This window comes from Staphylococcus sp. HMSC14C01, from assembly GCF_001808085.1.
Classification (GTDB): Bacteria; Bacillota; Bacilli; order Staphylococcales; family Staphylococcaceae; genus Staphylococcus; species Staphylococcus hominis.
The window spans coordinates 1-57,671 of the sequence record NZ_KV792011.1; the positions used below are offsets into that span (position 1 = coordinate 1).

Annotated in this window: 48 protein-coding genes, 1 pseudogene and 2 riboswitches (1 of these 51 running past the window's edge); of the genes and pseudogenes, 40 read left to right on the plus strand and 9 right to left on the minus strand. The window is 32.5% G+C overall.

The window, feature by feature from the left end; translation table 11 throughout:
* Nucleotides 1–41: 41 nt before the first annotated feature.
* Nucleotides 42–2,243: an amidase domain-containing protein gene (locus HMPREF3131_RS00450; protein ID WP_070436316.1), complete on the minus strand. Its 2,202-nt coding sequence runs from the start codon at nt 2,241–2,243 to the stop codon at nt 42–44.
* A 264-nt stretch (nt 2,244–2,507) separates the two neighbouring features.
* Between HMPREF3131_RS00450 and HMPREF3131_RS00455 the strand changes: the two genes are divergently transcribed.
* Complete coding sequence (locus HMPREF3131_RS00455) at nt 2,508–5,336, plus strand: YhgE/Pip domain-containing protein (protein ID WP_070436317.1); 2,829 nt, start codon at nt 2,508–2,510, stop codon at nt 5,334–5,336.
* Between the two features lie 55 nt (nt 5,337–5,391).
* On the opposite strand, the gene HMPREF3131_RS00460 is transcribed toward HMPREF3131_RS00455, so the two are convergent.
* Nucleotides 5,392–5,892 carry a hypothetical protein gene (locus HMPREF3131_RS00460; protein WP_049419660.1) on the minus strand — a complete coding sequence of 167 codons (501 nt, stop codon included), beginning with the start codon at nt 5,890–5,892 and terminating at the stop codon, nt 5,392–5,394.
* 202 nt (nt 5,893–6,094) lie between these two features.
* On the opposite strand from HMPREF3131_RS00460, the gene HMPREF3131_RS00465 reads away from it, so the two are divergent.
* Nucleotides 6,095–6,616 (plus strand): immunodominant staphylococcal antigen IsaB family protein, encoded by a 522-nt coding sequence (locus HMPREF3131_RS00465; protein ID WP_049419659.1) that lies wholly within the window; start codon nt 6,095–6,097, stop codon nt 6,614–6,616.
* Between the two features lie 45 nt (nt 6,617–6,661).
* Here the strand turns inward: HMPREF3131_RS00465 and HMPREF3131_RS00470 are convergent, their stop codons facing one another.
* The gene (locus HMPREF3131_RS00470; protein ID WP_070436318.1) at nt 6,662–7,060 is read right to left on the minus strand and encodes a YolD-like family protein; all 399 of its coding nucleotides are present in this window, start codon (nt 7,058–7,060) and stop codon (nt 6,662–6,664) included.
* A 331-nt stretch (nt 7,061–7,391) separates the two neighbouring features.
* On the opposite strand from HMPREF3131_RS00470, the gene HMPREF3131_RS00475 reads away from it, so the two are divergent.
* The 3 genes from HMPREF3131_RS00475 to HMPREF3131_RS00485 all read left to right on the plus strand — a co-directional run bounded on the left by HMPREF3131_RS00475 (nt 7,392) and on the right by HMPREF3131_RS00485 (nt 10,302).
* Nucleotides 7,392–7,916, plus strand: coding sequence for an immunodominant staphylococcal antigen IsaB family protein (locus HMPREF3131_RS00475; protein WP_019834626.1), 525 nt, complete (start codon nt 7,392–7,394; stop codon nt 7,914–7,916).
* Between the two features lie 252 nt (nt 7,917–8,168).
* Entirely contained in the window at nt 8,169–9,404 is a 1,236-nt protein-coding gene (arcA, locus tag HMPREF3131_RS00480; RefSeq protein ID WP_049419657.1) for an arginine deiminase, read from the plus strand.
* A 136-nt stretch (nt 9,405–9,540) separates the two neighbouring features.
* Complete coding sequence (locus HMPREF3131_RS00485) at nt 9,541–10,302, plus strand: alpha/beta hydrolase (RefSeq protein ID WP_049379403.1); 762 nt, start codon at nt 9,541–9,543, stop codon at nt 10,300–10,302.
* A gap of 45 nt (nt 10,303–10,347) precedes the next feature.
* On the opposite strand, the pseudogene HMPREF3131_RS00490 reads toward HMPREF3131_RS00485, so the two are convergent.
* A pseudogene (locus HMPREF3131_RS00490) lies at nt 10,348–10,482 on the minus strand (DUF4870 domain-containing protein); the annotation flags it as partial.
* A 303-nt stretch (nt 10,483–10,785) separates the two neighbouring features.
* Here HMPREF3131_RS00490 and HMPREF3131_RS00495 point away from each other — a divergent pair.
* Nucleotides 10,786–11,868 carry a CapA family protein gene (locus tag HMPREF3131_RS00495; RefSeq protein ID WP_080979420.1) on the plus strand — a complete coding sequence of 361 codons (1,083 nt, stop codon included), beginning with the start codon at nt 10,786–10,788 and terminating at the stop codon, nt 11,866–11,868.
* Between the two features lie 78 nt (nt 11,869–11,946).
* Here HMPREF3131_RS00495 and HMPREF3131_RS00500 read toward each other — a convergent pair whose 3' ends face one another.
* Entirely contained in the window at nt 11,947–13,587 is a 1,641-nt protein-coding gene (locus HMPREF3131_RS00500) for an alpha-keto acid decarboxylase family protein (protein WP_061544096.1), read from the minus strand.
* A gap of 147 nt (nt 13,588–13,734) precedes the next feature.
* Here HMPREF3131_RS00500 and HMPREF3131_RS00505 point away from each other — a divergent pair, with 147 nt between their 5' ends.
* Together HMPREF3131_RS00505 and HMPREF3131_RS10905 are read left to right on the plus strand one after the other, a co-directional pair.
* The gene (locus HMPREF3131_RS00505) at nt 13,735–14,190 is read left to right on the plus strand and encodes a MarR family winged helix-turn-helix transcriptional regulator (RefSeq protein WP_048761850.1); all 456 of its coding nucleotides are present in this window, start codon (nt 13,735–13,737) and stop codon (nt 14,188–14,190) included.
* A 1,291-nt stretch (nt 14,191–15,481) separates the two neighbouring features.
* Nucleotides 15,482–15,583, plus strand: coding sequence for an SE2200 family small protein (locus HMPREF3131_RS10905; RefSeq protein ID WP_017175470.1), 102 nt, complete (start codon nt 15,482–15,484; stop codon nt 15,581–15,583).
* 350 nt (nt 15,584–15,933) lie between these two features.
* Here the strand turns inward: HMPREF3131_RS10905 and HMPREF3131_RS00515 are convergent, their stop codons facing one another.
* On the minus strand, nt 15,934–17,409 hold the full coding sequence (locus HMPREF3131_RS00515; RefSeq protein WP_049420727.1) for an alkaline phosphatase: 1,476 nt from the start codon (nt 17,407–17,409) through the stop codon (nt 15,934–15,936).
* Nucleotides 17,410–17,617: 208 nt separating this feature from the next.
* Nucleotides 17,618–17,719, plus strand: a riboswitch (SAM riboswitch).
* Between the two features lie 70 nt (nt 17,720–17,789).
* Between HMPREF3131_RS00515 and HMPREF3131_RS11245 the strand changes: the two genes are divergently transcribed.
* From HMPREF3131_RS11245 to HMPREF3131_RS00540, 7 genes are all read left to right on the plus strand, one after another.
* Nucleotides 17,790–17,963 (plus strand): hypothetical protein, encoded by a 174-nt coding sequence (locus HMPREF3131_RS11245; RefSeq protein WP_019834604.1) that lies wholly within the window; start codon nt 17,790–17,792, stop codon nt 17,961–17,963.
* A 168-nt stretch (nt 17,964–18,131) separates the two neighbouring features.
* A complete protein-coding gene (locus HMPREF3131_RS11250) occupies nt 18,132–18,299 on the plus strand; it encodes a hypothetical protein (RefSeq protein ID WP_170076289.1) in 168 nt (55 codons plus the stop codon).
* A 12-nt stretch (nt 18,300–18,311) separates the two neighbouring features.
* Nucleotides 18,312–18,977 (plus strand): response regulator transcription factor, encoded by a 666-nt coding sequence (locus HMPREF3131_RS00520; protein WP_049419652.1) that lies wholly within the window; start codon nt 18,312–18,314, stop codon nt 18,975–18,977.
* 5 nt (nt 18,978–18,982) lie between these two features.
* Nucleotides 18,983–19,879, plus strand: a complete 897-nt coding sequence (locus HMPREF3131_RS00525) for a sensor histidine kinase (RefSeq protein WP_049434768.1) — start codon at nt 18,983–18,985, stop codon at nt 19,877–19,879.
* A gap of 131 nt (nt 19,880–20,010) precedes the next feature.
* Nucleotides 20,011–20,760 (plus strand): ABC transporter ATP-binding protein, encoded by a 750-nt coding sequence (locus HMPREF3131_RS00530; RefSeq protein ID WP_049382136.1) that lies wholly within the window; start codon nt 20,011–20,013, stop codon nt 20,758–20,760.
* A 1-nt stretch (nt 20,761) separates the two neighbouring features.
* Nucleotides 20,762–22,717: an ABC transporter permease gene (locus HMPREF3131_RS00535; RefSeq protein ID WP_070436319.1), complete on the plus strand. Its 1,956-nt coding sequence runs from the start codon at nt 20,762–20,764 to the stop codon at nt 22,715–22,717.
* A 92-nt stretch (nt 22,718–22,809) separates the two neighbouring features.
* A complete protein-coding gene (locus HMPREF3131_RS00540; protein WP_049419650.1) occupies nt 22,810–23,574 on the plus strand; it encodes a DUF4064 domain-containing protein in 765 nt (254 codons plus the stop codon).
* Between the two features lie 117 nt (nt 23,575–23,691).
* On the opposite strand, the gene HMPREF3131_RS00545 is transcribed toward HMPREF3131_RS00540, so the two are convergent.
* On the minus strand, nt 23,692–24,984 hold the full coding sequence (locus HMPREF3131_RS00545) for an LLM class flavin-dependent oxidoreductase (RefSeq protein WP_049419649.1): 1,293 nt from the start codon (nt 24,982–24,984) through the stop codon (nt 23,692–23,694).
* A 63-nt stretch (nt 24,985–25,047) separates the two neighbouring features.
* Complete coding sequence (locus tag HMPREF3131_RS00550; protein ID WP_049382134.1) at nt 25,048–25,797, minus strand: 3-oxoacyl-ACP reductase; 750 nt, start codon at nt 25,795–25,797, stop codon at nt 25,048–25,050.
* Nucleotides 25,798–25,920: 123 nt separating this feature from the next.
* A riboswitch (TPP riboswitch) is annotated at nt 25,921–26,022 on the minus strand.
* Between the two features lie 285 nt (nt 26,023–26,307).
* Here HMPREF3131_RS00550 and HMPREF3131_RS00555 point away from each other — a divergent pair.
* From HMPREF3131_RS00555 to HMPREF3131_RS00635, 17 genes are all read left to right on the plus strand, one after another.
* Complete coding sequence (locus HMPREF3131_RS00555; protein ID WP_017175459.1) at nt 26,308–27,900, plus strand: solute:sodium symporter family transporter; 1,593 nt, start codon at nt 26,308–26,310, stop codon at nt 27,898–27,900.
* 90 nt (nt 27,901–27,990) lie between these two features.
* Entirely contained in the window at nt 27,991–29,193 is a 1,203-nt protein-coding gene (locus HMPREF3131_RS00560; protein ID WP_037541500.1) for a 5,10-methylene-tetrahydrofolate dehydrogenase, read from the plus strand.
* Nucleotides 29,190–30,296, plus strand: a complete 1,107-nt coding sequence (locus HMPREF3131_RS00565) for a hypothetical protein (protein WP_017175457.1) — start codon at nt 29,190–29,192, stop codon at nt 30,294–30,296. The genes HMPREF3131_RS00560 and HMPREF3131_RS00565 overlap by 4 nt, the downstream gene beginning before the upstream one ends.
* Before the next feature lie 188 nt (nt 30,297–30,484).
* Nucleotides 30,485–31,240, plus strand: coding sequence for a zinc-ribbon domain-containing protein (locus HMPREF3131_RS00570; protein ID WP_049414253.1), 756 nt, complete (start codon nt 30,485–30,487; stop codon nt 31,238–31,240).
* 67 nt (nt 31,241–31,307) lie between these two features.
* Nucleotides 31,308–32,045, plus strand: a complete 738-nt coding sequence (locus HMPREF3131_RS00575) for a zinc-ribbon domain-containing protein (RefSeq protein WP_049420725.1) — start codon at nt 31,308–31,310, stop codon at nt 32,043–32,045.
* A gap of 217 nt (nt 32,046–32,262) precedes the next feature.
* The gene (locus HMPREF3131_RS00580) at nt 32,263–32,994 is read left to right on the plus strand and encodes a phosphoadenylyl-sulfate reductase (protein WP_017175456.1); all 732 of its coding nucleotides are present in this window, start codon (nt 32,263–32,265) and stop codon (nt 32,992–32,994) included.
* A 163-nt stretch (nt 32,995–33,157) separates the two neighbouring features.
* Nucleotides 33,158–35,011, plus strand: coding sequence for an assimilatory sulfite reductase (NADPH) flavoprotein subunit (locus tag HMPREF3131_RS00585; protein ID WP_017175455.1), 1,854 nt, complete (start codon nt 33,158–33,160; stop codon nt 35,009–35,011).
* 18 nt (nt 35,012–35,029) lie between these two features.
* Nucleotides 35,030–36,751 carry an assimilatory sulfite reductase (NADPH) hemoprotein subunit gene (gene cysI, locus HMPREF3131_RS00590; RefSeq protein ID WP_070436320.1) on the plus strand — a complete coding sequence of 574 codons (1,722 nt, stop codon included), beginning with the start codon at nt 35,030–35,032 and terminating at the stop codon, nt 36,749–36,751.
* A gap of 36 nt (nt 36,752–36,787) precedes the next feature.
* A complete protein-coding gene (cobA, locus tag HMPREF3131_RS00595) occupies nt 36,788–37,552 on the plus strand; it encodes a uroporphyrinogen-III C-methyltransferase (protein ID WP_048761808.1) in 765 nt (254 codons plus the stop codon).
* A 33-nt stretch (nt 37,553–37,585) separates the two neighbouring features.
* Nucleotides 37,586–38,197, plus strand: coding sequence for an NAD(P)-binding protein (locus HMPREF3131_RS00600; protein ID WP_017175452.1), 612 nt, complete (start codon nt 37,586–37,588; stop codon nt 38,195–38,197).
* Nucleotides 38,198–38,218: 21 nt separating this feature from the next.
* Nucleotides 38,219–39,094 (plus strand): sulfite exporter TauE/SafE family protein, encoded by an 876-nt coding sequence (locus tag HMPREF3131_RS00605; RefSeq protein ID WP_048761805.1) that lies wholly within the window; start codon nt 38,219–38,221, stop codon nt 39,092–39,094.
* Nucleotides 39,095–39,139: 45 nt separating this feature from the next.
* Nucleotides 39,140–40,318 carry a sulfate adenylyltransferase gene (gene sat, locus HMPREF3131_RS00610; protein ID WP_048761802.1) on the plus strand — a complete coding sequence of 393 codons (1,179 nt, stop codon included), beginning with the start codon at nt 39,140–39,142 and terminating at the stop codon, nt 40,316–40,318.
* A gap of 18 nt (nt 40,319–40,336) precedes the next feature.
* Nucleotides 40,337–40,936 carry an adenylyl-sulfate kinase gene (gene cysC, locus HMPREF3131_RS00615; RefSeq protein WP_048761799.1) on the plus strand — a complete coding sequence of 200 codons (600 nt, stop codon included), beginning with the start codon at nt 40,337–40,339 and terminating at the stop codon, nt 40,934–40,936.
* A gap of 426 nt (nt 40,937–41,362) precedes the next feature.
* Nucleotides 41,363–42,124 (plus strand): CHAP domain-containing protein, encoded by a 762-nt coding sequence (locus HMPREF3131_RS00620; RefSeq protein WP_049379420.1) that lies wholly within the window; start codon nt 41,363–41,365, stop codon nt 42,122–42,124.
* Between the two features lie 221 nt (nt 42,125–42,345).
* Nucleotides 42,346–42,588: a hypothetical protein gene (locus HMPREF3131_RS00625; protein WP_017175447.1), complete on the plus strand. Its 243-nt coding sequence runs from the start codon at nt 42,346–42,348 to the stop codon at nt 42,586–42,588.
* A gap of 165 nt (nt 42,589–42,753) precedes the next feature.
* Nucleotides 42,754–44,046 (plus strand): anaerobic C4-dicarboxylate transporter family protein, encoded by a 1,293-nt coding sequence (locus HMPREF3131_RS00630; protein ID WP_070436321.1) that lies wholly within the window; start codon nt 42,754–42,756, stop codon nt 44,044–44,046.
* A gap of 429 nt (nt 44,047–44,475) precedes the next feature.
* Nucleotides 44,476–46,098: a BCCT family transporter gene (locus HMPREF3131_RS00635; protein WP_070436322.1), complete on the plus strand. Its 1,623-nt coding sequence runs from the start codon at nt 44,476–44,478 to the stop codon at nt 46,096–46,098.
* Between the two features lie 93 nt (nt 46,099–46,191).
* Here HMPREF3131_RS00635 and HMPREF3131_RS00640 read toward each other — a convergent pair whose 3' ends face one another.
* Entirely contained in the window at nt 46,192–46,746 is a 555-nt protein-coding gene (locus HMPREF3131_RS00640; protein ID WP_070436323.1) for a choline uptake/conversion transcriptional regulator CudC, read from the minus strand.
* 239 nt (nt 46,747–46,985) lie between these two features.
* On the opposite strand from HMPREF3131_RS00640, the gene betB reads away from it, so the two are divergent.
* The 8 genes from betB to HMPREF3131_RS00680 form a co-directional block, all read left to right on the plus strand.
* A complete protein-coding gene (gene betB / locus HMPREF3131_RS00645; protein WP_070436324.1) occupies nt 46,986–48,476 on the plus strand; it encodes a betaine-aldehyde dehydrogenase in 1,491 nt (496 codons plus the stop codon).
* Nucleotides 48,477–48,612: 136 nt separating this feature from the next.
* Entirely contained in the window at nt 48,613–50,319 is a 1,707-nt protein-coding gene (gene betA, locus HMPREF3131_RS00650; RefSeq protein WP_049419640.1) for a choline dehydrogenase, read from the plus strand.
* A 129-nt stretch (nt 50,320–50,448) separates the two neighbouring features.
* Complete coding sequence (locus tag HMPREF3131_RS00655; RefSeq protein WP_070436325.1) at nt 50,449–51,630, plus strand: amidohydrolase; 1,182 nt, start codon at nt 50,449–50,451, stop codon at nt 51,628–51,630.
* Between the two features lie 125 nt (nt 51,631–51,755).
* A complete protein-coding gene (locus HMPREF3131_RS00660) occupies nt 51,756–51,962 on the plus strand; it encodes a sterile alpha motif-like domain-containing protein (RefSeq protein WP_070436326.1) in 207 nt (68 codons plus the stop codon).
* Nucleotides 51,963–52,025: 63 nt separating this feature from the next.
* Nucleotides 52,026–52,520, plus strand: a complete 495-nt coding sequence (locus HMPREF3131_RS00665; protein ID WP_070436327.1) for an antibiotic biosynthesis monooxygenase family protein — start codon at nt 52,026–52,028, stop codon at nt 52,518–52,520.
* 131 nt (nt 52,521–52,651) lie between these two features.
* A complete protein-coding gene (gene mbcS, locus HMPREF3131_RS00670) occupies nt 52,652–54,244 on the plus strand; it encodes an acyl-CoA synthetase MbcS (RefSeq protein ID WP_070436328.1) in 1,593 nt (530 codons plus the stop codon).
* 213 nt (nt 54,245–54,457) lie between these two features.
* Complete coding sequence (gene ppdK, locus HMPREF3131_RS00675) at nt 54,458–57,082, plus strand: pyruvate, phosphate dikinase (RefSeq protein ID WP_017175437.1); 2,625 nt, start codon at nt 54,458–54,460, stop codon at nt 57,080–57,082.
* 6 nt (nt 57,083–57,088) lie between these two features.
* Nucleotides 57,089–57,671: the 5' portion of a pyruvate, water dikinase regulatory protein gene (locus HMPREF3131_RS00680; RefSeq protein WP_017175436.1), read on the plus strand. It continues 248 nt past the right edge of the window; only the first 583 of its 831 coding nucleotides appear in the window; the start codon lies at nt 57,089–57,091; the stop codon falls past the right edge of the window.

Here is a 57,671-nt window from a genome sequence, read left to right on the forward strand (position 1 = left end):
ATTTTGTTAGGAATTATGTCCCAGCCTCTTTTGTTATGCATTTATTTAGGTTGAATGTAGTGTAAAGATGAGGCAGTATCCGCATCAATTTGACGATATGATACAATACTCAATCCTTTTACATTTGATTCTGAAATAATGATTGAGCCATCATCATTGACTTTTTCAACGAAAGCAACGTGGCCATATAACGCACTTGCTCCAGATTGGCCTGCTTCAAATACAACTGCTGTATGATTTTTAGGGGTTGTACTTACATTATACCCTGCGTCTTCAGCGCTATTATCCCAGTTATGTGCATCGCCCCAATGACCGCCTACATGTTTATCAAATTGTTGAACACGTTCGTACACATACCAAGTACATTGGCCATATGGATACGGTGAAGCAACATCTGAAATTGAAAATGGCTTAAATGCACTTCCTGAAACATCTGTGCCACTACTTCCTGTTGATGTTGAGTATTTATCTAAATCAGGCATGTGTTTTTTATCAAAATCAGTTAAATTGTAATGTTCAATTAAGCTATTTAATTTCGTTGCATAGTTTGGATCAGTCGCATAAGTTTGGCTTAAATGACGTGTTGCTGAACGATAACTTGGTGCAATATTTTTCCAAGATGATTTATAAATTGTAGGATTACCGTCAATACCATGTTTGATTAAATCAGCATAATCTTTTAATGAAGCTTTAAGATTTGGATATTTACGGAAACTAGCATTAATACTAAAAATATTATTATTACTACTAGCTTCAAGTGTATTGAAGTTAACTGAAGCACCTTTATAACTACCTTTCATACCGAATAAATTGTAGTTTGGTGCTTGTGCAAGAGCGCTATTACCTGAACTTGATTCTAAAATAGCCTGCGCAATCATAACAGAAGCATAAATATCATTATCTTGCCCAATTTTATGCGCATCTTTAGCAATAGATGTAATAAATTCACGTGTTGCTTTATTTTCTACTACTGCAATATCTCCATTAGTAACATTGTTCCCATCTAATTGTGGTACATCTTGGAATAAACTTATAGCGCGTGTATTACTTTGTTTAAAATCATTTTCAAATGATTGTGGTGCTTCTTGTTTATGTTTTAGTTGTTTCTCCGTTGGCAATTGCGGATTGTCTTTATTTGTGTCTAGTTGGTCTTGAGTTGTTGATGTATCTTTTTTTGAATCTTCACTTTGTGATGCTTGAGATGTGCTGTCTTTTTTAGATGATGTATAGTCTTTATGTGTTTGTGTTGCTTTATCACTATATTTATCAAGAAGTGCATCTAGTACATCCTCTGATTGTTGACGATCTTTATTAGGTGTTGCTTGCTCTTCTTGAGAGGTTTGAGATGTTGTATTTTTTGTTGTTTGCTGTGATGTTGATTGATTGCTATTTTCAGATGTCGAGGACTCATTAGTATTAGAATCATTTAAATCTGAAGCTAATTGATTCAATGAATCTAAGGCTTTGCTTACGCTAGAATCATCAGTTGAATGATTGTCATTACTGTTACTATATTTAAATGATGACTCAGACGATTGATCTGACTGATTATTTTCTGTTAGTACCTCAGATTGATTTGATGGTGTGGTATGACTATTTGACTTATCAGATGAGTCTTGAGGTGATGGATCAATTGTTGTGTGTTGATGTGATGATTCAGTACTATCTTCATCTGAAGAAGTTGTATTCGTTGCATTTTTGTCATCATTAGTATTAGATGAAGATGAATCACTTTCAACATGTTCATATTTAGAAATATCATCATCAAAATGGAATAAAGATGAAATCAAACTTGTTAAACTAAAGCCATTTTCAAAGTGACTAGGATCTAAAAAGTTTGATGAGAATGAATGATTTGAACCATTCATGTTAAATACAGATAATGGTGTATGATACGTGTCTTCATCTTTAGTATGAGATGAACGATTATTTTTCGAATGTGTTGATGATGGTTTAGAATGAGAAGCGGCATCTTCATTTGAAACTGTGTCTGATTGACTTTCTTTTGACTGAGAGTCTGGCTTTTTATTATTATCAGAGCTATCAGAAGTTGAATCTTCTGAAGATGGAGTTTCATTGCTTTCAGTACGTGTTGTTTCTGATGTAGAAGTTGAATCCTCATTATTTGATTCAGATGTTTTAGTTTGTTTTGTAGTCTCTTCAGCTTGAGCAACACTAGACGTAAATGTTGGTAAAACCAGAGTTGTAGTTAGCAAATATATCATGAATTTTTGCTTCGACATCAATAAACGCTCCTTACTTTTGTATAATATATTTTATAAATCCGTCTTAAGTCAGACGATTTCTATCGTATTTTAACGTAGCATTAGCTTTGTCGCTAAAATTATTTTCTGCTATAATGCATGAGTACCATTTTAATTGTTGACGTATATCAACTAATTATGGCATTCGTGATAAAAGTATTATACTAATTCTACGATATAAAAAACAATGTTTTAAATCATATTGATATAAATTCTTAATATTTCATTTTTAGGAGAGTGAAAATGAAGAACGCGTTTAAATTATTTTTGACAGACTTAAAGCGTGTCGCTAAAACACCTGCTGCTTGGGTAATTCTAGGCGGTTTGGCAATTTTACCTTCATTTTACGCATGGTTTAATTTATGGGCAATGTGGGATCCATATAGTAATACAGGTCATATTAAAGTGGCAGTTGTAAACGAAGACCAAGGCGATAAAATTCGAGGTAAGAAAATTAATGTAGGTAATACGCTCGAAGACACATTGAAGAACAATGATAAATTTGATTGGCAATTTGTCAGTCGGGAGAAAGCAGATCATGAAATACGAATGGGTAAATATTATGCAGGAATTTATATACCTAAGAAATTTACACATCAAATTACGGGAACACTTCGTAAACATCCGGAAAAAGCAGATATTACATATAAAGTGAACCAAAAAATTAATGCTGTCGCCCCTAAAATGACTGATACCGGTTCGACAATTATTGTTGATGAAGCCAATAAACAATTTAATACTACTGTAACGAAAGCATTATTGAAAGAAGCAAATAAAGTAGGTCTTCAAATTGAAGACGAAGTACCAACTATCGATAAAATTAAAAATGCAGTATATGCTGCCCATCAATCTTTACCTAAATTGAATAAAATTGCAGATAGAATTGTTTATCTTAATGATCATCAAGATCAGCTTGATCAATATGCGAATCAATTCCGTGATTTAGATAACTATAAAGATGATATTTTAAATGCTCAACAAAAATTAAATGATGTCAATGCAGCGATTCCTTCTTTAAATCAAAAAGCAAAACTAATTCTCGCATTGAATGAATATATGCCTAACATTCAGAAATTAGTGAATGTAGCAGCAGATGATATTCCTCAGACATTCCCTAAAATTAATAGAGGGGTAGATATTGCGAGTCAAGGATTAGACTTAGCGAATCAACAACTTAATGATGCGCAAGGTTATTTAGGTATGGCTAAGCAACGTGTTGGTGATTATCAAGAGGCAACTAGGCGAGCACAAGCAGTTAATGGTAATGTGAATAATAATTTACGACAACAAAGTGCGACAACTAATGACAACGGTATGCCTCAATATACGATTCAAAAACTAAGTAATAGTTCGAATAATGATCAATTACCTAATGGTCAGATTCTTTCGAATGAAGATGTTAAATCAATGAATAGTGGACTTGCTGAAGCATTACTTGCATTATCTTCAAATGCTGATAAGCAAGCTAAGGCATCACAATCTGATGTAAAAGCATTAAGAGATATAACGTATGGTGTCATTGCCTCTAATCGTCCAACAGAATATAATGACATGCTTCGAAATATTAAAGGACGTTTAGAAAACACTTCAAAATACAATCAACAATTGATTGATGTATTAAAAGAATTACAACAACGTGAACATGTGAATTTAGCACCACAAATTAAACGAATCGAAAGTACCAATAACCGTATTAATGATACGTTACGTTCTACTAACCAATTGATTGATGCATTATCAAGTGGTGGTAAAGGTAGTGCGGAGTCTATTAATGTATTAAGAAGCTTGCCAGCTTTAAATTCTGGTTTAGGTAGTTATAGAGATTACATTAAAGATAATTTAAATCATCGTTTACTTGTAGTTTCTAATGATATTACAAAACAATTAAGTGAAGGCCAAGTTGTATTATCAGATGTGCAATCTAAATTAAATACGATTAATCAAGTGATTCAAGCAGGTCAAGATATTGTAGGTAATGGTCAAACTCGTATTGCAACACTTCAAAGTGAATTACCATCACTTGAAGCGGGATATATTGAAGCAACTCAAACTGCTAAAAATTACTTCCCAACAGTACGAAAAAATGTAGCAAAAGCTGCAGACTTTGTACGTAATGATTTACCTGATTTAGAACAACGTCTTGCGAATGCAACAGCTACTGTTAATGCTAACTTACCAACATTATTTGATAAGTATGATAATGCAGTAGATTTATTAGATGAGAATCAGCCAAAAGCAAAAGAAGCTTTAGCGAATTTAGCGAACTTTGCACAAACAAAATTACCTGGTATCGAAAGAGATTTAAATAAGGCTAATGATATATTCAATCAATTGGACGATGATGATGCAGTAGATAAGCTTGTTAATAGTCTAAAAAATGATTTGAAAAAACAAGCAGATGTTATCGCGAATCCAATCAATAAGAAAACAGTTGATGTTTTCCCAGTCAGAGATTATGGTTCAGGTATGACACCATTCTATACGGCATTATCTATTTGGGTAGGTGCTTTATTATTAGTAAGTTTATTAACTGTAAATAATAAACATGAAGAACTTGCTGATCAATTAACGAAACGTCAAGAATATCTTGGTAAAGGGATGTTCTTTATGACAATGGGAATATTACAAACACTTATTGTTACAACAGGTGACTTATTCTTACTTCATGCACAAGTAGAATCACCATTATTGTTTGTACTTGTTGCACTTTTTGGAGCCATAGTGTTTAATACCATTGTTTATACATGTGTATCTATACTGGGTAACCCAGGTAAAGCCGTAGCGATTATTCTTTTAGTATTACAAATTGCAGGTGGCGGTGGTACCTTCCCAGTAGTTACACTACCTAAGTTCTTCCAAAACATTTCGCCGTACCTACCATTTACGTATTTAATTGATTGTTTACGTGAAGTAGTCGGTGGTATTGTACCAGAAATTTTAATTACAAAATTAATCATATTTGGACTCTTCGGTCTTGGTTTCTTTTTAATAGGATTTATTGCTAAACCATTCTTAGATCCAATTATGACTAAAATTGCGAAACGTGTAGAAGAAAGTAAAGTAACAGAATAGAAAATAAAAGAGCCTGATTGATAATGAAACATCATTATCAGTCAGGCTATTATTTTTAATTAGATTTGTTATTAGATTCACTACTACGATGAGTATGACTTTCAGTAGAAGACTGCGTACTTTGTTGCGATGAAGGTTTTTCTTCTGTTGAAGGTTGTTCAGTTGATGTTTGCTCTGAAGATGGTTTGTCTTCTGTGCTTTGAGATGTGGGTTGTTTTGATGTGTTACTTTCTGAACGATGTTGTGATGTGTTTGATGATTCGCTTGTTTTTGGCTGTGTAGTCTGAACAGTAGAGGGACGTTGTGTCGTTTGTTGTTGTTCTTGTATTGATTGACTTGTTGACTCAGATTGCGCAGTGGTACCATTGTCAGACTGACTTGTTTCATTAGATTGAACTGTATGACTTTCAGAAGTAGTTTCTTTTTTATCTTTCTTTTTAGTAGATTGTGTTTGATTTGGGTCAGATTGATTAGAATGAGTGGCTGCAAAAAAGACTGAGAATCCTAATGCCACAACAAGTAATATAATGACTATAGTTGCTAATATTTTTTTCAAATGATAGTCCTCCATTTTTAATTCATTTCTTTAATTTATTATAATCAAAGTTCAACAAATAGGTAGTATTTATATAACCAAATCATATTACATTTTATTTACATAATTCTGTGATAGATACATCTAAAGTACAGTGAATTAAGACAAAGAGTATGAGATAATAATAGTGAAATAAAAATCCATTAGAGAAAGAAGGACAATCATGAATAAAATAGTTAAATCTATAGCATCAGTTACTTTAGCATTTGGGACAGTATTAGGCGTAAGTACAACTGTTTTACCAATCGAGGATACAGCTCATGCAGCTACAAAGCCATATTATGTATATAACGGATATGTTGATAAAGACGCAAAATTTGTAACAAATCAACAGTTTATTAAAGCAGTTAAATATGGAAATGTAACAATGAATGGAATAAAATTTGAAAAAGCGCATAGTAATAAAGAACTTGAAAAATATAACCAAAAATTTACTGGTGTAAGTAAAGATGGCAAGAAGGCGAATAAAGTTCAATTTAGTGTTAAAGGAGATTTGACATATAATCAATTGAAAAAAGCGTATGGCTCAGATTTTAAAAAGGTAAAGGGTACTCCAAGTGATAAAAAAAGTGGTATTTTCGAATATCAACCTAAGAAAGATGGATTAATTGTTTCTTTTGTTATCACACATGGAAGAACAGTAGAAGTAAATATTGGCTATGAAGGTGTCACAACAAGTAAATAAATGATAAATACGAGCGGAATTGAGTTCAATTCTCGCTCGTTTTTATTATTCAATGTGACATAATACTGCAAATTCGAGTTGCATTGTTTGTGAGCCATTCTCATTACTAATTGTAATATACCGCTTTAAAATATCAATACGTTTAATATAAGCTGCAATAGAATGAATCGTACCATTTCTAAAATAACTAATCATAGCGAGTTGATGAGTTGTATATTTTTCGATTAATCGTCTATTCAGAATATTGAATTGATCATCCGACAAAGAGGGCATCGTTATTTTATTTTGATTTTCGATAAAAGTTTTTATTCGTTCATATTGTTCAGGCATCACTGCAAAAGGTGCCCACTTAATCATGCCACGTCCTTGTGGTATATTAGCGTCTAAATATTCTCTAGGAATGTTACGATAATCTGTTTCATGTTTGTATTGATCAGGAATCATTAAAACCACCTCGATAATATTATAGAACATACGTTCGATTTTAGGAAGTGGTTTCTCATAATATAAATAAATCTTATATTTAAAAATTAAAATAATGAATTTATATATCATAAGACCACAAGTTTAACAAAGGGGAAGTAAACTCGTGGTCTAATGTTATGACGTAGTATAACTTTTTATGAAGGAGTAAATAGAACTATTACTCCTATTTATAGTATAACACAATTTTATAAAAAAATATTTAAATAGATAACCAATTGATATAATGATTGTATAGATATGAGTAATGAAGTATGATATGAGTAGTTTAAAGAGAAAGAGGAAGACGTATATGAAAAAGACAACAAAAGTATGTGTAGCTACAACAATAGCGTTTAGTACACTATTAGGTGCTAGCGTCACAGGTGCACTTGTTCAACAGCCGACTGCACACGCAGCAACGTCATCATATTACAACTATAATGGTTATGCGGGTCAAAATGCTTCATTCGTATTAGATAAAAATTTTAAAAATGCGATTAAAGCTGAAAATGTTAAATTTAATGGCATTAAAATTAAATCGACAACATCTAATAAATCGGTATTGAAATATGATCAATACTTCAGAAATGTATCTAAAGATGGTAAAACTGCCTCGTTATTAGATATGGAAGTCAAAGGTCAACTTTCATTAACACAACTAAAAAAAGTATATAGTAAAGAGCTACAAAAAATTGATAATGGTAACAACAACACAACAGGTATTTATTACTATCAACCTAAACAAAATGGTATGACAGTTTGGTTTGATGTTAATAAAGGTAAAGTAGACCGCGTCGTATTAGGCTATAGTACAGTACAAAAAGCAATGAATTAAATGGGTGATTGAAGTGAACGTATTCGCTTCAATCATTTTTTATACACATAGGCGAATAAATATTAAATGATTATATAAAGGTATTTCAAGTTAAAATTTTAAAATCGTCTTCTGATCGATAATTAAAAGGTTTTATTATTGGAAATTAACATTTAGTGCTACGATAGAATTATATACATGAAATGTATATTATGAACCACTGCTTCATGATAATTACAATAAATATACCATTTACTTGAAGGAGGAATACAAATGACAAAGGGGCCAATTCAAGTTAATAATGAAATCGGTACATTAAAAACAGTGCTATTAAAACGACCAGGTAAAGAGTTAGAAAATTTAGTACCTGATCATTTAAGTGGATTGTTGTTTGACGACATTCCATATTTAAAAGTGGCACAAGAAGAGCATGATCAATTTGCAGAAACACTTAGAAGTGAAGGGGTAGAAGTCGTTTATCTAGAACAACTTGCTGCTGAAGCGATTGAAAATGAAGATGTAAGACAGCAATTGATTGATGATATTTTATCAGAATCTCAAAAAACAATTTTAGGTCATGAGACAGAAATTAAAACATATTTTTCAACATTATCAAATCAAGCATTAATTGAAACAATGATGTCTGGGATACGTAAAGAGGACATTCAACTTGAAACAACGCATCTAGTGGAATATTTAGATGATCGTTATCCATTCTATTTAGATCCGATGCCCAATTTATATTTTACACGGGATCCTCAAGCAAGTATTGGTAGAGGTATGTCGATCAATCGTATGTATTGGCGCGCAAGATGTCGTGAATCTATTTTTATGACGTATATTCTAAAATATCATCCACGTTTTAAAGATGCAGATATACCAGTGTGGCTTGATCGTACATCACCGTTTAACATCGAAGGTGGAGACGAGCTTGTGCTTTCTAAAGATGTATTAGCTATCGGTATTTCAGAACGTACATCAGCTGAAGCCATTGAGCGACTAGCAAGAAATATATTTAAAGACGACTATACTACATTTAAAAAAGTACTTGCGATTGAAATACCCAATAGTCGTACATTTATGCATCTAGATACTGTATTTACAATGATTGATTATGACAAATTTACAGTGCATGCAGCTATTTTTAAAGAAGAGAATCACATGAATATCTTTACAATTGAACAAGATAAAATGAAAGATGATATTAAAATTACACACTCTAGACAGCTACGAGAAACGTTAGCCAATGCATTAGGTGTAGATGACGTAGAATTTATACCTACTGGCAATGGAGATGTCATAGACGGTGCTAGAGAACAGTGGAACGATGGATCTAATACATTATGTATTCGCCCAGGCGTTGTGGTAACATACGATAGAAACTATGTCTCTAATCAATTATTACGTGATAAAGGGATTAAAGTGATTGAAATTAAAGGCAGTGAATTGGTACGTGGTCGTGGAGGTCCAAGATGTATGAGTCAACCTTTATTTAGAGAAGATATATAATGTTTTCACGTGAAACAATTTATTGACAAAAACGTTAGTCATTTGGCTAGCGTCTTTTTATATTAAAAAACGTTCCATTAGTCTACAAAAAGTGTAAAATAGATATCATACTTATAAAATGGAAGGACGAAACAATATGGCATTTATGACTATTAATTATAAATCACCTACGATTGGGATGAATCAATCGTTTACAGCCATCGTTCCAGAAGACGATAGCTTTTTTAAACAACATGAACCTGTAAAACCTTTAAAAATGTTATTACTGCTCCATGGTTTATCAAGTGATGCGACATCGTATATGCGTTTCACAAGTATCGAACGTTATGCAGAAGCACATCAGTTGGCAGTGATTATGCCGAATGCAGATCACAGTGGCTATGCGAATATGGCTTTTGGTCATAGCTACTATGACTATATATTAGAAATTTACAATTATGCACATCAAGTGTTACCAGTATCTAAAAAAAGAGAAGATAATTTTATTGCAGGTCATTCAATGGGGGGGTACGGAACAATAAAATTCGCTTTAACTCAAAGCCATTTATTTTCTAAAGCAGCGCCATTGTCAGCGGTATGTGATGTACAATCATTACTCGATATTGAGTGGAATGACTTTGATCCCAAAGCCATTGCCGGTGAAGCTTTAAAAGTTAAAGGTACAGAGTTAGATACCTATCACTTAGTGGATGAAGCGGTTGATAAAGGCGCAACACTTCCAGAACTCTTTATTCAATGTGGCACAGAAGACTTCTTATATGATGATAATCAACGATTTATGAAATATTTAGATGAAAAAGGTATCAATTATAAATATGAAGAAGGACCTGGGGAACATGATTATGCTTTTTGGGACAAAGCAATTGAACGTACCATTGAATGGTTAGTAGAGAAATAAAAAAATATCCCTTTGTGATGATACGTCACAAAGGGATATTTCGTTTTATTTAATGATTTCAATCGTAAATGGAACAACAAAATCTTCGCCCTTATTCATTGCAAGAATAGCTAAAATAGTATAGACAAAACCAGCAATACCTACAACGAATAAAGTTAAGTAACCAATGAACACTACAGTTAAAACTAAACTTTCAAATTAGCAAGTGCCATCGATCAACCCATCAAACATGTTGATACATCTAGTAAGGATAGATAACCAAAAATAAGAAATAGATACTTTTTCTATTTCTTATTTTTTTAATTCATAAACTAATTTGAGTTATTATTTTGAGTATTTTAAAATAATTACAAGTATTAATTATTTTAGGTTTTTCGTGAATATAAAAGAATCTACTCTAAATCAATAAGGAGCGTAAGTTTAGTGTACAAATATTACATAACTTCGGTTGTTATTTTTCTAGTATTTTCACTGATATGCGGTATGGCTCTTGTTGAAAATAATAGTGAAAAAATATCGGTAGTAGCAGTGGGAGATAATTTAATTCATCCTGTCGTATATCATGATGCACAATATTCAGATGGTACATATAACTTTAAGCCAATGTATTCTAATATAAAGAAAGACATAGCTAGGCCTGACTTAGCTTTTGTCAATCAGGAGTCTCCACTTGGTGGGGATGATATTCCATATTCTGGATTTAAACGATTCAATACACCTAGTCAGGTAGCAAGTGACATTGTTGCAACAGGGTTCGATGTGATTAATGGTGCAAATAATCACTCCTTAGATCAAGGAGATCAAGGGATCACAAATCATATACAGACTTGGGAAAAATTTGATCATAACGTATTGTTTACAGGGATATACAATTCGAAAAAAGAGGCGAATCGTGTACATACCATTTCTAAAAATGGCGTGAAAATCAGTGTATTAAGTTATACATATGGAACAAATGATATGGTCTCAAACTATCCATATACAGTAAAAACGTTTGATGAAGCTACTATTAAACATGATATACGAAAAGCAAAACAACAAAGCGACGTCGTCATGGTGTCGGCACATTGGGGAAATGAAAATCACCATACACCAAATAAAACACAGAAGAAGTACGCTCAATTATTTGCAAATGAGGGTGTAGATGTCGTCATTGGCACGCATCCACATGTGATTCAACCAGTAAAGTGGGTTAAAGCAAAAGATCATCACCATAAAACCTTGGTAGCTTATTCTTTAGGTAATTTTTTAAATGGACAATATGGTGGAGATGAAAATAATCAATTGTTAGGAAGGATAAACTTCGATGTAGTAAAAGAACCTAAAGGTGTACATTTAGAAAATGTTAAATGGACAAGCATGGTCAATCATTACGAACAAGCACGTCCTACCAATAAACAAACACGACAACATTTTAAAATTTATAACCTTGATGATTACACATCACAATTAGCAGAGAAACATGGACTACAGTATGATTCAAAAAGTGAATGGAATATCAAACATTTACAGGATATTACAAAAGATGTGATCGATAATAAATTTTTAAATGAAAAAAGTTTATAAAAAAGAGCGACTAAATATGTATTATTGACATATATAGTCGCTCTTAATTGATTTATTTAAATGTTCTCCCAATATCCATTATTTGTTTTGATTAGCAAATGATTTAGAGATATCACGTAGTGTTTGAGGTGCGTCATCCCATTTCATTGTGACTTCAGTAAAGTGCATGTGATTTGGATGGTTATTAATATCATCAAACGTTTCTTTTAAATCTTTTGAAGATTTAACGTCATGTACTTGTACAGTATCTCCACCAAATACTTTGGGTAATGCTTTGTAATCCCACATGTTGATATCGTTATATGGCTCTTCCATACCATGAATGAGACGTTCAACAGTATAACCATCATTATTAATTAAGAAAATCACAGGTTTAATATCTTGGCGAATCATTGTTGATAATTCTTGAACAGTTAATTGGAATGACCCATCACCAATTAATAAGATATTACGACGGTGTGGATTAGCTAATTGAGAACCTAATGTAGCTGGTAATGTGTAACCAATTGAACCCCATAAAGGTTGACCAATAAATGACATGTTTTTAGGTAAAGCTAAACTGTAAGCTCCAAAGAAGGATGACCCTTGTTCAGCGATTAATACGTCATTGTCGCCAATAAAGTCTTGCATCATTTTAAAGTAAATATCTTGCGTTAACGTATCATCAGTTAATTCATAGTCAATTGATTTTGGTTGTTGATAAGAAGGGAATGAATGTTTATTTGTATAATCTATCGTACTTAACGCTTCTAAGAATTCAGGCAATATAATTTCTTTATCAATCGTATCGTTTAATTTGAATAGACGATGATTAATCATGACCACTTCGTTAATATCAAATTTATATGAAAAGCCTGCAGTAGCTGAGTCAGTTAATTTGGCACCAATATTTAAAATAGCATCGCTATGATCGACATAGTCTTTAATGTCATCTTTAGCAATTTCTCCATCATAAATACCCATATAGTGTGGGTTTTCTTCATTGAATGCCCCTTTACCTAACGATAATTGAACAACTGGAATATTCGTTTTATTTACAAATTGTTCTAATTCATCATGTAAATGGAAACTATTGATTTCATGACCAGTAATAATTAATGGTTGTTTAGCTGAACGTAACTTATCAGCCACCATATCTACATATTGAGATACATCTTGTTGAGGTGTTTTTTCAACTTTGAATGGTTGTTCAACTTCAATATCTGACACTGCTACATCGATTGGTAAGTGAATGTGTACAGGTCGACGTTCTTGAATTGCAGCATTGATTACTCTAGGAATTTCAGTTGTTGCATTTTCAGTTGTAATATAGGCTTGTGCAGTAGTAATAGGTTCAAACATGTGTCGATAACTATCAAAGTGTCCTTCACCTAAAGAGTGATGCACATATTTGCCTGCCTTTTCAACAGCTCTTGTTGGTGCGCCTGTGATAGCAATGACCGGAACACGTTCTGCATAAGCGCCTGCAATACCATTAACAGCACTTAATTCGCCAACGCCAAATGTTGTTACGAGTACGCCTAGTCCATTCATTCGTGCGTAACCATCAGCGGTATAAGCACCATTTAGTTCATTCGTTGTTCCAACCCATTCAACGCCTTCATGACTGACGATGTCATCTAAAAATGCTAGATTAAAATCTCCTGGCACACCAAATATTTTATTGACACCTGCTTCATGTACTGCATCCATTAAATATTGTCCTACACGTTGTTTCATATTCAATTCCACCTTTGTATTGCTTTTGTTTACATATATAGGATAAGCCTGGTTATAAATAAAGTCAACATTATTGACCTTTTGATGAAAGTCGTTAGAAAATTTACTATAATAATTAATAATGACTTTGAAAAGGAACGAGTGAATATGGATCGAAATAAAAATGATTATGAGCACATGCTATTTTATTTCGCTTATAAAACGTTTGTGACGACTGCAGATGAAATTATCGAAAAATATGGTATGAGTCGACAACATCATCGCTTTTTATTTTTTATCAATAAATTGCCTGGTATTACGATTAAGCAGTTACTAAATACGTTAGAAATATCAAAGCAAGGGTCTCACGCAACATTGAAAAAGTTAAAAGAAGAAGCATTAGTTATTGAACAACAATCTGAAGAAGATCGAAGAGTAAAGCAATTATTTCCCACGCCTAAAGGAAGTAAACTAGTAGAAAAATTAAACAAAGCACAAGATGAATTAATGCAACAAACGTTCCAAAAAGTTGGAAAAGATTGGTATGCGATTATGGAAGAATTATCGAATTATCGAGAAGGGTTTCAAGATATTAAACATTTAAAAGATGAAAAAGAATCTTAAAAAAGAAGCTAAACTGATGTATATTGAAAGTTCAGATGTTTCTATACCATTTTAAGGAGAAAATATACTGTCTATGATCAATAACAATGAAAAGTTAATTCAACTTATTTCAAAAGAATTAAATATATTTACATTTAATGTACAACGTACGATAGGATAGTTGACTGTAATAAAACCAAATAATATTGTAGATTACATTATAAAATGTTAAGGGAGGTCAATTAGAATTAACACTAGATTGTTAATAAATATTTTTCACGCATAACGGTTATTTGTTAAAAGTACATAAAAAATGAAAACAATTGAGCGCTAGCCATGTCTTCCTTTACAACAGTTATAAATAATGCAATTCGAAAGTACACGATTTAATATAGAAGAGGTTAGAGTAAAGTAGAATGTTAAGATATCACGTGTTAGCATTCTATTTTCCTAACCTTAATTTATTTATAGAAAGAAAGTAGTGTAGAATGTAACACCACGTTATATTGTAAGGACATATTTTTATATCGTTATTGATTTAATTGAATAGGCAGTATTTACATAGTTACTTAATAAGTGTTTCCTTTGCAATAAATTATATAATCTTTATATTTATAACTTTATCACATTATACTTCTAATATATGACCTTAATCATTACTTAGTATTGTTTTTAAAGTTTCTAAATGGAATAGGAATATTTGTAGGACGTGTTTTGAGATTTCATATGGTTTGGTTATTTACATACCCATTAACACGATTACGTATCACGTGTTTGATGCCATCAATTTAAAAAGTGTTAATTTTTATTGTACTTATAGTGTTATTACAAGCCACTGTTATATTATTTGTGAAAGGGGTACGATTAATAAAATGATTCACATACTACTCCTCTTAGTTATTGTCATTATATTGCAAGTGCTGATGAGACATTTTCTTAATAAAATAGAGTTAGAGTCAAAGTATAAAAACATCATTACTTATATTCCATTTGGTTTAGGATTATTTTTTACTCAAAATGTCTATTATGAACGTCAGTATCCACATTGGGAGGTACCACTTAAAGAAAAGCTGAATTTAAAATATATTTATCTTTTTACTTTCTTAGAATTTGTTGCGATATATATTTGTTTATTTGTGATGAAAAATTAGATATTATTGTCAATACATTCTCTAAAATGACATAAATATAACGCAATTTGTTCGATTGACTTTAAAAATAATACCAAATGAGTGTATAATATATTTAGTCTAGACTTGTTTTTTGATTAAACAAATCTAATGTACGCTAAAAATTAAAAGGAGTGACAATAATGAAAAAACTTTTAGTTACAACTATTATTGGTTTTGTAGGCTATATTGCTTTCAAAAAATATCAAAACAAAGTAAACGAAATGCCAAATATTGAATATTAATCATATAAACCGAGATATTTCTAAGATTGAAATATCTCGGTTTTTTGTTTTAATGTATTGATATACGAAAGAATTAATTATAATTAAATCATTTACAACTAAAAATATTACTAAGTAAAAAAATACATAATTGAAAAAGATATCAAACGAGACCTTGATATACCAGTTTTAAGCTCTATTCCAATAAAGATAGCTTAAATGAAGTAAAACAAAAAATTAAAGATAATTTAGAAATGAAATAATGATGTAAAAAATCACTTTAGCAGGTCATTACTTGCTAAAGTGATTTATCTGACTATAAAACAAGACGCTCTTCAATTATAGAGAGCGTCTTATCTATGAGCTACATATTATTGTTGATTTTGATTAGACGTTACATCTTGACCAAAGAAGTCGAAGATGTTTTTCGCGCTATCTGTGTTATCAATGTTACCACGGAATTTATCAGCACCTGGACCATATGCATAAGTATTTACATCTTCACCAGTGTGACCATATGTTGTCCAACCAGTATGAGATGCATCGTTAATTGGTTTTTGGATGGCGTCTTGTAATGTTGTTGTTGCTTCTGCAATTTTTGGATCATCGTCATTTTTAGCTTTATCTTTAACGTCTTTTAATTCTTTCGCTGCATCTTTAACTTTATCTAATTGTTTTTCAGGGAAGTCGACACCATAACCTTCATTGATCACTGTTTCAGGGTCTTTACCTTTAGCAATTTGTTCAGTCATGTAACTGCCAGAATGTTTCATTTTATGAATAGCGTCTGGATTCCATACATAATCTTTACCTTTAGCGATGGATAAACCACCAGTTGAGTGGTCAGCAGTTGCGACAACTAATGTATCTTTATGATTTTTCGCATAGTCGATAGCGTTTTGGAATGCTTTATCGAAACCGCTCATTTCTGACATGACACCAGTGATATCATTAGGATGACCAGATTTATCAATTGAAGCGCCTTCTACCATTAAGAAGAATCCTTTATCATTTTTTTCTAATTTAGATAATGCACTGTCTTCCATATCTGCTAATAATGGATTTTGTTGTGGTGCATCAATTTGTAACGGCATATTTTTTTCAGCAAATAAACCTAATACTTGATCATTTTTAGAGTTAGCTAAGTCAGTTTTATTGGTTACATAGTCGTAACCATCTTTTTGGAATTTCTCAGTTAAATTACCATTTTCTTTACCGAAGTATTTAGAGCCTCCACCTAAGATAACGTCTACTTTATGTTGGCCATTAATTTTATCATTATAAAATTGTTGTGCAATTTCATCTTTTTTATCACGATCATCTACATGTGCCGCATACACAGCTGGGGTTGCATCAGTGACTTCTGCTGTTGTCACTAAACCAGTTGATTTACCTTGTTCTTTAGCATATTCTAATACTGATTTTAAAGGTTTTTTATCATTATCTACAGAGATTGAACCATTATATGTTTTATGACCTGTAGCGAAAGCTGTACCACCTGCAGCTGAATCAGTTACATTTTCTTTAGGATCATTAGGGTTAGTACGGTTAGTCCCTTTTAAATATTTATCAAAAGCAGTTTGATCTAATTCTTTGGTATTAGGATTATCTGCATAATAACGGTAAGCTGAATTATAAGAAGGACCCATACCATCTCCAACCATGAAAATCACATTTTTAGGATTTTTAGTGTTACCGATGGCCATGTAATCGCCATCTTGACCTTGTTGACCTTGAGCACCTTGTCCAGCACCAGATGCAAATGACACATGTGTTGTACCTAATACTGAAGCAGCTAGGATTGAAGTTGCTACTGTGGTTTTTCCGAATTTATTGATGAAACTCATCATTAAAAAAGCCCCCTAATATGTAAAATATAGATTACTTACATCTTTATATTAAGAAACTTTATTTGATTTGAAGTAAGTATTTAGTAAACTTTAGTTTAAGGTATTGTAAAAAACTATTAACTTATCATATTCTATGATTTAATAAATCAATTTAATATAAAGAATTGAAAATGTATGTTACAATAGTATTAAATAAAATAGTTTGATCTTATTAAGAGTAAGTGGAGGGAATTGGCCCTATGAAACTTCAGCAACTGCGCTTTGCGTGAGGTGCTACATCCAACAGGATTTTCCTGAAAGATAAGAAGATGTCGACAAGCGCTTCTTATTTAAGGAGGGCTATTTTATTTACCCAAATTAAAAAAGGTGGTAAACATATGACAACATTACAAGAACTATTTAAAGAATTAGATGATTGGGAACAGCATAGTCCTAAAAGTTGGGCAGGAAGTATGGGAAGAACAGCAAAAATCAATGATATCAAAAGACAAATTAAAGAAGCGATCACCATAGAAGATATTAGAAAGTATATTTTAAATAAAGAAGATTAAAAGTAAAAGAAGCATGGGAGTGAGACGGCGTATTCAAAATGAATTCGAATCTCGCTCCTTACTTTTTTATGAAACAGTTAATCTCGAATATATTCAATTTAAAGAAAAAGCGTTAAAATAAAGTTAAAGAAATCATGTCATTAATAAATATATAGAGGTGAATCAATAATGATATTCGTAATGTTATCTCCTTTACTGATAGTTGTATTTATCGCATTATCTATTATGGAAGAAAGAAAACGTAAGAAAAAAACAAAACATAAAGAAAATAAATTTGAACAAGAAAAAAATAAAATGTCTAATTCTAATGACAATAATGATCATGACGCAAAATAAAGGATGAAAAAAATGAAAGTATTGATTGTCGAAGATGATGTCGTCATTGCAGAAAGTCTAGGGAATGAACTCTCACATTGGAACTATGAAGTGAGTATTGCTAAGCAGTTCGATAATATTCTCGAAGAATTTAAAACTTCAGAACCTGAACTTGTGTTATTAGATATTAATTTACCTACATTTAATGGTTATCATTGGTGCCAAGAGATACGTAAAGTATCTAATGTCCCAATTATTTTCATTAGTTCGCGTACTGACAATATGGATCAAATTATGGCAATTCAAATGGGCGGAGATGACTTTATTGAAAAACCATTTAATTTATCACTTACTATAGCGAAAATTCAAGCATTGCTACGTAGAACATATGATTTAACGGTTTCAAATAATGAGATTACTGTTAAAGGGTGTAAGCTCGTTGTTGATGAAGCCACACTTTACTACAACGATGACTCTGTACAACTTTCGTTTACTGAACTACAAATTTTGAATAAATTATTTCAAAATGAAGGGAAATATGTCAGTCGTACAGCAATCATTGAAAAATGTTGGGAATCGGAGAATTTTATTGATGATAATACGTTAGCAGTAAATATGACACGCCTACGTAAAAAACTGCAATCTATCGGTATTGTTGATTTCATTGAGACAAAGAAAAATGTAGGGTATAAGGTGTAAATATGATGTTAAAAGCATTTATAAAATCGATACGTCATCAAATGATGATAGTAGCATTATTTCTATTACTTTTTTTGGTGATTTTCTTTCTTTTTAATTTGCCTTTCAACGCATTCTTTCTAGGTATGGCAATTATTCTTTTCATAATGATTATTTTTTGGTTGATTCAACTTAGTGGATTTCAAGAAGCAGTGTCTTTAAAAGAAGAAGTTGCTGACTTAGAAGATGAATTACAACGTGTAAAAAATGAACAATCTGCATACCAAGTCAATGTTGAGAACTATTTTTTAACATGGGTGCATCAAATGAAGACACCTATTACCGCTTCGAAACTCCTTTTAGAAAGAAATGAAGATAATGTAGTGAATCGCGTGCGTCAAGAAATTATACAAATTGATAACTATACGAGTCTTGCACTTAGCTATTTAAAATTAATGAATCAAGAAACGGATATGTCCTTTTCGAAAGTAGTCATTAATGATCTCGTTAAACCTCTTATTATGAAATATTCGATTCAATTCATCGACCAAAAAACAAACATTCATTACACACGTTGTGAAGATGAAGTACTTACTGATGTTCAATGGTGTACAATCATGATAGAACAAATTCTTAATAATGCTTTGAAATATGCACGTGGTAAAGACATTTGGATTACGTTTAACAACGAAAATCGTGTGCTATCTATACGAGATAATGGTGTAGGAATTAGTAAAGCCGATCTTCCCAAAATCTTCGATAAAGGCTACTCGGGCTATAACGGAAGACTTCATCAACATTCAAGTGGCATTGGATTATTTATTGTTAAACATATATCGGCACATTTACATCATAAAGTAGAAGTGTCTTCAACGCTCAATGAAGGAACTACATTTGACATACATTTCCCAGAAAATAATTAAACTTTCAATAATGTAAGGACAACCAGTAACATTTTTAAGAAATGATTAATGTTACTGGTTTCTTTTTGTTTTATGATAGTAGTAAGTGATAAATTAAAGAGTTTAATGAAAAGAAAGGAAGCATGGATATCATGTTGTTAGACGTGAATAATGTAAAAAAAACATTTGGGAGAGGTCTGAATGCTACTACCGCATTAAATGGCATTTCATTTAATGTGGATAGGGGTGAATTTGTAGCAATTATGGGTGAATCTGGATCTGGGAAATCCACTTTACTTAATTTAATTGCAACTTATGATAAAACTACTGAAGGTACGATAACGATTGACGAGCAAAATATCCGTCAATTGCGTAATAAAGAAATCGCATATTTCCGTCGAGATCATTTAGGTTTTGTCTTTCAAGACTTTAACATTTTGCCGACAATGACAAATAAAGATAATATCTTAATGCCGCTTGTACTTGCGAATCGCTCACATCAGATGATGCGTCATCGTCTCTATCGCTTAAGTTATCAATTACATATTGAACCACTGCTTAATAAATATCCTTTTGAAATATCAGGAGGAGAACAACAACGCGTGGCTATCTGTCGAGCACTGATTAATGAACCGGATTTGTTACTCGCAGATGAGCCTACAGGTGCACTTGATTCTAAAACATCTAAAACGATTATGGAACTATTTAGAGATATTAATAAAAATGAGCAAACCATTTTAATGGTGACACATTCGGCTGTGGATGCTTCTTATGCCAAACGTATTTTGTTCATTAAAGATGGCCGTTTATATCATGAAATTTATCGAGGGGAGGAACTACAATCAGAGTTTCAAAAACGTATTGCTGATAGTTTAGCAATGCTTCACGAAAGAGGTGATTAAAATGACCTTTCGCTTGCTTTGGACATTAGTCACTCAGAATTTTAAAACACAGCGACATATTATGATTCCATTTATTCTAGTAATCAGTACATTATTTGGTATTGAATTTATTTTATTATCCTTAAACATGAATGCTTCGATTCATAAGCATAGTGATGTTATTCCAGTTTTTATTGGTATCGGAAATTTTTTTATGTGTCTGTTTGGACTACTTTTTATTCTTTATGCTAATCGTTTTATTATGCGACGTCGTCAAAAAGAGCTGGCTATGAATATGATTCTTGGTATGGAAAAAAAGCATTTTAGGTTAATGTTGTTTATAGAAGGAATTTATCAATATATTATCATTGGGTGTCTGAGTATGATAGGTGGTTACTTATTTGGTGCATTAACTTATATGTCGTTAAATAAAATATTAGGGTATACGCATGTATCTTTGAAAAAATATCCATTTGATATAAGTGCAATGAGATACACCTTGTTGATGTTAGCGATAATGATGCTATTTTTATTTATTGTCAACAATATAAAAATCACTTTTCAAAGTCCTATTAAGTTAATACAGCAGCAACATCCAACGGAAAAACAATGGCCCAAACCTTTACTCTATATCTTATTGATTGTTGGAATCATAACTGTTGGTGACAGTTATATGATTGCCTTAAAAGATACACTCATTTTGGTTTCACTACGTAATATTTTTATTGCCCTTATTTTAGTGACAATAGGAACGTATTGCTTATTTATATCACTGAGTGTTTTAGTGATAGATTGGCTTCAAAAGATTCCGAGTGTTTATTATCGACCTAAATATTTTTTTACTATTTCTGGTTTACGCTCAAGAATGAATTCTAATTCTATCGGTTTGGCTAGTTTAACCATGCTATGTACTTTTCTTATTGTGACTCTAGGAATGAGCGTCGCTACATATCGTAGTGTAGACCAACGTGCGAATCATTTAATGCCAACACAATATCGTATTGAATTGAGTGGAGATGTGCATCATAGTACTACGAGTAAACACAAAGTACGTCAGCTAGAAAACGAGATTAAGAGATATGTTGATGTTGATGCTTTCAGAGAATATACAAGTGGAAGTGTCGCAGTCACTTATAAAAAGGGTACATTTGTAAAGCGAGATAATGAGAATAGTCCATTGGATGTAAATAGTGTATATTTAATTGTAATGAATCAGCAAGATTACAATACAATCAATCATACGAATCTACGACTTAAACATAATGAAATGGGAATATTAACGAATCATTTCATGTTTCAAAAGTTAAACCATATCAAATTAATGAATCAAACATTTAAAACAAATCAGTTAAAGGGAGATCATTTTTCATTTCCATTTCCAGGAGCAGTCACGCTTGTTACTCATAATGTAAATCAACAACGTCAATTGATTTATTATTATCAAACAACAGCAAATATTAACTCATACATTGCTTTTAATCTTAAAACACATGATACACAGTCCATAGATCATATTAATTCTAAATTGATGAAACAATATGATATTCAAATTGATAAAAAAGATGAATTAAATAAGGAAATGTTTGATATTTATGGTGGTCTCATTTTTGTTGGCACTATTGTTTCTTTAGTCTTAATGATTGGCACATTTACGATGATGTATTATAAGAATATTGCTGAGGGATATGAAGATCGAAAAAACTATCGAATTATGCGTCAAGTAGGTTTAGAAGAAGAACGAATTAAATCTGTTATTCATGACCAAGTAGTTATTATTTTTACTTTACCTATTATAATATCTATGATACATGTACTATGTGCTTCTAAAATGATTTATACTTTGCTTGGTATTTTAGATGTTAATGATATAAAATTATTTTTAACAACTTATATCGGTGTCTTAGTGTTTGTAATGATAATCTATGCTTTGATGTATGTAATGACGTCTCGTGTATATTATCGTCTCATTCATCGTTGATATATTAGTAAAAAGAAATCCTCATTCTTATATATAAATGAGTGTAAGACTTTAGGCAGTAGGGTATAAGGATAAAAAAAGGAGGCGGAATAATGGTAAAACAATATGATGATACAACAAATAGAAATAGTAACAATAACATTAAACGTACAGGGGAACACGTTCTTACTTGGATAGGTGTTGCGATTCAAGCATTAGTTGCAATTATGTTTTTAATGATTAAACCCTTTATTGGTAATGCTGATTTTAAAGAACAAATTATTAATGAAACACAAAAACAAGGCAATGAGGTTTCTATAACAGAAATAAATAATGGTATGGATGCATTAGGTGGTTTATTTAATTTCTTTACATGGGGCGCGTTCATCCCATTAATTCTTGCAATTATTGGCGGTATTTTAATTAATAAAAAACCTAAACTTGCAGGTATCTTATTAATTATTGCAGGTATTTTAGCGATTGCTACAAACTGGATTAGTTTAATTTTATGGTTAATTGCTGGTATTATGTTACTTGTTCGTAAACCTAAGCATGACATGTATGGCAATGGCGGTTATAATGATCATTACAGAAGAGACCATCATGATGTAAATGCAAATAATAATGCATTCATTTTGAATGAAGAAGAAGAAAGACAACAACAACGTTATATTAAAGATCATTATTCAAATAAAGATCAAGCAGCGGACAATAATAATGAAAGATACCACGATACACACGTAAATGATTCAAATGATGACGACTATCGTGATCAACGTTATTCAAATCATAAAACGAATAAACGAAGTAATGATTTTATTCAAGATGAAGCAAGAAAGCTTCAAGAAGAAAAAGATAACGATCCATACAAATATTAATAATATGATATATAAAAGCGATGGTATTCCTAAGTTAATACCATCGCTTTTTACGTTAATTTCTACAATTTCTACTATATGGTTTGGATAAAATATATTAGATAAATGATTTTAATATTAAATTAAATCTAAGTGTTCTCTTAGTGTAGAACCTTTATACTGATGTCGATATAAGCCACGACGTTGTAATTCAGGTACAATGAGTGTAACCACGTCGTCTAAACTATCTGGTAAAGAAGGTGGCATTAAGTTAAATCCATCTGCAACACCCGCATTAAACCAGCGTTCCATTTCATCTACAATTTCTTTTGGCGTACCTATGAGTGTCAGATGTCCACCCCCCGCATTAAGGTAACTTAGCAGTTCTCTGACAGTAGGTTGCTTATCTTGAATAATTTCTAAGATGGTTTCATATCGACCGACGGGACCGTTAAACTCTTCTAAAGAAGGTAGTTTAGGCACAGGAGCATCTAATTCCCACTGACTACAGTCTTGTTGAATGAAAAAACTGAGTTGCTTTAAAGCGGCTTTGATAGGAAGTCGTTGATCAAGTTTTGCTTTCTTTTTCAATGCTTCTTCATGTGTATGACCTACATAAGTGACTAGTCCAGGAAAGACTTTAATATAACGCTTGTGGTCATGTTGTGCCATTTCACTATCTAAGCGCTCGCGATAACGTTTTGCTTGCTTCATATTCCAAGAAACAGAATATACTGCATCTGCATATTTTGTAGCTAATGCAATACCTTGTTTAGATGCACCTGCTTGCATCGCCACAGGTTTTCCTTGAATGCTACTTGGTGTTGTTAATGGTCCATGAACTTGAAAATATTTGCCATTGTGGTGAAGCGGTTTGATATTGCGATTTATCATTGTATGATGATGCCGATTTGGTTTGAAATCTTCAGTATGCCAAGAATCAAACAATCCATTCATGACTTGAGCAAACTCTTCTGCTTTCTTATAGCGTTCATCATGATTGGGTAGATGGTCCATGCTGTGATTTTGAGCTTCGGCATCTGTCATGGAAGTGACTAAATTCCATCCCACTCGTCCACCACTAATATGATCTAAACTAAGTAACTGACGTGCTGCAGTGAATGGATTAGAAAATGTACTTGAAATGGTAGGAACTAATCCAACATGTTGTGTGACTTGAGATATAGCAGTTAAGTTAATCAGTGGATCAAACCAAAAACTTGGCATAGAAGTATAGCTAGGGATAAAAGACTGATTATCTGCGAAAAAGACTACATCTAACAACCCTTTTTCAGATAACTGAGCTAATTCTTGATAGTATTGAATATCACCGATACGTTCAATACTTGAATTGGGAAGTTGCCAAGCAGCTTGATGATGACCACATCCATAGATTAATATACCGAGATGAAGTTGATGTTGATGGGTCAATTTAATTTCTCACTCCAATGTTCATTTTATTTCTATTCTAAGATAAGGAAGACCAGTTATATATTAATTCATGGTTAAACCACCATCGACAGTAATATTTTGACCAGTCATACCATCTGCTGCTTCGCTACTTAAATAAGCAACCATATTAGCAACATCTTGTGGGGTAGTCACTTTACGTAATGGCGTAGTCTGTGCAATTAAATCAAAAACGTCTGGTGTAGTGACAGCACTAGCATCAGTTGTTTTAAGCAATCCTCCTGACACTACATTAGCAGTAATACCATATTGCCCTAATTCGGCTGCAACATTACGCGTGAATCCAATCAATCCAGCTTTAGCTGTTGTGTATTCATGATATGGGACAACGGGATGTTGATACAAATTTGTGCCAATGCTTACAATGGCACCAGAACCACGTTCTATAAATTGCGGAATGACACTTTGAGTAACATTAAAAGCGCCTTTTAGGGTACCATCAATTTGTTGTTGATAGTCTTCCCATGCTAAGTCTTTAAATGCCTTTTGCGCATTAGGATCGAATTTAAAATTAACTAATGCGTTATTGACCACAACGTCAATTTTTCCAAAATGATGTGTTGCCTCATTAACTAAACGATCAACTTCATCACGTTGTGTGACATCTGCTTGAATTGCGATAGCTTTGTCACCAAGCTCCTTTGCAAGTGCCTCAGCCGCTTCACGACTTTGATTGTAATTAATGATTACTTCAAATCCTTGTGTAGCTAATGTTTTTGCAATGACCGCACCTAAACCACGGCTACTTCCCGTTACTAATACTGTTCTCGTCATAAAGATCGTGCCTCCATTTACTTCATTTACAGCGAAAAAATATGCAACCTTCACATTAGGAAAGTTGCATTAAAATAGATCTATCATTATTGAGAACAGTTTGACACATCTCAACAGGTCATCTTATTTTATACGACACTTTCCTACGCTAGTATAAGCTAGTTCAGGTTCAAAGGGTTTGAGGTTACACCTCATCTCAGTTTTAAAACACCCCTAGTGCATATGATTTAACTATAGTTTCACTTTATGCCTTCTATTATCAGAAGTCAAGCGCTTCCATTAAAGAATATATTGATTACTTTTTTATTTGAATATAAAAATAAAAATTTATATAATTTATTTTTATAATAATTTTCAATTATATGATTGAAAATCAGATATACCGTGGTTAAAATAGAAGTTACACTAAATAGGTGCTTTATAGGATAAGTAATAAACAGTTTAACGTTGAATGAAGATTTAACGTTTTTATTTTTTGCAAATAAAATATTGAGGAGAGCGACACGTATTATGAATTGGCTAGCAATTATTTTATTTTTAGCCGTTGTTATGGGGGTCAGTCTTTATGCGTTCTGGCGTTCAAAAAAAATAAAGACTGATAGTGCAGATGGCTATTTTATGGGAGGCAATAGTTTAACAGGATTTACGATTGCCTCAACGATTATTATGACTAACCTATCTACAGAACAAATTGTAGGGCAGAATGGTCAAAGTTATGGTAAGGGTATGGAAGTGATGGCTTGGGAAGTCACAGCTGCTGTAGCAGTTGTCTTACTTGCATGGATATTCTTACCAAAATATTTAAGGTACGGTGTGGATACCATTTCTGAATTACTTGAAATGCGTTATGGTACCTTTACTAAACGTTTCGTTTCTATATTATTTATTTTCACTTATGTTGTATCATTTTTACCAGTTGTCTTATATTCTGGTTCATTAGTATTTAATAAAATGTTTAGTATTGGGGAATACTTAGGAGTAAGTGATGCCACAGCAACGATTATTATTGCATTTGTCATTGGTGCAGTAGGTGTTATCTACTTATTCATCGGTGGTTTGTCACTGAGCGCATTTAGTGATTCAATCTATGGTGTCGGATTAATTATAGGTGGTTTGATTATTACAATTTTAGGTTTACATCATTTAGGTGATGGGAATTTTGTAAAAGGATTCGACCACATGGTCCAACGTACGCCTGAAAAACTAAACGCTTTTGGGGCCATTGATTCAGATGTTGTTCCATGGCCAACATTATTCTTTGGTATGTTCTTTAATAATTTATTCTTTTGGTGTGCGAACCAAATGATTGTACAAAAAGCCTTAGCTGGTAAGAATTTAAAAGAAGCACAAAAAGGTGCGATATATTTAAGTTTATTCAAGGTATTTGGTCCTATTTTTACAGTGATTCCTGGTGTTATTGCATATAATTATTTCAATGGGGGTATAACATCTAATGATAATGCTTATCCTGCATTGATTCAGGCGATTTTACCTGATTGGGGCTATGGTTTATTCGGAGCAGTTATTTTTGGAGCCATATTAAGTTCATTTGTTGGATCATTAAACAGTACAACAACACTCTTTACTTTAGACTTTTATAAACCTATTTTTGGTAAGCGTGCTTCAGATCAACATATTGCACGTGTCGGTCATATCGCGACAGTTGTGATTGGCATTATTGTAGTAGGTATATCTCCACTTATTGCCCTTTTCCCAAGTGGATTATATGCGATTGTGCAACAGTTCAATGGTGTATATAGTATGCCAGTACTTGCATTGGTCTTAGTTGCATTTTATTCTAAGCACACATCTAAACTAGGCGCTAAAGTAGCTTTAGTTACACACATTGTGTTATATGCTGCAATTAGTTTTATGGTGCCACAATTAAATTATTTATATACTTTTAGTTTTATGTTCTTTATTGATTTAGCTATTATACTTGTCTTTAATAAATTTAAACCTTCCAATACGTTTGACTTAAATACTAATAAAGCTAAAGTGGATCTTACACCTTGGAAATATCGTTATATTACAGGCGGTATTGTTCTAGGTTTAGTAGTACTTGCTTACATTATCTTTTCACCACTTGTACTTGCTAAATAATCATTTATAAATAGGTGTACGTTTGAAAAGAGTAGACTTTTTCGACGTACACCTTACTTTATATATTTATAAAGAAAGGAGGATAACACAATGCACAAAATCGGTTTGATACCTTCACCGGGTGTATCTCATAAACACGTAGAAGCTGTTATTCCAGATGTAAAAGAACAGCTGAATCAACGTGTGAATGATCAACAAGAATGGGTATTTCAGCTCCACGTTGATTTAATGATTGGCTCAGCTGAAGATGTACATGAAAGTATTGATAAAGCGGCAAAAATGAAAGAGAAACATGATTGGGATTTTGTTGTATGTATTACAGATTTACCAAGTATTTCTGGAAATAAAGTAGTGATTAGTGATTTTAATAATGATAAACAAGTAGCGATGCTATCTTTACCTTCATTAGGTTGGATAGACCTACGACGAAAATTAAGAAATAGTTTAACTTCTATTATTGAACAATTGTATTATTCAACTTCAAGAGTGGCTCCCAAGATTCATCCTCTTATACATCCTAAAGCAGTAGAACCAAATGAAGATGAAACGCCAAAGCAACGTTATATTCATCGATGGTTTATTCTCAGTTGGATTCAACTTATTTTAGGGTTAACACGAGCAAATGAACCATGGAAAAATATTTTTAATTTCAAAAAGATTATTTCAGTTGCTTTTGCAACTGGGACTTATGTATCGATTTTCTCCATGCCTTGGGAGCTGAGTATACAGTACTCCATAATAAGATTTATTATACTTATGCTTATTGCTATCCTAGGTATGACAGGCTGGTTACTCTATGCACATCAATTGATTGAACGTAAAACGGCTAAGTCACAGCGTGTGTATCGCTATATTTATAATTTTACTACCGTATTCACATTATTTATTATTACACTTTTAAATTATATTATTTTATATCTTTTATTAGCGATAAGTGTATCATTGTTTGTTCCACCAAGTTTATTTAATCAATGGACCAGCGCACATCCTCATTTTACATTTATAAATTATGTAAAATTAGTATGGTTTGTATCTTCACTAGGTTTACTTGCTGGGGCAATGGGGTCTACTGTAGAGAATGAAGAGAAAATCCGTCAGATTACTTATTCGTATCGACAATATCATCGTTATAAAGAAGCAGAACAAGAGAAGAAAGAAAAAGAACAAGCTCAATCATCTTCTCATGATGCATCAAATCAACAAGTTGAAGAAAGTGCATCCAATAAACAAAATAATGATAATCAACAAGATGAACATAAAAAACAAGATCATAGAGAGGAGGAAACAACATGAGTGAAGAAAAATTAATTGGTCTCGTTGTGGCGCCAGGAGTGACAGAGAAATTAGCACAAAGTTTAATTAATGACATACCCAATATATTATCAGAACAAGATAATCATCAACGTGACTGGAAAGTTGATCTCGTGGTGGATCCTCTTACTGGTTTTGCGGAAAGTGTGGAAGAAATATTCAAAAAAATTCAAGATTATCATAATAAAAGAGAATGGGATTATGTTGTAGGAATTACAGACTTACCTATGTTCTATCATCAAAACGTACTTGCTTTAGATATTAATAAAAAAAATGGCGCTGCAATATTTTCATATCCTGCATTTGGATGGCGTCCTGTAAAGAATCGCTTTAAACATGCTATCGTAACCATTATTAATGAACTTCATTATTCTGAAAGAGCGCATATAGGTTATGATGACAATAATAGGGTTAAGAAAGAAATCAATAAACAATTTCCTTTTTCACGTATTGAGAAAACAGAAGTACATTTAAAAGAAACAGGAAACAATCATTTAAGATATTTATCAAATTCACGCAGTCTTGGAATGATACGACTTGTCAGTGGGATGACCTTTGCGAATAACCCACTGAATATGATGGCAAGTTTAAGTAATATTGTAGCGATTGCTTTTACGACAGGTGCATTCGGATTGATTTTTTCAACCATGTGGAATATGGGTCTTGATTTTTCTGTATGGCGATTATTTGGAATTTCCATCATGGCAATTTTAGGTATGCTCGTTTGGATAATGGTATCCCATGGTTTATGGGAATCTACAAAAGAAGCTAAGCATAAAAGAATTGTAATGTTATATAATTTAACAACTATCATGACTTTATTTATAGCCATTGTTATATATTATATGATTTTATATTCATTATTCTTAATAGCAGAGCTGGTTTTATTACCTCCAGGATTCTTAGGACAACAAGTAGGTTTAAAAGGACCAGCCAGTGTTCAACTTTATTTAAGTATTCCTTGGTTTGCAACCTCAATATCTACTGTTGCAGGAGCAATAGGTGCAGGTTTGCTTAATGATCAATTAATTAAAGAAAGCACATATGGTTACCGTCAAAAAGTACGTTATGAAAAGAATAACTAATTAGTAATAATGAAGTGAGAAACACTTCATTATTATTTTTTATATAATATAATAAATTTATAGAAAACATCTTTAAAGTCATTTAAAATAATGAATAAATATAAGTGTGAATGGATTAAACTAAGACACAGACAACCTACAACACGAACAGAATTATGTGCATCATAAGAAAGAAAGTAGGTAACATCATGAAATTTTGTCCACAATGTGGAAATCAAATTAAAGAAGGTCAATCATTTTGTAATAAATGTGGTAGTGATTTAAAAGTTTTTAAACAATATAGAGAGAATCAATTATATGAAAGTGCGGCATCTCAAAAAAACAAAAGGTGGCCATATATTTTATTCGTAATACTTATAGTAGCTATTTTAATTTCTGGAGGTTTAACATACTATTTCTTTTTTGTGAAACCAGAAATGGTAAAGAGTGAGGAAGTGACAAGCACACATCATAAAACTAAAGAAGACATCAAAAAGACAGTGAGACAAGGAGAGAAAAAATCTAAACAAAAAAATGATAAAGAGATACGTATGAAGTCTCCAAATATTGATGTGATGTCCGAAGATTTTGAAAATACATATTTAAAGAGTGATTGTAGAGACGGCTATTATGGTATTAAGGTAGGTATGACAAAAAATGAAGTTGAAAAATTAATAGGTAAACCTACAGGCATATTGGAAGTGCCAGGGTTCAAATGGAAATCAACGAAATATGGAAATATTACAGTAGATTATAGCCCTAATAATGAAGAAGGTAAGGTAATAGCAGTAGGCGTAAGCCCAGATAATGTAAAAGTAGATGATTTTTTAAGTCGCTATTATTCATATGATAGTTATACACCTACTGAAATTATTTATAACAATGATAAAAGTAACGGATATTTAGTTGCAGTTGATATTGATGGCAATCATATTGCAAAAATTCAGTGCTTAGCTGAAAGATAAAAACAGATATCAACATGTTCACAAGCATCTAAGAATTTAACCTCAAGAAGTGAAAGTAGGTAATAAAATGAAATATTGTCCACGTTGTGGGAATCATATTCATGAAACTCAACGCTTTTGTAATCAATGTGGGAATGATCTAGAAGCATTTGAGCAATATAGAAATCAAATGATCACTAATTCAAAGCGAAAAAAATGGTCTTTTATTGTAATTGTCATTTTAGTTATTGCAATGATTGTCGTAGCATGTTCGACGTATTATTACTTTTTTGTCAGACCAGTAGATGCACCTAAAAAAGATACACCAGTGCATCAAGTATCTAAAAAAGATAGTGAAGAAGGTAAAGTTCCAAATGATCCTGATAAGGAAGGGAAAGAAACGATAGAGAATAAGAAATCACCACAGATTAATGTAATGAGTGATGATTTCTTAGAAAATTTCATGCATAAAAATACATTGAATGGATATATGGGGATAAAGCCAGGAATGACTGAAAAGGAAGTTGAGAGGATAGTTGGAAAATCAACAGGAAAAATTCATATTGATGGTATGGATCATGAATCTATTAAGTATGGAGATTTGGCAGTTAATTACGATCCACACTCTAAAGAAAAGATTGTCACTTCAGTGGGAATTGCTCCAAATAATATAAGTGAAGAAGAATTTATAAGTCATTACAATAATTATGATAAAAGAAATTTTAGAGATATTGTTTATAACAATATCAAAGGAAATGGTTATGAAATTGTAGTATATTTAGATGGAGATAAGGTGGGACTTATATTTGCGGTTCCAGAATATTAATAAAAAAGTGCGAGTCCATAATAGGATATTGCACTTTTTTTATTAATATTATTTTTTTAGTTCGAATAAAAAATGTATTTTTATTTTAAAGCAAATATTCCCTAAACTTTCTTGACTTTCTATATGAAACTCGTTAAAGTATTAGCATATTATTCTGACAATTCTGATAGGTATTAGATTAATAAATTTGTAAATACTGAGGAGGGACCATAGGTTTATGTCAGTATCAAAGATAACGTATGAGAGTTTTGATGGTGATCCATTTATTGACTCCATTTCTACTGACGACGCGACAAAGGGTGCCTATGAAATTTTAAAATGGGCTTATACTACGTATGGTGAAGATATCGTTTACTCATGTAGTTTTGGGGCAGAGAGCATGGTACTTATTAATTTGATTTATCAAATTAAACCAGATGCTCAAATTGTATTTTTAGATACAGATTTACATTTTCAAGAAACATACGATTTAATTGATAGAGTAAAAGAATGTTTTCCTAAGTTACGTATTGAAATGAAGAAACCAGAATTGACGCTTGAAGAACAAGCTGAGAAATACAATCCTGCATTATGGAAAAATAATCCAAATCAATGTTGTTATATTCGTAAAATTAAACCTTTAGAAGAGGTACTAGGTGGGGCGATTGCCTGGATTTCGGGACTACGAAGAGATCAATCTCCGACTCGTGCTAAAACAAATTTCATTAATAAAGATGAACGTTTTAAATCGATTAAAGTATGTCCTTTAATTTATTGGACGGAAGATGACGTTTGGGATTATATTAAACAGCACGATTTACCTTATAATGAACTGCATGACCAGCATTATCCAAGTATTGGTTGTATTCCTTGTACAGCGCCAGTATTCAATTCAGATGATTCCAGAGCAGGACGTTGGTCAAGTTTTGAAAAAACAGAATGTGGACTTCATGTTGCAGATAAACCGTGATGTAAGGTTTAAAAAATTTTATACAAAAAACATAGTATTCTGATAAGGATTTAAAAATATTCTATATTCGATTTTTACTGGAAAGTCGAATATAGATTACATAATATAGAGATAGTAAGTATTTTAAAATAAAATAAAGATTGAAATGATAGAGGTGGATGAATTGAATCTAAGTGTTACCAATAGTCCTTTTACTGAAGGACAAGCCACACAAATTAATGAATTATTACAGACACTTACACCAGAACAAAAAGTATGGTTAAGTGGCTATTTAGTCGCAAATCAACAACTTACATCAGGAACATCTGACACACAAGGTTCACAAATAGGAGCTGTTTCAAAGGATACTGAAACAATGCTTCAACAAAATGAACCAACAATTCAACCTGAAAAACGAGCGATTACATTATTATATGGTTCAGAAACAGGAAATGCGCAAGGTTTAGCAGAAATATTTGAAGAACGTCTTTCAAATATTGGACATAATGTAACGTTAAAAGCCATGGATGAATTTAAATCTAAAAATCTTAAAAATGTTGAAGATTTATTTATTATTACTTCCACACAAGGTGAAGGAGATCCACCAGATAATGCAGCCGAATTACATGAATTTATTCATGGTAGAAAAGCTCCTAAATTAGAGGGAGTAAGATTTTCAGTACTTGCATTAGGTGACCAAACTTATGAGTTCTTCTGTCAAACAGGTAAAGATTTTGATAAAAAACTTGAAGAACTTGGTGCCGAACGATTATATGAACGTGTTGATTGTGATGTGGATTATGAAGAAGATGCCGAAAAATGGATGGCTAATGTCATTAATACTATTGACTCAGCACCTGAAGGTACACAAAGTGAACAAGTTGTAAGTGAATCAATTAAATCTGCGAAAGAGAAAAAATACTCAAAAGCGAATCCATACCAAGCTGAAGTATTAGAAAATATTAATTTAAATGGTAGAGGATCTAATAAAGAAACACGTCATATTGAATTCTTATTAGATAATTTTGGTGAAGAATATGAAGTAGGAGATTGCTTAGTCGTTTTACCACAAAATGATCCAGCTTTAGTTGAATTACTGATGAGTACATTAGGATGGGATCCGGGAGATCAAATTCAAATCTCAGAAGATGGAGATACGATTTCTTTAGAAGAAGCATTAACATCTTACTTTGAAATTACAAAATTAACGAGACCATTACTTCAAAATGCAGCAGCATATTTTGATAATGAAGCGTTAGAAGACAAAGTTCAAGATAGTGAGTGGATACAAAATTATATTGAAGGTAGAGATTTTATTGATTTACTCAATGATTTCCCACCTGAAGAATTAGAACCTGAAGATTTATATCAAATCCTTAGAAAATTACCTCCTAGAGAATATTCTATATCAAGTAGTTATCAATCATTACCTGATGAAGTTCACATTACGGTTGGTGCAGTAAGATATAATACACACGGTAGAGATCGTTCAGGTGTATGTTCCGTTCAATTTGCTGAACGTATTCAACCAGGAGATACTGTTCCAATTTATCTTAAACGTAATCCAAACTTTAAATTCCCTAAAAATGGAGATACGCCTGTTATTATGATAGGACCTGGTACAGGAATTGCGCCATTTAGAGCACATATGCAAGAACGTGAAGAATATGGTTATAAAGGTAATACGTGGTTATTCTTCGGCGATCAACACTTTACTACTGATTTCTTATATCAAACAGAATGGCAAGAATGGTTAAAAGATGGTTTTCTTGAAAAAATGAATGTCGCTTTCTCACGTGATACAGATCAAAAAGTATATGTACAACATCGCATTGCTGAACATAGTAAAGAATTTAATGAGTGGTTAGAAAAAGGTGCATCAATCTATATTTGTGGTGATGAAAAAAATATGGCTAAAGATGTACATCAAGCTATTCGCAATGTATTAGTGAAAGAACAAAATTTAACTGAAGAAGATGCTGAAAGCTACTTAAAACAAATGAAAAAAGATAAACGTTATCAACGTGACGTGTACTAAAGAAAGGGTGGAGAGTGAATGGCTAAAACGATTAAACAAATTGCTGATGAGTTAAATGAAAACCTTGATGCGTTAGAACATTTAAAAACTGAAAGTAATTATTTACGCGGTACGATTGAAGAAGGCTTAGCAGATCCTTTAACTGGTGCTATTTCTGATGATGATACCAAATTACTTAAGTTTCATGGGAGCTATCAACAAGATGACCGAGATGTACGTGATGAACGCCGTAAACAAAAATTAGAACCTGCATATGCTTTCATGATTCGTGTGCGACTACCTGGAGGTAAAGCAACACCTGAACAATGGATTGCAATGGATGATATTTCTAATAATTATGCGAATCATACATTGAAATTAACAACACGTCAAACATTCCAATTTCATGGTATTTTAAAACGAAATTTAAAATCATCTATGAAAAAAATTAATGAATCAGTGTTAGATACGATTGCAGCATGTGGGGATGTCAATCGTAATACAATGTGTAACCCAAATCCATATCAATCAAATATTAATAAAGAAATACTTGATTATGCTACAGCTATCAGTGATCATTTATTACCTAAAACGAATGCCTATCATGAAATTTGGTTAGATGGAGAGAAAGTGCTTGATTCTAAAGAAGAAGTAGAACCAATGTACGGGGAAAAATATTTACCACGTAAATTTAAAATTGGTATTGCCGTACCACCATCAAACGATATTGATGTATTTTCACAAGATATTGGTTTAATTGCAATTGTAGAAAATGATGAACTCGTTGGATTTAATGTGTCTATTGGTGGTGGCATGGGTATGACGCATGGTAATCCAGATACATACCCTCAAGTAGGACGCATTGCTGGATTTATTCCTAAAGATAAAGTCATAGATGTATGTGAAGCATTACTTACAATTCAACGTGATCTCGGTAATCGTTCAAATCGTAAAAATGCACGTTTTAAATATACAGTAGATCGTTTTGGTGTAGACAATATTGTTAAAGAATTAAATACACGTCTAGGCTGGGAAATCAGTGAAGCTCGTGAATTTAAATTTGAACATAATGGCGATCGTTTAGGTTGGATTGAAGGTGAAAAAGGTGTATGGAATTATACATTATTCATTCAAAATGGACGTGTAAAAGATACAGAAGACTATAAGTTAAAAACGGCGTTAAGAGAAATTGCAGAAACACATACTGGTGATTTTAGATTATCTCCAAATCAAAATTTAATTATTGCTAATGTAACTGAAGAGAAAAAAGCAGATATTCAATCTCTTATTGATAAATACGGTTTAACTGATGGTAAAAATTATAGTGGTTTAAGACGTAATTCAATGGCTTGTGTAGCATTTCCAACTTGTGGTTTAGCAATGGCTGAATCAGAACGTTATTTACCAACGCTATTATCTAAAATTGAAGATTTATTAGATGAAGCTGGTATTAGTGAAGAAGAGATTACTATACGTATGACAGGTTGTCCTAATGGTTGTGCAAGACCTGCATTAGCTGAGATTGCATTTATTGGTAAAGCGCCTGGCAAATATAATATGTATTTAGGCGGAAGCTTTAATGGTGATCGCTTAAATAAACTATACAAAGAAAACATCGATGAAAAGGAAATCCTTGAAAGCTTAAGACCAATTTTAATGGATTATGGAAAATCACGTCTCGAAGGTGAACATTTCGGTGACTTCGTTATTCGTTCGGGTGTAGTAGCTAAAGTTCATGATGGTAGAGATTTTCACAGCTGATTTTTTAAAGAAATAGAAGGCGAACGGGGTGATAAGATGGGAAAGGTTTATCTTGTAGGTGCAGGACCTGGTGATCCTGATTTAATAACTGTAAAAGGTATGAAAGCGATTCAAGCGTCAGATGTGATTTTATATGATCGCTTAGTAAATAAAGAGATTTTAGATTTTGCAAAACCCAACACAAAGTTCTTCTATTGTGGTAAAGATCCAAATAAGCATTCATTGCCACAAGAGGAAACAAATCGTATGTTAGTGAATTTAGCGAAAAAAGGTCATACCATTACACGATTAAAGGGTGGCGATCCTTTCGTTTTTGGACGTGGTGGTGAAGAAGCAGAGATATTAGCGGATAATCAAATTCCATTTGAAGTTGTTCCTGGTATTACATCAGGAATTGCAGCTCCTGCTTATGCAGGAATTCCTGTTACTCACAGAGATTATAGTTCCTCAGTTGCGTTTGTTACAGCTGTGAATAAACCAGGTATGACGAAAGAAGCATATTGGGAACATTTAGCGCATGGTCCTGAAACATTGTGTATTTATATGGGTGTAAAACGTTTGCCTGAAATTTGTGAACTATTAGTGCGTCATGGTAAGTCAGTAGATACACCTGTAGCGTTAGTACATTTAGGGACAACAGTTTCTCAAAAAACAGTCACTGGAACATTAGGTAGCATTGTACAACGTGCATCTGAAATCAAAAATCCTGCAATGATTGTGATTGGTGATGTTGTAAATATGCGCCAAAAAATTAGCTGGTTCAAAGAACAAGTATCAGATGTTGAAATGACATTACCATAATTTGAAAAATATCTAATATAGGAGGACGACAATATGAACCATATGCCGCTCATGATTGATTTAAGCCAGAAATCGATTGTCATAGTAGGTGGCGGAAAAGTTGCAACCAAAAGAGCTTCAACTTTAATCGAATATTGTGCTGATGTTCATATTGTTAGTCCTACTATTTCAACAACTTTAAAAGAATTATTAGATAACGAAAATATCACTTGGAGTCAAAAAGAATTTGAGCCACAAGATGTTGAACATGCCGACCTTGTAGTGATTGCCACAAATAATAACGACGTCAATACAAAGGTGTTAGAAAGTGTTCCTCATCATGCATTGTGTAATCATGCTTCGAAAGCCCAAGTTGGAAATGTTACGATTCCAAGTATTTTAAAACGTGGAAAACTTTCTATTAGCGTGTCAACCAATGGAGCAAGTCCTAAATTGAATAAAAAAATTATTTCAAGAATAAGCGATATGTACGATGAATCATATGAAATGTATATTGATTTTTTATATGAAAGTAGACAACTAATTAAACGATTATCAATCGAGCCATCTAGGAAACAGGAGTTATTACAACACATTTTATCTGATGAGTATTTAGATGAGGTTAAGCAACAAGAATTCACACGATGGCTTCATTTGCAAGTTTAGATATGAAGGGATATGTGATATATGAGAAAATTGTTTATATTTGCATTAGCTGGATTTTTAGCACAACTTGTTGATGGATCACTCGGAATGGGATTCGGTGCCTCCTCATCATCTATATTATTAACATACGGCATAGCACCTGCGATTGTTTCAGCAACGGTACATTTTTCAGAAATAGCAACGACTGCTGCATCTGGTACATCACATTGGAAATTTGAAAATGTACATAAGCCAACCATGTTGAAACTCGCAATACCAGGATCAATCAGTGGATTTATCGGTGCAGCATTATTAACTCAAATACATGGTGACTATATTAAACCTTATATAGCACTATTCTTACTTTCAATGGGTTTTTATATTTTGTATCAGTTCTTATTTAAACGTCACAAAGCCATTCATACACACGTAGGCACACTTAGTAGTGCGAAACTTGTTCCACAAGGAGCCGTTGCTGGTTTTCTAGATGCCATCGGTGGTGGAGGCTGGGGACCAGTCAATACACCGTTGTTACTTGCAAGTCGTAAAATTCAACCACGCTATGCCATTGGTACAGTGTCTGCAAGTGAATTTTTTGTAACACTTTCAACATCATTAAGTTTTATTATCTTTTTAGGATTTACTCAAATTAATTGGTGGTTTGTCATTGCATTAAGTATAGGCGGTATGATTGCCGCACCAATTTCAGCCTATTTAACTAAAATATTACCCATTAATATTTTAGCAATTTGTGTAGGTGGTCTTATTATTTTTACAAATAGTAATGCTTTAATGACGTATTTCATCCAAGACACTACAGTGACAAATGTTATTCGATTCGCAATTATTTGTGCGATTATTGTATTAGTTATTATTACTATTATTCGTAACAAAAAATTGTCTTTTTCTTATAAATAAAGCCGAGTAAACTAATCAAAATAATTAGAAAAGGAGTTATCAACGATGCCAACAAATGAAGATATTATCAATTATACAATTAAGCCACATGGTGGAGAGTTAATTAATCGAGTTGTAGAAGGAAAAGAAAGAGAAGCATTAATTGAAAAAGCGAACGCTTTTAAATCATTAACTTTAAATCCTTGGTCAATTTCAGATTTAGAATTAATAGCTATTGGTGGTTTTAGTCCACTTACTGGATTTATGGGAGAAGCGGATTATAAAAAAGTTGTTGAAGATACACATCTTGAAAATGGACTAGTATGGAGTATTCCTATCACTTTACCTGTCACTGAGGCACAAGCGAATGAACTTAATATTGGTGATGATATTGCTTTATATGGTGAAGATGGCGTACTTTATGGTACTTTAAATCTTGAAGAAAAATATACGTATGATAAAGAAAAAGAAGCTCAAAATGTCTATGGTACGACTGAAGAAGCCCATCCAGGTGTCAAAAAAGTATATGAAAAAGGAAATGTTTATTTAGCAGGTCCTATTCAATTAGTAAATCGTCCTAAACATGATGAATTTTCAGATTATCATTTAGATCCTGCTGAAACACGTCAATTATTCAAAGACTTAGGGTGGAAAACAGTAGTCGGATTCCAAACACGTAATCCTGTCCACCGTGCACATGAATATATTCAAAAATCTGCATTAGAAATTGTAGATGGCTTATTATTAAATCCTTTAGTTGGCGAAACTAAAGCAGATGATATCCCTGCAGATGTACGTATGGAAAGTTATCAAGCTATCTTGAAAAATTACTTTCCTAAAGATAGAGCACGTTTAGTTATCTATCCTGCAGCGATGCGTTATGCAGGTCCACGTGAAGCAATTTTACATGCTACAGTTCGTAAAAATTATGGTTGTACACATTTTATTGTTGGACGTGATCACGCAGGTGTTGGTGATTATTATGGGACTTATGAAGCACAAGAGCTTATCTCTCAATTTGAAGATGAATTAGATATTCATATTTTAAAATTTGAACATGCATTTTACTGCGAAAAATGTGGCAATATGGCTACAGCTAAAACGTGTCCACATGATGCATCAGACCATGTACATTTAAGTGGTACGAAAGTAAGAGAAAAATTACGTAATGGCGAATCATTACCAAAAGAATTCTCAAGACCTGAAGTTGCAGAAGTATTAATTAAAGGATTAAGACAAAAGTAATTTGGGGGAGTATATAAAATGAGTCAATCAACAAATATTACATGGCATGATTCAGAAGTAACTAAAGAAGATAGACAACGTCAAAATGATCATAAAAGTGCTGTCATTTGGTTTACAGGTTTATCTGGTTCTGGTAAGTCAACAATCTCTGTGGCACTTGAAAAGGCTTTATTTGAAGAAGGTAAACATTCATATCGATTAGATGGCGATAATGTCCGTCACGGTTTAAATAAAAACTTAGGTTTTAGTCCAAAAGACCGTAAAGAAAATATTCGTCGTATCGGTGAAGTAAGTAAATTGCTTGTAGATGCAGGAACAATTGCAATTACTGCATTTATTTCTCCATATAGAGAAGATCGTGATGAAGTACGTGACATTCTAGAAGACGGAGAATTCATTGAAGTATATACGGAGTGTAGTGTAGAAGAATGTGAGAAACGAGACCCTAAAGGTTTATATGAAAAAGCACGTTCAGGTGAAATTAAAGAATTTACAGGAATTAGTGCACCTTATGAAGCGCCAAAACATCCTGAAATAACTATTAATACTGAAACACAAAGTATAGATGAATCAGTTGAACATATTCTTAATTACTTAAAAGAACACCAATATATTTAATGAATAACCAAACGAGTGAGATAACGAATTCAAAATGAATGTTATCTCACTCGTTTTTTGCTATACATTCTTGAAAATAATAAATAATATTCCCCTATGTTATGAAATAAAACATATTTAAAATAATCAGATATATTACATCATTTGTAATGACACTGTTGATTAAATTGATAAAAAGATTGATATTAAAGTGTTTTGATGATGTAACAAAAGAGAGATTTAATTACAAAAACCGTCGTATTATTATGATTCAATTACAAGGTATTAACAACGCCCACAAACGCTTGTTTATCTGATAAAGTATGTCTTGTCGTTAATTAACGAGAAAAAATAATTCGAAGTAATTTAATATTGAGATGTCATTTGAAAGTAGCCACGTGATAAATAAAAGAAGAATGTTTTAAAATTCTAGGAGGATATTTAATTATGAAAAAAATCGCTACAGTAACTATCGCCACAGCCGGAATCGCTACAGTTGGATTTGCGCATCATGACGCACATGCAGCGGAAAATAATGGATATAACCCTAATGACCCAACTTCATATAGCTACTCTTATACAATTGATCAACAAGGTAACTATCATTACACATGGCAAGGTAATTGGAGTCCTGATCGTTTAAATCACACTAATGATTCAAATAATAGTCAATCTAACTATAATAATTACAATAATAATAACTATAATTACAATAGCAATTATTCATATACAACAAACAACAATCAATCTTATACAACTAATAATACGACAGGTGGATTAGGCGCTAACACTGCGTCAACATCAAATAGTAATGTAAAAGTTACAACTCAAAGTGCACCAAGAACACAATCAACTGCTTCAACTCAAGCATTCTCAGGTAAAACAAATTCAGGTGCGAATTACTATACTTGGGGTCAATGTACATATTATGTATATGACAAAGTTGGTGGCACAATTGGTAATACTTGGGGAAATGCAAATAACTGGGCTAACGCAGCAGCGCAATCTGGTTATACTGTAAACAATACACCTAAAGCAGGTGCTGTAATGCAAACGACTCAAGGTGGTTATGGTCACGTTGCATATGTTGAAAGTGTAAATAGTGATGGTTCTGTTACAGTATCTGAAATGAACTATCAAGGCGTAGGTGTAGTATCTACACGTACAATTTCAGCAAGTCAAGCAAGTTCATACAATTACATTTCATAATTTAAGGAAATGAACTATTTAAAAATTAATGTAAAATAATGACTAAGATATTTAAACAAATAACGTTATTTAAAAGAGCAAGTATATGAATTCAAAACGAATTCTAACTTGCTCTTTTTTATTTTTAAAAATTACATTTAATATGATTTAAATCACTTTATAAAGGGAAATATATAACTACTAATTCCTATAGTGTTCAAATATAAAGGTGGTGATTCACAATGGCGTTAGGAGTACTTCAATGGATCCTAGTGATCGCAATTGTGGTAATTACGATTGGCGTCATATTTGGTCTCATTTGGGGTTCACTTTTTGAGGAACGCTTTTATAGAAGTCGTTCTAAAAAAGAAGAAGAAGCACGTATTGAGAAAAATCTTAAAATGGCAAAAGGGCATACCGATGATGACGTAGTATATGATGAAGAAGGTCGTGCATCACTCAAAGAAGATTATAAAAAACAATAAATATTGATAAACCTTTAAGAATCCTTTTGATTTTTAAAGGTTTTTTCTTATCAAAATATTTATATTAATTAACTTTATGCAATTATATACTTTTAACAAATAAAAGTGATAAAATAGATATGTTAAAAAATTCACATGAACTATTTAAAGTTAGGAGTTATTATAATGCTACTGTTTATAGTAGAAATTATCATAATGATTGTAGCCATTATGCTAGGATTGCGCACAGCAGGTGCTTTAGGCTGTGGTATTTTTGCTATTGTGGCCCAACTGATTATGATATTTGGATTTCAACTTCCTCCTGGTTCTGCCCCTGTTACAGCAGTACTAATTATTCTGGCAATTGGTATAGCTGGAGGAACGCTACAAGCTACAGGCGGAATTGATTATCTTGTCTATCTTGCTTCGAAAATCATTGAACGATTTCCAAAATCAATTATTTTTATTGCGCCTATGATTGTATTTGTCTTCGTATTTGGAGTAGGGACTGCAAATATTGCTTTATCACTAGAACCTATTATTGCTCAAACCGCAGTAAAAGCTAAAATCCAACCTAAGCGACCACTGATTGCTTCAGTACTAACTGCTAATTTGGCTTTACTTTGTAGTCCAGCTGCATCTGCAACAGCCTACGTTATTTCAGTACTTGCAGGTCATGAAATTTCAATGGGTCAATATTTGAGTATTGTCTTACCTACATCATTAATCACTATGTTTATGTTAAGTATATTTTGTACGTTTGTAGGACGTAAAAATACAATTACTGAAAGTGAAATTGCTCATACACCTGACGTTGATGTAAATCATGCTTTTTCTACTAGAGTAAAGATAGGTGTTTTAGCATTTATTTTGTGTGTGTTTGGTATTCTTACGTTTGGTATTTTTCCTCAATTCATGCCTTCATTTAATGTCAATGGAAAAGATGTCACTGTATCAATGACAGAGATTGTACAATTCTTTATGTATTTAAGTGCAGCAATTAATTTATTGATGTTGAAAGTGAATACGAGTGATATTCTATCTTCAAATATTACACAATCTGCTATTGGTGCATTATTTGCAGTACTCGGACCTGGTTGGTTAGGTGCGACAGTATTTAACGCACCTCATAATTTACATATCATACAAAATGATGTTGGCAAAACGATTCAACATATGCCCTGGCTTGTGATTATTCTTGTAGCTGTAGTAGCGATGATTGTTATTTCACAAACAGCAACAGCATCGATTATGGTGCCTATCGTCATGAGTATGGGAATTCCACCCATGTATTTTGTAGCAATGGTACAAACATTAAATGTTAACTTTGTTATACCTGCGCAACCAACGTTATTATTCGCAGTTAATTTAGATGAAACAGGACGTACACGACCTACAAGCTTTATTATTCCAGGATTCTTTGCAATAGGTGTTTCAGTTATGGTTGGTTTTATAATAAAAATAATATTAGGATATTAGTTTATAATAGGGTATTAGTCATATAAATGATTTAAAGTTTCGTGAAAATTTAATAGATTGAGAAGACCTTTTGTGCCATTTCGAATATTGAAGAGAAGAATGTGAATTCTATTATGAATTGCATTCTTCTCTTATTTTTAATTTGAAAACAGAGAATTTCAAAAAAATATATATTCATCAAAAGTGAATAAATATTCAAAATTTATAATTTAAAATTTGTTTAAAACGTTCATTTTTAATTTAACACTACTGATATAGTTAATTTTTCGATAGTTTAAATGGGATGAAATATATAAATATTCAGTTTTGCTCAAATAATTTTATGAATGTAATTTGCATTTTTATTTAATTTTAGATATTGTCATCATGTGAATCATTCACGTAAATAAAATATAAGTCGTACATATAATATTCAAAGGAGGATCTTAGTTGAAAAAAGAAAAAATAATGGATTGGCCCACCTTTATAGGTACTGTTATTGTCTTGCTTTCAGCAGTTATACCTATGATGGTCTTTCCAAGTGCAAGTGAGAAAGTTATTACTGATATAAATAGTGCTATTTCTAACTCGATAGGATCTGTTTACTTATTTATAGGTTTAGTCGTTTTATCCTTTGTACTCTATATTGCTTTCGGCCGATACGGTAATGTGACTTTAGGAAAAGCAAGTGATAAACCTGAATTCAATAATTTTAGTTGGGCTGCAATGCTATTTTGTGCAGGTATTGGTTCAGATATTCTTTATTGGGGTGTTATCGAATGGGCCTTCTATTATCAGGTACCTCCAAATGGTGCTAAAGGAATGACTGATGAGGCTCTTACATATGCAACGCAATATGGTATGTTCCATTGGGGACCTATTGTATGGGCGATTTATGTATTACCAGCTTTGCCTATTGGCTATTTAGTATTTGTAAAGAAACAACCAGTATATAAAATTAGTCAAGCCTGTCGTCCAGTATTGAAAGGACAAACTGATAAGTTTTTAGGTAAATTAGTAGATATCTTATTTATATTTGGACTATTAGGAGGAGCGGCAACCTCTTTAGCATTAGGTGTGCCATTAATTTCTTCTGGAATTGAACGATTAACAGGTATAGATGGAGACAATATGGTTATTCGCTCAATTATACTTTTCACAATCACAGTCATTTTTGCAATTAGTTCTTATACTGGTTTGAAAAAAGGAATACAAAAATTAAGTGATATTAACGTATGGTTATCATTCTTATTACTTGCATTTGTATTTATTGTAGGTCCAACAATCTTTATTATGGAAACAACTTTAACTGGTTTTGGGAATATGATGCGAGATTTCTTCCATATGGCAACTTGGATGGAGCCATTTGGTGGAATTAGAAACCGTAATGAAACAAATTTCCCTCAAGATTGGACGATATTTTATTGGTCATGGTGGCTTGTATATGCACCATTTATTGGTTTATTTATTGCTCGAATTTCAAAAGGTCGTCGTCTCAAAGAAGTCATATTAGGAACAATTGCTTATGGTACATTGGGATGTGTCTTATTCTTTGGAATTTTTGGTAATTATGCTGTTTATTTACAAATTAGTGGACAGTTTAATGTGGTTGATTTTTTAAATAAACATAGTACTGAAGCAACAATTATAGAAGTTATGCATCAATTGCCATTTGGTTCTTTAATTATAGTGTTGTTCTTAATATCTGCATTTTTATTCTTAGCAACGACATTTGATTCAGGTTCTTATATTTTAGCGGCTGCTTCTCAGAAGAAGGTAATAGGGGAACCATTAAAAGCGAATCGTTTATTCTGGGCTTTTGCTTTATGTCTATTACCTTTCTCCCTTATGTTAGTTGGTGGAGAACGAGCTCTTGAAGTATTAAAGACTGCTTCATTATTAGCAAGTGTACCCCTTCTATTTATATTTACGTTTATGATGATATCCTTTATTATCACACTTAATAAAGATCGGATTAAACTGGAAACAAGAGCAGATAAACTAAAAGAAGTAGAGCGCCGTTCACTTCGTATTGTTCAAGTTAAATCAGACCCTGAAGACGATAATTTATAATGTAAAAAATGATAGTACATTTAAAAATCCTCAGAAATTAGATAATAAATCTAATTTCTGAGGATTTTTGAATCATATTGATAATGAAGTAAGTTATAAATCTTCTTCTTTTGGTATAGGATAATGTTCGAAAATGTCTCCAGATTCAATTGCATAGCTTAAATTTTCTAACCATTTACAATATAATTTTGTGTGGTTCAATTGGGATTGTATACTATCTATTTTTTCTTTTTCTTCTTCACTTAAATTATTAGTTTGTATTATGTGTTGAAGAATGTTTTCTGCTTTTTTCGTCGCTTCTAAATTTGTATCGACTTCACGTTCCCATTTTTGTGTGAAAAAGTTTCGAAAAAAATTAAAGAAATCTTTCTCGGCTATAAAATGTTGTTTGCGACTGCCACGGGTAAATTGTTGCTTAACGATATCGTATTCTTGCAATTTTTTTACACCAGCACTCATACTAGGTTTGCTCATTTGTAAATGTTCACGCATTTCATCAAGCGTCATACTACCTTCAAAAACCATCGTACCGTAAAGATTACCAACACTACGGTTTGTACCATATAAATCCATGGTTTCACCAATTGAGTTAATAACTAAATCTTTCGCTTCCTCTATTTTTTGATTAATATTATAAGAATTGCTCATATTGCACCTCACTTAATTTCATCTTCATAAGATGTGAAATATTAACACAAATTTTACATTCTCACTCATTATATGATTTTTTCTTAAGAGTTTCAAAAGTCAATTTTAATTCCCACAATATTTAAAATGATATAAAAAAATATATAAAGATGATTTTTGCAATGACTTAAAAAGTATGATACGCTACTTTTGTAAAATTCGTTAAATAAAAATTTAACAAACTTAACGGAGGTAGTATGATGGAACTTGTAAAAGCATTGTCTAATCGCCAATATATCAATGGTGAATGGGTAGAGAGCGCTAACAAAAATACTAGAGATATTATTAATCCATATAATCAAGAAGTGATTTTTACTGTTACTGAAGGGACTAAGGAAGATGCAGAACAGGCTATTTTAGCAGCACGTCGTTCATTTGAAAATGGTGAGTGGTCACACGAAACAAGTGAAGTCAGAGGTAAAAAAGTAAGAGCAATTGCTGATAAAATTACAGAAAATCGTGATGAATTAGCCAAATTAGAAACGCTAGATACTGGTAAGACATTAGAGGAATCTTATGCAGATATGGATGATATTGCAAATGTGTTTAATTATTTTGCAGGTTTAGCGGATAAAGACGGAGGAGAAATTATTGATTCTCCAATACCTAACACTGAAAGTAAACTTGTCAAAGAACCTGTAGGTGTAGTTACACAAATTACGCCTTGGAATTATCCATTATTACAAGCTTCATGGAAAATTGCACCTGCATTAGCAACTGGTTGCTCATTAGTAATGAAACCAAGTGAAATTACGCCATTAACAACAATTCGTGTATTTGAATTAATGGAAGAAGTTGGATTCCCTAAAGGGGTTATCAACCTAATATTAAGTAGTGGTGAAGAAGTAGGAGATACATTATCAGGTCATAAAGAAGTTGATTTAGTATCATTTACGGGTGGAATTGAAACTGGTAAACACATTATGAAGAATGCTGCAAATCATGTAACTAATATTGCATTAGAGCTTGGCGGAAAGAATCCAAATATTATTTTTGATGATGCTGATTTTGAATTAGCTGTAGATCAAGCATTAAATGGCGGATATTTCCATGCAGGTCAAGTTTGTTCAGCAGGTTCAAGAATTTTAGTGCATAACGATATTAAAGATAAATTTGAAAAAGCATTAATTGAACGTGTTGGAAAAATTAAATTAGGTAATGGATTTGATAGTGATACAGAAATGGGTCCAGTGATTTCTCCAGAACATCGAGATAAAATTGAAAAATATATGGAAGTAGCTAAAGAAGATGGTGCAACCATTGCGACTGGTGGAAAGCGTCCAGACGATGAAGATTTAAAAGATGGTTTATTCTTTGAACCAACTGTAATCACTAATTGCGATACTCATATGAGAATTGTTCAAGAAGAAGTGTTTGGCCCTGTTGTTACAGTAGAAGGGTTCGATAATGAAGAAGAAGCGATTGCACTCGCTAATGATTCAATTTATGGTTTAGCAGGTGCAGTATTTTCTAAAGATATAGGAAAAGCACAACGTGTAGCTAATAAATTAAAACTAGGCACAGTTTGGATTAATGACTTCCATCCTTACTTCGCTCAAGCGCCATGGGGTGGTTATAAACAATCTGGTATTGGACGTGAGTTAGGTAAAGAAGGATTAGAAGAATATTTAATCTCTAAACATATTCTTACAAATAGAAATCCAGAACCTGTAAATTTCTTTAGTAAATAACTTTTACAATTTAACTATAAAGGACCGTAGGCGTATTATTTTACGGTCCATTTATTTTGAAGTATAAAGATGTATCAAATCAAACTAAATTGTATTTAAATAGAAGATTTATATTTTTATAGGAGGACGACAATATATGAGTAAAAATCAATCATATGATTACGTAATTATTGGCGGAGGAAGCGCTGGATCAGTATTGGGAAATCGTTTGTCAGAAGATAAAAATAAAGAAGTACTTGTACTAGAAGCAGGACGTAGTGATTATCCATGGGATTTATTTATACAAATGCCTGCAGCATTGATGTTTCCTTCAGGAAATCCATTTTACGATTGGAGATACCAAACTGAAGAAGAACCGCATATGGGACGTAAGGTAGACCATGCTCGAGGTAAAGTATTAGGTGGTTCAAGTTCAATTAATGGTATGATTTATCAACGTGGTAATCCAATGGATTATGAAGGCTGGGCTGAACCAGAAGGAATGGAAACTTGGGACTTTGCACATTGTTTACCTTATTTTAAAAAACTAGAAAAAACATTTGGAGCTGCACCATATGATAAATATAGAGGACATGACGGTCCGATTAAATTAAAACGTGGACCAGCCACAAATCCATTATTTAAATCATTCTTCGATGCAGGTGTTGAAGCAGGTTATCATAAAACAAACGACGTCAATGGATATAGACAAGAAGGCTTTGGTCCATTTGATAGTCAAGTACATAATGGCCGTCGTGTTTCAGCTTCACGTGCCTATTTACGTCCTGCAATGAAGCGTAAAAATTTAACAGTTAAAACACGTGCATTTGTTACTAAAATCCATTTTGAAGGTAAGAAAGCTACAGGTGTAACGTTTAAACGTAATGGTAAACTTCATACTGTGAATGCTGGTGAAGTAATTCTTTCAGGTGGTGCATTTAATACACCTCAGTTGTTGCAATTGTCTGGTATCGGTGATTCTGAATTCTTAAAATCTAAAGGTATAGAACCACGCATGCACTTACCTGGTGTTGGAGAAAACTTCGAAGATCATTTAGAAGTATATATTCAACATAAATGTAAGCAGCCTGTTTCACTACAACCAAGCTTAGATGTAAAACGTATGCCTTGGATTGGATTACAATGGATATTTGCACGTAAAGGTGCAGCAGCTTCAAACCACTTTGAAGGTGGTGCTTTTGTTAGATCTAACAATCAAGTTGCATATCCAAATTTAATGTTCCATTTCTTACCAATTGCTGTAAGATATGATGGTCAAAAAGCACCAGTGGCGCATGGATATCAGGTACATGTTGGTCCTATGTATTCAAATTCACGTGGTAGTTTAAAAATTAAATCAAAAGATCCATTTGAAAAACCAAGTATTGTATTCAATTATTTATCAACAAAAGAAGATAAACAAGAATGGGTTGAAGCAATTCGAGTAGCACGTAATATTTTATCTCAACCTGCGATGGATCCATATAATGGTGGTGAAATCTCACCAGGACCATCTGTACAAACAGATGAAGAAATTCTTGATTGGGTACGTAAAGATGGCGAAACTGCTTTACATCCTTCTTGTAGTGCTAAAATGGGGCCAGCGTCAGATCCGATGGCAGTTGTAGATCCATTAAGTATGAAAGTACATGGCATGGAAAATTTACGTGTTGTTGATGCATCTGCTATGCCTCGCACTACTAATGGTAATATTCATGCACCAGTTTTAATGCTCGCTGAAAAAGCAGCTGATATCATTCGTGGTAAAAAACCATTAGAACCACAATATGTTGATTACTATAAACATGGTGTTAGTGACGAGAATGCTGGAGCAATGGAATTCGATCCATACTATAAACATTAATAAGATAGTTATATGAAATAAGGGTTGGAATCAAAGATGATTCTAACCTTTTTATTTTAAATATCCCCTTCTACAACATTTTTAATACGTAAAGGCATATAATGAATGACAGAGAAGGAGTGATATGAAATGATTAAAGATTTAGTGCAACGTTTACAAGATAAGGAAAAGCGTATGATCGAGATTCGAAGACATTTACATGAATATCCTGAGTTATCATTTCATGAAACTGAGACACCCAAATATATTGCTAATTTTTATAAAGATAAAGAGTGTAAGGTAGAAACAAATATAGGACAAAATGGTGTAAAAGTAACGATAGATAGTGGTAAACCTGGGAAAACGATTGCTATTCGAGCAGATTTTGATGCGCTTCCCATTCAAGAAGATACTGGTTTATCATTTGCTTCTAAAAACGAGGGAGTCATGCATGCGTGTGGACATGATGCACATACAGCATATATGCTTATTTTGGCAGAAACATTGATAGAAATGAAATCTCAGTTCAGTGGCAAAGTAATTGTTATTCATCAACCCGCTGAAGAAATGCCACCTGGTGGAGCTAAAGGTATGATTGAAGATGGCGTATTGGATGGCGTTGATCATGTTTTAGGCACCCATGTGATGACTAATATGGCTCCTGGTAAAGTCTATTATCATAAGGGTAACGTTCAAACAGGACGTTCTTACTTTAAATTAATTGTAAAAGGTGAAGGAGGACATGGTTCTTCTCCGCATACTGCAAATGATGCGATTGTAGCGGGAGCTAATTTCGTTACTACCGCTCAAACAGTGGTCTCACGTCGCCTTAATCCATTTGAAACGGGTGTCGTCACAATTGGATCATTTGATGGTAAAGGTCAATTTAATGTGATTAAAGATAAAATAACCATTGAAGGTGACGTTCGCGCTTTGACAGATGCTACACGCGATCGTATTGAAACGGCTTTAAAACAAATGGTTCATGGTTTGGAAGAAACATTTGGTGTAAATTGTGAATTTACATTTAGTAAAGATTATCCTGCATTGTATAATGATCCTGACTTTACTGAATATGTTGCAGAAACCATTAACCAAGCAAAATTAGCTGATGTTAAAGGCATAGAAGTATGCGAACCTCAACCGCCATCTGAAGACTTCGCTTTTTATGCTAAAACATTGCCAAGTACTTTTATATATTCTGGAGCAAAACCTAGAAAGGGTAAAGCATATCCACATCATCATCCTAAATTTACGATTGATGAATCAAGTATGTTAGTTGCAGCAGAAGCAGTAGGTGCTGTGGTATTAAACTATCTAACTGTTGAATAAGCAGTCATACTATATATTTATAAGAAATCAATTTACATTTTTAAAGTAGAAGTCGAGTTGATATTCTAGTATTAAAGAATGTGTCATGATAGTATTATTCTATATCTAGATATTGGGGTGAGTTGATGAGTTTCTATGATTTTATGCAAGGATTTATTGATGATAAGACCCCATTAGGTGAACTTGCATCATGGATAAATCAAGACCAAGATTTTCCAAAACATGAATATCTTGCTGAAAATATACTTGATTACTTTTCTAAGATGTCGATGTTAGATCATGAATTCTTAGAAATTGTTAAACGTTCCCTTTCGTTATATGAAGGAAGATAGATGTGAATAGCAAAAATAAAAAATGATAGCTTAAAGCTAGTTAAGAAATGAAGGAACAAAGAAATGACTTTAACTGATAGTTATAAAACATATGTCATAGAAGAAAAAGAAGATCAGACTATGTCTATCGAAAAAAATAATGATGTTCAATTATATACAGTACTTGAGTCAATAAATGAGTTAACAAACGATTCAATGTGTGTTTTAAATCACTTGTTTGTTAATGAAGGTAATGAACCTCAATTTGAATCTAAATTTTTAAAGCGCACTAAATATTTACAAGATGTGCCAGGATTCAAAGCTTTACGTTTTTTACGTCCTCAAACTAAGCATCGTCATTATATTATTTTGACGTTATGGAAAGATCGACAATCGTTCTATGATTGGCAAAGTTCAGCCGCTTATGATAAAACGCATAAAAAAAGAGGCACTAAACAAGGTGTCGATAATAAAATAGTTAATCGCGATTTATCTTATAATGTAAGAATAGAACTTGCTAATTTAGAAATGAATGTTGATATAGATAATATATTTAATATTCAAAGATTAAGTTTCTAAAAAAGTAATATACTGGTATAGAAACTTAATCTTTTTTATATTTAAAACAAATACCGCATAGAATTGCATGAAATTAAGATGTATGATTTTATGAACAATGAAGACCTAAAAATTGGAAGGAAAATAAAGTAATGAATCATTTAAATTTATTAGCACCAGAGACATATAATATTGTATCTGAAATAGAAAAACATGCTTCAAATCAAAATAAACAAGCAATTATTTATGAAAATGGTGTAGAAGAACCCATTAGTGTTACATACTCTGAATTAATTAAGAACGCTAATAAAGTAGGCCATGTATTATTAAACCATGGACTAAAAAAAGGCGATAAAGTGTTAATCATGATGCCACGTGCTATCATCACGTATGAACTTTATATTGCAGCATTAAAATTAGGTATTGCAATTATCCCAAGTTCTGAAATGTTAAGAACAAAGGATTTACAATATCGTATTACACATGGAGAAATTAATGCAGTTATTGCATTAGCTGATTTTATAGAAGAATTTAGAGATATAGAAGAATATAATGAATTAACAAAATTTGTGATTAATGGAAATGAAGAGAATTGGATTAGTATTGAAGATGAAAAAGCAAAGCAAAGTGATGCATTAGACATAGCCAATACAACAAGAGATGATGTTGCTATTTTATCTTATACTTCTGGAACTACAGGTAATCCAAAAGCTGTTACACATTCTCATGGTTGGGGATATGCTCATATGAAAATGGCACCTGAACATTGGTTAGCTATAAAAGAAGATGACTTAGTGTGGGCAACAGCTGCACCTGGTTGGCAAAAATGGGTATGGAGTCCATTCCTATCTATTATGGGATCAGGAGCGACAGCATTTGTGTATAATGGTAAATTTAATCCTTCCCGTTATTTATCACTATTACAAAACTTTAAAATTAATGTGCTTTGCTGTACACCAACAGAATACCGTATGATGGCAAAATTAGATAACTTAGATCAATACAATTTAGATCATTTACACAGTGCAGTATCTGCAGGGGAACCATTAAATAGAGAAGTAGTTGAACAATTCCGTAAACATTTTAATTTAACAGTGCGTGACGGATATGGACAAACAGAAAGTACGCTACTAATTGGTTTCTTAAAAGATACAGAACCACGTCCTGGTTCTATGGGTAAAGCTATTCCGGGTAGTCGTGTAGCAGTTGTTGATGATGATGGAAACAAAGTGGATACAAATGTAAAAGGTAATATAGCATTACCACTTGATTTCCCTGGATTATTTAAAGGTTACTTTAAAGATGAGAAACGTACAAAAGAGGCACATGCAGGAGATTATTACATTACTGGAGATTTAGCACATATCGACGAAGATGGCTATTTCTGGTTTGAAGGTCGCCGTGACGATATTATTATTAGTTCTGGTTATACTATTGGACCTTTCGAAGTTGAAGATGCACTCACAAATCATGAAGCGGTAAAAGAATGTGCAGTTGTAGCAAGTCCACATCCAATTCGTGGCAATATTGTTAAAGCATTTATTATTTTAAAAGAGGGCTATAAACCAAGTGATGATTTAGTGAAAGAGTTACAAACTTTCTCTAAAAAAGTAGTCGCACCATATAAATATCCACGTGCGATTGAATTTGTAGAAGATTTACCAAAAACAAACTCTGGCAAAATTCGTCGTGTTGAATTACGCGATGCTGAACGCACAAAATATAACAACGCTCAAAATAAATAATCATATTCACCACACTGATAAATTAGTATGTCACTAATTTATCAGTGTTTTTTTATGATGAGAATACTGATGTATCAGATAACATGAATATTGAAAATTTGTCTATATTTAGAAAAATTAAAAATAAAGATAATTTTAATTGTATTTCACGTGTTATTATGACATACTTTTAAATAATTAGTATGACATAATAAAAATTTGAGGTGATTTATAATGACTAAATATATTTATGCGTTTGATGAAGGACAAAAATCAATGAGAGATGTATTGGGAGGTAAAGGAGCTAATCTATCTGAAATGAAACGCTTAGGTTTACCTGTACCAGATGGTTTCACCATTACCACAACAGCATGTATTGAGTATTTAAAACAAGGTAAGTCATTATCTACTGACATCAAAACAGAATTAATTGATCACTTGGCTTCATTTTCAGAGAGAACCGGAAAAATATTCTCTTCTGATACTAATTTATTACTTGTTTCTGTAAGAAGTGGTGCAAAAATTTCTATGCCAGGAATGATGGATACAATATTAAACTTGGGCTTAAATGATGAGAATGTAGAAAAATTAGCTAAAAAAACTGGGGATAAACGTTTTGCTTATGACTGTTATCGTCGTTTATTACAAATGTTTGGTGAAGTCGTATATAGTGTACCTATGCAAGCATTTGATACATATTTCGAACAGTATAAAAAACAACATCATTTTGAGAATGACGCTGCCATTAGTGCAGAGGGTTTAAAAGAAATTTGTAAGCGCTTTAAGGAAATATATGTAGAAGAAGTACATAAACCTTTCCCACAAGAGCCTTTGAAACAACTGGAAGAAGCTATAGAAGCTGTATTTAAATCTTGGGATAATGATCGTGCTCGTATTTACCGAGATTTAAATGATATTCCACATGACATCGGCACAGCAGTAAATATCCAAGAAATGGTTTTCGGTAATAGTGGAGATAATAGTGGAACAGGTGTTGCTTTTACGCGTAATCCAGTGACTGGCGAAAATAAATTATTTGGTGAATATTTACTTAATGCACAAGGAGAAGATGTTGTTGCTGGTATTCGTACACCTAAAGATATCTCAACATTACATGATCAAATGCCAGAGGTTCATCAAGCATTTGTAGATGTGACAAAACAATTAGAAAAACACTATAAAGATATGCAAGATATTGAATTTACAATTGAAAATGGACAATTATATTTACTCCAAACTCGTAATGGTAAACGTACAGCACGTGCAGCTATTCAAATTGCTGTAGATTTAGTGAATGAAGGTATTATTACTAAAAAAGAAGCAATGAAAAAAGTTGAAGTAAAATCAATTGATCAACTGTTGCATCCTAATTTCGATGAGTCTTCATTAAAAGAAGCAACAGTTGTATCTAAAATGGGATTACCTGCGAGTCCAGGTGCTGCAACAGGTCAAATTGTATTTACTGCTGAAGAGGCGAAAGCACAATCAGATCAAGGTAAAAAAGTGATCTTGATGAGACCAGAAACGTCTCCTGAAGATATTGAAGGTATGATTGCAAGTGAAGCGATTGTAACCACACATGGTGGCATGACGTCTCATGCAGCAGTTGTAGCTCGTGGAATGGGTAAATGTTGTGTGACAGGATGTTCTGATTTAGAAATTAATACGAGTGCTAAGACGGTATACTATGGCAATCAAACACTACATGAAGGAGATATGGTTTCAGTTGATGGTTCAGAAGGTGACATTTATTTAGGTGAGATTAAAACAGTCAATGCTGAGCATAGCGAGTCATTCAATCAATTTATGGAGTGGTCAGAAAAGACAGCTCGTTTAAAAGTACGTATGAATGCAGAAACACCTCAAGATATTAAAGTGGGTTACCAATTTGGTGCTAAAGGCATCGGATTAGTACGTACAGAGCATATGTTCTTTGGGGCTGAGCGACTAGTAGAGATGAGACGTTTCATCTTATCATCCTCTCGTGAAGACCGTCTCGAAGCACTTAATCATATTAAACAATATCAAGTAGAAGACTTTAAAGAAATTTTTAAATTATCAGGTGAACATCCTACAATAGTACGTTTACTTGATCCGCCATTGCATGAGTTCTTACCACATTCTGAAGAGGATATTGCGAATGTTGCGAAGCAATTAAATATTTCAAAGGAAACATTAGATAAACGCATTGTGGATTTAAACGAAGTGAATCCAATGCTTGGACATCGTGGTTGTCGTTTAGCCATCACATACCCTGAGTTATATGAAATGCAAGTAGAAGCGATTATTGAAAGTGTATTTAAATTAAAAGAAGAAGGCATTCAGTGTAAACCAGAAATTATGATTCCGTTAGTGTCTACAGTCGAAGAATTTACTACTTTAAAAGAAAACCTTGTTAAGACTATTGATCAATTAGAAAAACAACATCAAGAAAGCGTAGATTACTCAATGGGAACAATGATCGAAACGCCTCGTGCATGTCTTATTTCAGACGAATTAGCAAAATATTGTGATTTCTTCAGCTTTGGTACGAACGATTTAACACAATTGTCATTTGGTTTTTCTAGAGATGATGCAGGGAAGTTTATAAATGTGTATACTGAAAGAAATATATTGAAACTTGACCCGTTCCAAACATTAGATGAAGATGGCGTTGGAAAACTAATTGAAATGGCAGTTAAACAGGCAAAGAAAGTGAACGAAAATATTAAGATTGGTGTATGTGGTGAATTAGGTGGAGATGCAAAATCTATTCATTATTTCAATCACTTACCAATTGATTATGTATCATGTTCACCATTCCGAATTCCAGGAGCAATTTTAGCGACTGCTCAGAGTCAAGTGGAGGAAAGTGAGTAATCAAAAATGAATGAAGTCGAGTCACAAGCACATAATTTAAAATTATTTATTGTTTCAGATTCAATTGGAGAAACTGCTCAACGTATGATTCATGCAACTTTAACCCAGTTTCCAGATTTAAATAATGTAGAAATAAAAAAATTTCCTTATATTAAAGATGAGGAAGAATTTTTAAATATATTAAATTTAGCGAAAGAACACCACGCAATAGTAGCTACGACATTAGTAAGTGAATCATTTAATGCACTTGGTCACGAATTTGCTAGAGAACATCATATCCCATATGTAGATTATATGTCTGATTTAATTAGCATTATTGAACACGTGACAGGTGAAAAACCATTGATGGAAAGTGGTGCGTTAAGAAAGTTAAATGAAGCTTATTTTAAGCGTATTGAAGCGATTGAATATTCAGTTAAATATGATGATGGTAAGCATTTTTCTGATATAGGCGAAGCGGATGCGTTGATTGTAGGGGTATCACGTACTTCAAAGACACCATTAAGTATGTATTTAGCGAATAAAGGCTACAAAATAGCAAACATTCCTTTAGTACCTGAAGTTAGTATTCCAGACAGTGTTTTTAAGC

Excerpts from the sequence above, each read along its gene's own strand:
- HMPREF3131_RS00475 (WP_019834626.1), top strand. The coding sequence starts at position 7,392 with ATGAAAAAGACAACAAAAGTATGTGTAGCTACAACAATAGCGTTTAGT.
- HMPREF3131_RS00580 (WP_017175456.1), top strand. The coding sequence starts at position 32,263 with ATGTCAGTATCAAAGATAACGTATGAGAGTTTTGATGGTGATCCATTT.
- HMPREF3131_RS00555 (WP_017175459.1), top strand. The coding sequence starts at position 26,308 with ATGAATTGGCTAGCAATTATTTTATTTTTAGCCGTTGTTATGGGGGTC.
- arcA (WP_049419657.1), top strand. The coding sequence starts at position 8,169 with ATGACAAAGGGGCCAATTCAAGTTAATAATGAAATCGGTACATTAAAA.
- HMPREF3131_RS00535 (WP_070436319.1), top strand. The coding sequence starts at position 20,762 with ATGACCTTTCGCTTGCTTTGGACATTAGTCACTCAGAATTTTAAAACA.
- HMPREF3131_RS00530 (WP_049382136.1), top strand. The coding sequence starts at position 20,011 with ATGTTGTTAGACGTGAATAATGTAAAAAAAACATTTGGGAGAGGTCTG.
- sat (WP_048761802.1), top strand. The coding sequence starts at position 39,140 with ATGCCAACAAATGAAGATATTATCAATTATACAATTAAGCCACATGGT.
- HMPREF3131_RS00465 (WP_049419659.1), top strand. The coding sequence starts at position 6,095 with ATGAATAAAATAGTTAAATCTATAGCATCAGTTACTTTAGCATTTGGG.
- HMPREF3131_RS00505 (WP_048761850.1), top strand. The coding sequence starts at position 13,735 with ATGGATCGAAATAAAAATGATTATGAGCACATGCTATTTTATTTCGCT.
- HMPREF3131_RS00575 (WP_049420725.1), top strand. The coding sequence starts at position 31,308 with ATGAAATATTGTCCACGTTGTGGGAATCATATTCATGAAACTCAACGC.
- HMPREF3131_RS00665 (WP_070436327.1), top strand. The coding sequence starts at position 52,026 with ATGACTTTAACTGATAGTTATAAAACATATGTCATAGAAGAAAAAGAA.
- HMPREF3131_RS10905 (WP_017175470.1), top strand. The coding sequence starts at position 15,482 with ATGAAAAAACTTTTAGTTACAACTATTATTGGTTTTGTAGGCTATATT.
- HMPREF3131_RS11245 (WP_019834604.1), top strand. The coding sequence starts at position 17,790 with ATGACAACATTACAAGAACTATTTAAAGAATTAGATGATTGGGAACAG.
- HMPREF3131_RS00525 (WP_049434768.1), top strand. The coding sequence starts at position 18,983 with ATGTTAAAAGCATTTATAAAATCGATACGTCATCAAATGATGATAGTA.
- cysC (WP_048761799.1), top strand. The coding sequence starts at position 40,337 with ATGAGTCAATCAACAAATATTACATGGCATGATTCAGAAGTAACTAAA.
- HMPREF3131_RS00565 (WP_017175457.1), top strand. The coding sequence starts at position 29,190 with ATGAGTGAAGAAAAATTAATTGGTCTCGTTGTGGCGCCAGGAGTGACA.
- HMPREF3131_RS00620 (WP_049379420.1), top strand. The coding sequence starts at position 41,363 with ATGAAAAAAATCGCTACAGTAACTATCGCCACAGCCGGAATCGCTACA.
- ppdK (WP_017175437.1), top strand. The coding sequence starts at position 54,458 with ATGACTAAATATATTTATGCGTTTGATGAAGGACAAAAATCAATGAGA.
- HMPREF3131_RS00485 (WP_049379403.1), top strand. The coding sequence starts at position 9,541 with ATGGCATTTATGACTATTAATTATAAATCACCTACGATTGGGATGAAT.
- HMPREF3131_RS00520 (WP_049419652.1), top strand. The coding sequence starts at position 18,312 with ATGAAAGTATTGATTGTCGAAGATGATGTCGTCATTGCAGAAAGTCTA.
- HMPREF3131_RS00455 (WP_070436317.1), top strand. The coding sequence starts at position 2,508 with ATGAAGAACGCGTTTAAATTATTTTTGACAGACTTAAAGCGTGTCGCT.
- HMPREF3131_RS00495 (WP_080979420.1), top strand. The coding sequence starts at position 10,786 with ATGGCTCTTGTTGAAAATAATAGTGAAAAAATATCGGTAGTAGCAGTG.
- HMPREF3131_RS00660 (WP_070436326.1), top strand. The coding sequence starts at position 51,756 with ATGAGTTTCTATGATTTTATGCAAGGATTTATTGATGATAAGACCCCA.
- cysI (WP_070436320.1), top strand. The coding sequence starts at position 35,030 with ATGGCTAAAACGATTAAACAAATTGCTGATGAGTTAAATGAAAACCTT.
- HMPREF3131_RS00655 (WP_070436325.1), top strand. The coding sequence starts at position 50,449 with ATGATTAAAGATTTAGTGCAACGTTTACAAGATAAGGAAAAGCGTATG.
- HMPREF3131_RS00560 (WP_037541500.1), top strand. The coding sequence starts at position 27,991 with ATGCACAAAATCGGTTTGATACCTTCACCGGGTGTATCTCATAAACAC.
- betB (WP_070436324.1), top strand. The coding sequence starts at position 46,986 with ATGGAACTTGTAAAAGCATTGTCTAATCGCCAATATATCAATGGTGAA.
- betA (WP_049419640.1), top strand. The coding sequence starts at position 48,613 with ATGAGTAAAAATCAATCATATGATTACGTAATTATTGGCGGAGGAAGC.
- HMPREF3131_RS00605 (WP_048761805.1), top strand. The coding sequence starts at position 38,219 with ATGAGAAAATTGTTTATATTTGCATTAGCTGGATTTTTAGCACAACTT.
- HMPREF3131_RS00625 (WP_017175447.1), top strand. The coding sequence starts at position 42,346 with ATGGCGTTAGGAGTACTTCAATGGATCCTAGTGATCGCAATTGTGGTA.
- HMPREF3131_RS00640 (WP_070436323.1), bottom strand. The coding sequence starts at position 46,746 with ATGAGCAATTCTTATAATATTAATCAAAAAATAGAGGAAGCGAAAGAT.
- HMPREF3131_RS00630 (WP_070436321.1), top strand. The coding sequence starts at position 42,754 with ATGCTACTGTTTATAGTAGAAATTATCATAATGATTGTAGCCATTATG.
- HMPREF3131_RS00500 (WP_061544096.1), bottom strand. The coding sequence starts at position 13,587 with ATGAAACAACGTGTAGGACAATATTTAATGGATGCAGTACATGAAGCA.
- cobA (WP_048761808.1), top strand. The coding sequence starts at position 36,788 with ATGGGAAAGGTTTATCTTGTAGGTGCAGGACCTGGTGATCCTGATTTA.
- mbcS (WP_070436328.1), top strand. The coding sequence starts at position 52,652 with ATGAATCATTTAAATTTATTAGCACCAGAGACATATAATATTGTATCT.
- HMPREF3131_RS11250 (WP_170076289.1), top strand. The coding sequence starts at position 18,132 with ATGATATTCGTAATGTTATCTCCTTTACTGATAGTTGTATTTATCGCA.
- HMPREF3131_RS00550 (WP_049382134.1), bottom strand. The coding sequence starts at position 25,797 with ATGACGAGAACAGTATTAGTAACGGGAAGTAGCCGTGGTTTAGGTGCG.
- HMPREF3131_RS00600 (WP_017175452.1), top strand. The coding sequence starts at position 37,586 with ATGAACCATATGCCGCTCATGATTGATTTAAGCCAGAAATCGATTGTC.
- HMPREF3131_RS00570 (WP_049414253.1), top strand. The coding sequence starts at position 30,485 with ATGAAATTTTGTCCACAATGTGGAAATCAAATTAAAGAAGGTCAATCA.
- HMPREF3131_RS00470 (WP_070436318.1), bottom strand. The coding sequence starts at position 7,060 with ATGATTCCTGATCAATACAAACATGAAACAGATTATCGTAACATTCCT.
- HMPREF3131_RS00515 (WP_049420727.1), bottom strand. The coding sequence starts at position 17,409 with ATGAGTTTCATCAATAAATTCGGAAAAACCACAGTAGCAACTTCAATC.
- HMPREF3131_RS00540 (WP_049419650.1), top strand. The coding sequence starts at position 22,810 with ATGGTAAAACAATATGATGATACAACAAATAGAAATAGTAACAATAAC.
- HMPREF3131_RS00450 (WP_070436316.1), bottom strand. The coding sequence starts at position 2,243 with ATGTCGAAGCAAAAATTCATGATATATTTGCTAACTACAACTCTGGTT.